Source organism: Gordonia hongkongensis (assembly GCF_023078355.1).
Lineage (GTDB): Bacteria > Actinomycetota > Actinomycetes > Mycobacteriales > Mycobacteriaceae > Gordonia > Gordonia hongkongensis.
In genome coordinates, this window is sequence record NZ_CP095552.1 from 1,956,401 (window position 1) to 2,012,789 (window position 56,389).

Annotated in this window: 51 protein-coding genes and 4 pseudogenes (2 of these 55 cut by a window edge); 28 read left to right on the plus strand and 27 right to left on the minus strand. The window is 67.5% G+C overall.

What is annotated here, in order from left to right; genetic code table 11:
* Positions 1-1,064: the 5' portion of an HNH endonuclease signature motif containing protein gene (locus MVF96_RS08875; RefSeq protein ID WP_418930427.1), read on the minus strand. Its footprint begins 658 nt before the window's first position; the window shows 1,064 of its 1,722 coding nt (coding positions 1-1,064); its start codon is at positions 1,062-1,064; the stop codon falls past the left edge of the window.
* A 262-nt stretch (positions 1,065-1,326) separates the two neighbouring features.
* On the opposite strand from MVF96_RS08875, the gene MVF96_RS08880 reads away from it, so the two are divergent.
* Both MVF96_RS08880 and MVF96_RS08885 read left to right on the plus strand, forming a co-directional pair.
* Entirely contained in the window at positions 1,327-1,950 is a 624-nt protein-coding gene (locus MVF96_RS08880; protein ID WP_247451867.1) for a DUF433 domain-containing protein, read from the plus strand.
* Between the two features lie 34 nt (positions 1,951-1,984).
* Positions 1,985-2,338 carry a PIN-like domain-containing protein gene (locus tag MVF96_RS08885; RefSeq protein WP_247451868.1) on the plus strand — a complete coding sequence of 118 codons (354 nt, stop codon included), beginning with the start codon at positions 1,985-1,987 and terminating at the stop codon, positions 2,336-2,338.
* A gap of 28 nt (positions 2,339-2,366) precedes the next feature.
* On the opposite strand, the gene MVF96_RS08890 is transcribed toward MVF96_RS08885, so the two are convergent.
* The 5 genes and pseudogenes from MVF96_RS08890 to MVF96_RS08910 all read right to left on the minus strand — a co-directional run bounded on the left by MVF96_RS08890 (position 2,367) and on the right by MVF96_RS08910 (position 11,322).
* Positions 2,367-3,272 (minus strand): hypothetical protein, encoded by a 906-nt coding sequence (locus tag MVF96_RS08890; protein WP_247451869.1) that lies wholly within the window; start codon positions 3,270-3,272, stop codon positions 2,367-2,369.
* Positions 3,265-6,464 (minus strand): annotated as a pseudogene (locus MVF96_RS08895) (type I restriction endonuclease subunit R). Before MVF96_RS08895 ends, MVF96_RS08890 begins: the two are co-directional and overlap by 8 nt.
* A 62-nt stretch (positions 6,465-6,526) precedes the next feature.
* Entirely contained in the window at positions 6,527-7,753 is a 1,227-nt protein-coding gene (locus tag MVF96_RS08900) for a restriction endonuclease subunit S (protein ID WP_272499127.1), read from the minus strand.
* Entirely contained in the window at positions 7,746-9,371 is a 1,626-nt protein-coding gene (locus tag MVF96_RS08905) for a class I SAM-dependent DNA methyltransferase (protein WP_247451870.1), read from the minus strand. The genes MVF96_RS08900 and MVF96_RS08905 overlap by 8 nt, the downstream gene beginning before the upstream one ends.
* A gap of 58 nt (positions 9,372-9,429) precedes the next feature.
* Positions 9,430-11,322, minus strand: coding sequence for a hypothetical protein (locus MVF96_RS08910; protein WP_247451871.1), 1,893 nt, complete (start codon positions 11,320-11,322; stop codon positions 9,430-9,432).
* 191 nt (positions 11,323-11,513) lie between these two features.
* On the opposite strand from MVF96_RS08910, the gene MVF96_RS08915 reads away from it, so the two are divergent.
* From MVF96_RS08915 to MVF96_RS08935, 5 genes are all read left to right on the plus strand, one after another.
* Positions 11,514-12,929 (plus strand): Fis family transcriptional regulator, encoded by a 1,416-nt coding sequence (locus MVF96_RS08915; protein ID WP_247451872.1) that lies wholly within the window; start codon positions 11,514-11,516, stop codon positions 12,927-12,929.
* Between the two features lie 56 nt (positions 12,930-12,985).
* Entirely contained in the window at positions 12,986-13,282 is a 297-nt protein-coding gene (locus MVF96_RS08920) for a hypothetical protein (protein ID WP_247451873.1), read from the plus strand.
* 133 nt (positions 13,283-13,415) lie between these two features.
* Positions 13,416-13,799 carry a hypothetical protein gene (locus MVF96_RS08925; RefSeq protein WP_211538125.1) on the plus strand — a complete coding sequence of 128 codons (384 nt, stop codon included), beginning with the start codon at positions 13,416-13,418 and terminating at the stop codon, positions 13,797-13,799.
* 144 nt (positions 13,800-13,943) lie between these two features.
* Positions 13,944-14,495 carry a hypothetical protein gene (locus MVF96_RS08930; RefSeq protein WP_065632781.1) on the plus strand — a complete coding sequence of 184 codons (552 nt, stop codon included), beginning with the start codon at positions 13,944-13,946 and terminating at the stop codon, positions 14,493-14,495.
* Between the two features lie 113 nt (positions 14,496-14,608).
* Positions 14,609-14,926, plus strand: coding sequence for a hypothetical protein (locus tag MVF96_RS08935; RefSeq protein ID WP_083207517.1), 318 nt, complete (start codon positions 14,609-14,611; stop codon positions 14,924-14,926).
* A gap of 71 nt (positions 14,927-14,997) precedes the next feature.
* Here the strand turns inward: MVF96_RS08935 and MVF96_RS08940 are convergent, their stop codons facing one another.
* Entirely contained in the window at positions 14,998-15,360 is a 363-nt protein-coding gene (locus MVF96_RS08940) for a GNAT family N-acetyltransferase (RefSeq protein ID WP_247451874.1), read from the minus strand.
* Positions 15,361-15,798: 438 nt separating this feature from the next.
* On the opposite strand from MVF96_RS08940, the gene MVF96_RS08945 reads away from it, so the two are divergent.
* Positions 15,799-17,037 carry an IS110 family RNA-guided transposase gene (locus MVF96_RS08945; RefSeq protein WP_247451875.1) on the plus strand — a complete coding sequence of 413 codons (1,239 nt, stop codon included), beginning with the start codon at positions 15,799-15,801 and terminating at the stop codon, positions 17,035-17,037.
* A gap of 74 nt (positions 17,038-17,111) precedes the next feature.
* Here MVF96_RS08945 and MVF96_RS08950 read toward each other — a convergent pair whose 3' ends face one another.
* The 4 genes and pseudogenes from MVF96_RS08950 to MVF96_RS08965 form a co-directional block, all read right to left on the minus strand.
* Positions 17,112-18,914 (minus strand): acetyl/propionyl/methylcrotonyl-CoA carboxylase subunit alpha, encoded by a 1,803-nt coding sequence (locus MVF96_RS08950; protein WP_058252690.1) that lies wholly within the window; start codon positions 18,912-18,914, stop codon positions 17,112-17,114.
* 206 nt (positions 18,915-19,120) lie between these two features.
* Positions 19,121-20,673: pseudogene (locus tag MVF96_RS08955) on the minus strand (condensation domain-containing protein).
* A complete protein-coding gene (locus MVF96_RS08960; RefSeq protein ID WP_058252692.1) occupies positions 20,670-21,107 on the minus strand; it encodes a SufE family protein in 438 nt (145 codons plus the stop codon). The pseudogene MVF96_RS08955 and the gene MVF96_RS08960 overlap by 4 nt, the downstream one beginning before the upstream one ends.
* A 13-nt stretch (positions 21,108-21,120) precedes the next feature.
* Positions 21,121-22,017, minus strand: coding sequence for a sulfurtransferase (locus MVF96_RS08965; protein WP_055475116.1), 897 nt, complete (start codon positions 22,015-22,017; stop codon positions 21,121-21,123).
* 152 nt (positions 22,018-22,169) lie between these two features.
* Here MVF96_RS08965 and MVF96_RS08970 point away from each other — a divergent pair, with 152 nt between their 5' ends.
* Positions 22,170-23,153, plus strand: a complete 984-nt coding sequence (locus MVF96_RS08970; protein WP_247451876.1) for a neutral zinc metallopeptidase — start codon at positions 22,170-22,172, stop codon at positions 23,151-23,153.
* Positions 23,154-23,178: 25 nt separating this feature from the next.
* Here MVF96_RS08970 and MVF96_RS08975 read toward each other — a convergent pair whose 3' ends face one another.
* From MVF96_RS08975 to MVF96_RS08985, 3 genes are read right to left on the minus strand one after another with little or no spacing between them, the layout of a single operon-like run.
* A complete protein-coding gene (locus MVF96_RS08975; RefSeq protein WP_211538119.1) occupies positions 23,179-23,847 on the minus strand; it encodes a Maf family protein in 669 nt (222 codons plus the stop codon).
* A gap of 2 nt (positions 23,848-23,849) precedes the next feature.
* A complete protein-coding gene (locus MVF96_RS08980; RefSeq protein ID WP_171011626.1) occupies positions 23,850-24,068 on the minus strand; it encodes an acyl-CoA carboxylase subunit epsilon in 219 nt (72 codons plus the stop codon).
* A gap of 32 nt (positions 24,069-24,100) precedes the next feature.
* Positions 24,101-25,729, minus strand: coding sequence for an acyl-CoA carboxylase subunit beta (locus MVF96_RS08985; RefSeq protein ID WP_058252695.1), 1,629 nt, complete (start codon positions 25,727-25,729; stop codon positions 24,101-24,103).
* Positions 25,730-25,887: 158 nt separating this feature from the next.
* On the opposite strand from MVF96_RS08985, the gene MVF96_RS08990 reads away from it, so the two are divergent.
* Positions 25,888-26,679 (plus strand): biotin--[acetyl-CoA-carboxylase] ligase, encoded by a 792-nt coding sequence (locus MVF96_RS08990; protein WP_247451877.1) that lies wholly within the window; start codon positions 25,888-25,890, stop codon positions 26,677-26,679.
* A 35-nt stretch (positions 26,680-26,714) separates the two neighbouring features.
* Here MVF96_RS08990 and MVF96_RS08995 read toward each other — a convergent pair whose 3' ends face one another.
* On the minus strand, positions 26,715-27,335 hold the full coding sequence (locus tag MVF96_RS08995) for a hypothetical protein (protein WP_247451878.1): 621 nt from the start codon (positions 27,333-27,335) through the stop codon (positions 26,715-26,717).
* Positions 27,336-27,479: 144 nt separating this feature from the next.
* On the opposite strand from MVF96_RS08995, the gene MVF96_RS09000 reads away from it, so the two are divergent.
* Genes MVF96_RS09000 through MVF96_RS09010 form a run of 3 tightly spaced genes read left to right on the plus strand, consistent with a single transcriptional unit; the run spans position 27,480 to position 30,175 of the window.
* Positions 27,480-28,166 (plus strand): PH domain-containing protein, encoded by a 687-nt coding sequence (locus MVF96_RS09000; RefSeq protein ID WP_247451879.1) that lies wholly within the window; start codon positions 27,480-27,482, stop codon positions 28,164-28,166.
* Positions 28,096-28,770, plus strand: coding sequence for a response regulator transcription factor (locus tag MVF96_RS09005; RefSeq protein ID WP_247451880.1), 675 nt, complete (start codon positions 28,096-28,098; stop codon positions 28,768-28,770). The genes MVF96_RS09000 and MVF96_RS09005 overlap by 71 nt, the downstream gene beginning before the upstream one ends.
* Positions 28,771-28,777: 7 nt before the next feature.
* Positions 28,778-30,175, plus strand: coding sequence for a sensor histidine kinase (locus MVF96_RS09010; RefSeq protein WP_247451881.1), 1,398 nt, complete (start codon positions 28,778-28,780; stop codon positions 30,173-30,175).
* On the opposite strand, the gene MVF96_RS09015 is transcribed toward MVF96_RS09010, so the two are convergent.
* Positions 30,147-30,707, minus strand: a complete 561-nt coding sequence (locus MVF96_RS09015; protein ID WP_197282748.1) for a GtrA family protein — start codon at positions 30,705-30,707, stop codon at positions 30,147-30,149. The two genes, MVF96_RS09010 and MVF96_RS09015, sit on opposite strands and share 29 nt — an antisense overlap.
* 182 nt (positions 30,708-30,889) lie before the next feature.
* On the opposite strand from MVF96_RS09015, the gene MVF96_RS09020 reads away from it, so the two are divergent.
* Positions 30,890-32,086 (plus strand): 5-(carboxyamino)imidazole ribonucleotide synthase, encoded by a 1,197-nt coding sequence (locus MVF96_RS09020; protein ID WP_171011628.1) that lies wholly within the window; start codon positions 30,890-30,892, stop codon positions 32,084-32,086.
* On the plus strand, positions 32,083-32,595 hold the full coding sequence (purE, locus tag MVF96_RS09025) for a 5-(carboxyamino)imidazole ribonucleotide mutase (protein WP_055475043.1): 513 nt from the start codon (positions 32,083-32,085) through the stop codon (positions 32,593-32,595). Before MVF96_RS09020 ends, purE begins: the two co-directional genes overlap by 4 nt.
* Before the next feature lie 12 nt (positions 32,596-32,607).
* On the opposite strand, the gene MVF96_RS09030 is transcribed toward purE, so the two are convergent.
* From MVF96_RS09030 to MVF96_RS09045, 4 genes are read right to left on the minus strand one after another with little or no spacing between them, the layout of a single operon-like run.
* Positions 32,608-33,438 (minus strand): dienelactone hydrolase family protein, encoded by an 831-nt coding sequence (locus MVF96_RS09030; protein WP_159370541.1) that lies wholly within the window; start codon positions 33,436-33,438, stop codon positions 32,608-32,610.
* A gap of 4 nt (positions 33,439-33,442) precedes the next feature.
* Complete coding sequence (locus MVF96_RS09035; RefSeq protein ID WP_247451882.1) at positions 33,443-33,817, minus strand: nitroreductase family deazaflavin-dependent oxidoreductase; 375 nt, start codon at positions 33,815-33,817, stop codon at positions 33,443-33,445.
* Between the two features lie 38 nt (positions 33,818-33,855).
* Positions 33,856-34,572, minus strand: coding sequence for a TIGR03089 family protein (locus tag MVF96_RS09040; RefSeq protein WP_247451883.1), 717 nt, complete (start codon positions 34,570-34,572; stop codon positions 33,856-33,858).
* A complete protein-coding gene (locus tag MVF96_RS09045) occupies positions 34,560-36,311 on the minus strand; it encodes an LCP family protein (RefSeq protein ID WP_418930428.1) in 1,752 nt (583 codons plus the stop codon). The genes MVF96_RS09040 and MVF96_RS09045 overlap by 13 nt, the downstream gene beginning before the upstream one ends.
* A gap of 593 nt (positions 36,312-36,904) precedes the next feature.
* On the opposite strand from MVF96_RS09045, the gene rfbD reads away from it, so the two are divergent.
* From rfbD to manB, 3 genes and pseudogenes are all read left to right on the plus strand, one after another.
* Positions 36,905-37,855, plus strand: coding sequence for a dTDP-4-dehydrorhamnose reductase (gene rfbD, locus MVF96_RS09050; RefSeq protein ID WP_247451885.1), 951 nt, complete (start codon positions 36,905-36,907; stop codon positions 37,853-37,855).
* A gap of 5 nt (positions 37,856-37,860) precedes the next feature.
* Positions 37,861-38,738 (plus strand): annotated as a pseudogene (locus tag MVF96_RS09055) (glycosyltransferase family 2 protein).
* Between the two features lie 44 nt (positions 38,739-38,782).
* On the plus strand, positions 38,783-39,916 hold the full coding sequence (manB, locus tag MVF96_RS09060; RefSeq protein WP_065632800.1) for a mannose-1-phosphate guanylyltransferase: 1,134 nt from the start codon (positions 38,783-38,785) through the stop codon (positions 39,914-39,916).
* Between the two features lie 20 nt (positions 39,917-39,936).
* On the opposite strand, the gene MVF96_RS09065 is transcribed toward manB, so the two are convergent.
* Positions 39,937-40,584 carry an O-methyltransferase gene (locus MVF96_RS09065; RefSeq protein ID WP_055475035.1) on the minus strand — a complete coding sequence of 216 codons (648 nt, stop codon included), beginning with the start codon at positions 40,582-40,584 and terminating at the stop codon, positions 39,937-39,939.
* 292 nt (positions 40,585-40,876) lie between these two features.
* Between MVF96_RS09065 and sigE the strand changes: the two genes are divergently transcribed.
* The 4 genes from sigE (at position 40,877) to tatB (ending at position 44,290) form a co-directional block, all read left to right on the plus strand.
* A complete protein-coding gene (sigE, locus tag MVF96_RS09070; protein WP_055475034.1) occupies positions 40,877-41,497 on the plus strand; it encodes an RNA polymerase sigma factor SigE in 621 nt (206 codons plus the stop codon).
* A 234-nt stretch (positions 41,498-41,731) separates the two neighbouring features.
* Complete coding sequence (locus MVF96_RS09075) at positions 41,732-42,262, plus strand: hypothetical protein (protein WP_055475033.1); 531 nt, start codon at positions 41,732-41,734, stop codon at positions 42,260-42,262.
* Entirely contained in the window at positions 42,259-43,779 is a 1,521-nt protein-coding gene (locus MVF96_RS09080) for a S1C family serine protease (protein WP_247451886.1), read from the plus strand. The genes MVF96_RS09075 and MVF96_RS09080 overlap by 4 nt, the downstream gene beginning before the upstream one ends.
* 31 nt (positions 43,780-43,810) lie before the next feature.
* Positions 43,811-44,290 carry a Sec-independent protein translocase protein TatB gene (tatB, locus tag MVF96_RS09085; RefSeq protein ID WP_247451887.1) on the plus strand — a complete coding sequence of 160 codons (480 nt, stop codon included), beginning with the start codon at positions 43,811-43,813 and terminating at the stop codon, positions 44,288-44,290.
* Between the two features lie 4 nt (positions 44,291-44,294).
* Here tatB and MVF96_RS09090 read toward each other — a convergent pair whose 3' ends face one another.
* The 4 genes and pseudogenes from MVF96_RS09090 to MVF96_RS09105 form a co-directional block, all read right to left on the minus strand.
* Complete coding sequence (locus MVF96_RS09090) at positions 44,295-45,440, minus strand: Mrp/NBP35 family ATP-binding protein (RefSeq protein ID WP_247452083.1); 1,146 nt, start codon at positions 45,438-45,440, stop codon at positions 44,295-44,297.
* 540 nt (positions 45,441-45,980) lie between these two features.
* A pseudogene (locus tag MVF96_RS24545) lies at positions 45,981-46,640 on the minus strand (lysozyme family protein); the annotation flags it as partial.
* Between the two features lie 223 nt (positions 46,641-46,863).
* Complete coding sequence (locus tag MVF96_RS09100; protein ID WP_055475028.1) at positions 46,864-47,379, minus strand: DUF1003 domain-containing protein; 516 nt, start codon at positions 47,377-47,379, stop codon at positions 46,864-46,866.
* Positions 47,376-48,722 (minus strand): magnesium transporter MgtE N-terminal domain-containing protein, encoded by a 1,347-nt coding sequence (locus MVF96_RS09105; protein WP_055475027.1) that lies wholly within the window; start codon positions 48,720-48,722, stop codon positions 47,376-47,378. Before MVF96_RS09105 ends, MVF96_RS09100 begins: the two co-directional genes overlap by 4 nt.
* 135 nt (positions 48,723-48,857) lie before the next feature.
* On the opposite strand from MVF96_RS09105, the gene MVF96_RS09110 reads away from it, so the two are divergent.
* The 5 genes from MVF96_RS09110 to MVF96_RS09130 all read left to right on the plus strand — a co-directional run bounded on the left by MVF96_RS09110 (position 48,858) and on the right by MVF96_RS09130 (position 54,210).
* Complete coding sequence (locus tag MVF96_RS09110) at positions 48,858-49,346, plus strand: YflT domain-containing protein (RefSeq protein WP_055475026.1); 489 nt, start codon at positions 48,858-48,860, stop codon at positions 49,344-49,346.
* 220 nt (positions 49,347-49,566) lie between these two features.
* Positions 49,567-50,979 (plus strand): extracellular solute-binding protein, encoded by a 1,413-nt coding sequence (locus MVF96_RS09115; protein WP_176455882.1) that lies wholly within the window; start codon positions 49,567-49,569, stop codon positions 50,977-50,979.
* The gene (locus MVF96_RS09120) at positions 50,976-52,196 is read left to right on the plus strand and encodes a sugar ABC transporter permease (RefSeq protein WP_078112022.1); all 1,221 of its coding nucleotides are present in this window, start codon (positions 50,976-50,978) and stop codon (positions 52,194-52,196) included. The genes MVF96_RS09115 and MVF96_RS09120 overlap by 4 nt, the downstream gene beginning before the upstream one ends.
* 4 nt (positions 52,197-52,200) lie before the next feature.
* Positions 52,201-53,031 (plus strand): carbohydrate ABC transporter permease, encoded by an 831-nt coding sequence (locus MVF96_RS09125; RefSeq protein ID WP_055475025.1) that lies wholly within the window; start codon positions 52,201-52,203, stop codon positions 53,029-53,031.
* A 3-nt stretch (positions 53,032-53,034) separates the two neighbouring features.
* Positions 53,035-54,210, plus strand: coding sequence for an ABC transporter ATP-binding protein (locus MVF96_RS09130; RefSeq protein ID WP_247451888.1), 1,176 nt, complete (start codon positions 53,035-53,037; stop codon positions 54,208-54,210).
* A 28-nt stretch (positions 54,211-54,238) separates the two neighbouring features.
* Here the strand turns inward: MVF96_RS09130 and MVF96_RS09135 are convergent, their stop codons facing one another.
* Both MVF96_RS09135 and MVF96_RS09140 read right to left on the minus strand, forming a co-directional pair.
* The gene (locus MVF96_RS09135; protein WP_055475023.1) at positions 54,239-55,096 is read right to left on the minus strand and encodes a hypothetical protein; all 858 of its coding nucleotides are present in this window, start codon (positions 55,094-55,096) and stop codon (positions 54,239-54,241) included.
* Positions 55,086-55,775, minus strand: a complete 690-nt coding sequence (locus tag MVF96_RS09140) for a metallophosphoesterase family protein (RefSeq protein ID WP_068969932.1) — start codon at positions 55,773-55,775, stop codon at positions 55,086-55,088. Before MVF96_RS09140 ends, MVF96_RS09135 begins: the two co-directional genes overlap by 11 nt.
* Positions 55,776-55,833: 58 nt before the next feature.
* Here MVF96_RS09140 and MVF96_RS09145 point away from each other — a divergent pair, with 58 nt between their 5' ends.
* A protein-coding gene (locus MVF96_RS09145; protein ID WP_058252715.1) for a suppressor of fused domain protein crosses the window boundary here: on the plus strand, positions 55,834-56,389 show its 5' portion. 38 nt of this gene lie beyond the right edge of the window; the window shows 556 of its 594 coding nt (coding positions 1-556); the start codon lies at positions 55,834-55,836; its stop codon lies beyond the right edge, outside the window.

Below are 56,389 nucleotides of genomic sequence, written 5' to 3' on the forward strand. Positions count from 1 at the left end.
GGTGACGACGGCGACGCGTCCGGACCCGGAGGGTCGGCGACAACCGTGTCGCTGTCCGGGGTGTCGGTGTCATCGTTCCCGGAGTGGCGCGCGGGTGCCTCAGTCGTGTGGTCGGCGGTGTCCACTGTCGCTGCGTCGACGTCCCCGGTGGTGTCGGCTTCAATGTCCATTGCGGCAGGTCGGCAGTCGTCGCATTCGCACGCGATAGAAGCTTCGCCCCGCGCGAGCGCTTTCAGAGCATCGACCCGGCGGTTGGCCAACTTTCGAGGGTCGCCGGCGTGGACCGCGGTGGCCATCGCCGTCAGGCGGGCGTCGAACTCGGCGGCATCAGCATGGGGCAGCGTGCCGGAGATCCGGGACTGCCCGGGTGTGAAGCGGTCGGGGGTGACGGTCACCTTGCGGTCGGATTTCACTCGCTCCTTGCGTCGGCGGATCGCGTCGGGTGCCCACTTGGCGACGATGGAATCGACCATGGCGGTGAACCGGGCCGTGGACATCGGTGCGCGGGCGAAGATCGCCTCGGCGAGATGGGCGTCGACGGTCTGCATCTCTTCGTCGTCGGTGATGAGATCGGTGCGCTTGAGAGCGATGAGGAAGCGCCGCTTGTCGATTCGACCACACGCGAGTGCGTGTCCGGTGAAGGAGAGTCGGTAGCGCAGTGCGTCGCCGGCCTCGATCAGGTTTTTCGCCTCAGCCGGTGTCACGGTGAGGGTGGCACCGACTTCGGCGATGGCCTGTTCGAGACCGTTGGGCCCGAACTGCTCGTAGGGGTTCTCGCCGGCGGCCACTCGCGCGGACAGGTGCTCGAAGGCTTCGATGGAGTCGAGTTCGCCGCTGTGCGTCTCGGCGCGCCGCTGGGCGTAGTCCATCTCGCGTTCATCGTGAATGAGGCTGGCCACGACCATCATTCGATGCGTGGACGCCGCCGCCAAGCCCGCGCAATGGTTGAGGACCTCGACGAGTTCGGCAGCGGAGAGTTCATGGTCGGGACGAAAGCGCGGCTCGACCGACTCCTGTGATGGGTCCACCGATGTAGTGGCTCCGGCCCCCGCCCCCGATGACATGCCACCACCATACTCGAACATGCGTTCGAGTCAAGTGTTGATTATCAACTTCCTCAGACTCTTGTCGAATGAAATCACGACGCACCGACAGGTCGGAGGGTGCTCACTGCCTACCGCAGTTGGTGTGCAGACTCCACAGAGCTGCTCACGGTGCCATCATGGTGTGGCTACAATCGACAACTTGTAGTCCAGGGTCAGGCGGGAGGTAGAACGCAGCGTGACCACCATCGGCGATCCTCGCTTTGATGCAGGCATTCTCACCATGAGCGATGCGGCTCGCTATCTCGCCATCAGTCAGCAGACGTTTCACCGGTGGGCGAAAGGCTACGACCGTGGGGAACCGCTTCTACATGTGGTGGACGCGCCACAGCGACAAGCAAACGTGTCCTTCATCGCCCTGACCGAGGCATACGTACTCGACGCCCTTCGCAGCGCAGGCGTTCACGTTCGCAAGATCCGTCCCGCGCTCGAGCAGCTGCAACGGGACTTCGGTCGTGACTACGTGCTGACAGCGCCGAATCTGGCCACAGACGGCGTTGATGTCCTGTGGGACTTCGCCAAGACCCGAGCCGGCGCCGGGCTCATCGAAGCGCGATCCGGACAGAATGTCATCCGCGAGATCGTCCAGGACTACATCTCATATGTCAGTTGGGACGGTGAGCATCCGAGCCGCCTACAACTACGCGAATGGGAGCCGGAGAAGGTCATCGTCGACCCAGACGTTGCGTTCGGGCAGCCGCGGTTCGGAGCATCAGGACCTCGCCTCGCGGACGTCGCTGCAATGCTGAAAGCCGGAGAGGACGGCGAGGTCGTTGCCGAGGAGTTCGACATCTCGAGATCCCAGGTTCGAACCGCCGCCCGCGTCCTCCTGGGCCGCACCGCCTGAGTTCTACCTGGATGAGAACATCGCCGGCAGGACCTTGCGGCGATCGATCGAAGATCTCGGTTACATCGTCCATACTCCGGCTGCGGTGTACGGAACTCGCGCGGCAGCGGAGGGGACGCCGGACGAACGCTGGCTCCGTGATGTCGGCCGGAACGGATGGGCGGCAATTGGTCGGGACACCACAATTCTCGTCACGCCCTCGGAATTGCAGGCCTACAAGCGCGCTCGCATCCACCTGTTCCTGTTTCACGGTCATGCAACCAGACAGCAGCTGATCGATGCCCTCCACGCGAATCTGCGCGACATCTGTACGCACTGCATGAGCGGCACCCCGTCCGTGTGGCGCGTCTTCGGTGACCCACGCCCGCGTCTCGAGCAGTTGATGTAGCCGTCGTCGTTGGCCTCCAGGCGTGACGTCAGCGATGTCCATGGGGCGGGCCGATGCGGACAAGGCGTGGGTCCTGCGTGATCTCGCGTACCTCAAACGACGGGTCGATGTCCTCGGTTGAACGTTCGACGACCAGAGAACCGTTGCTGTCGAACCCGATTCGGTGATGAGTCAATCTTGTGGTGAACTTCCAGACGGCCATCTCTTCGATGTCGGTGGTGACAGAGTCTTCGCACTGGACGCATTCCAGTGCCTCGTCGCTGTCCGGGTCGTCGGTGTGTTCGTCGCACGGCTTCCACTCGGAGGTGACGAGATACCCGGGGGTCCACAGTGTGGCGTCGGTCGGAGGCCATTCGACCGAGTACCACTCGCCAGGGGCGACGCCGTACGTGCTGGCGGCTTCGTCGAGGGCGATCTTGCGGTCGGCTTCGGTCCATACGACCCGGGGCGGAATCGCCACGTCTTCGATGGGATCGATTCCGGCGTAGTCGGCGGGATCGCCGAGCAGTTCGGTATCGGTGGCATCCTGCTGACTTGCCGGACCACCTGAGCGGTGCGAGTCGAGCGTCGCTGCTTCGGCTGTCGCCGCGTCGATCTCGGCTGCGAGATACGCAGCGGAGTTCATCCGCTCATGAACCGATTTCGCTGGGATCCGCGAGACGAGCTCGTCGATCACTGCTTGGTCGGCGGCGGACAGCACTTCGGAAACCTGGCGCAGAGCGGTTTTTCCATCCTGCACCGGGATTTCGGACGCCTTGGAGTCCCACGTTTTGGTGGCGATCTGATCGCGCCGATCAAGCATGTCCGACACGAGCGAACTGATGTCGTCTGCGGACGTCGTGTCAGGGAGGAGCGACAGCTCCCTCAGATCGGAGATGACACGCGTGAATCGATCGCGTGCATCAGAGGACCAATCGATCCAGTGCTCAGTCATCGTCGTCTCCCGGGGCGTTCTCTGCTGCGAACCTAGGTGCCATCATCTCCATCTGCTCGAACACCGTGGTGATGGCGGCCGGCTGCTTGTCCGGCGGGTATTTGTACTTGACCAGCAAGCGTTTGATGGAGGACCGCAGTTTCGCGCGCACGTCGTCGCGGACGGTCCAGTCGAATTTGGTGTCGCGCTGCATGATCCGGACCAGCTCGCGCGCAATCTGGGCGAGGACTTCGTCACCCTGGAACTCGACCGCCGACTCGTTCTTCGCAACGGCGTCGTAGAAGGCGAGTTCGTCCTCGCTCAGAGCGGGTGAGAAGCGTTCACCGCGGCTTCCTCCGCCGCCACTTCTTTGGCCATCGCGATGAGCTCGGCGATGACTTCGGCAGAGGTGATCTGTTGGTTGGTGTAGCGCTTCATCAGATCGGTGATCCGCTCGGAGAAGTCACGCTGCCGAACGACGTTATTCCGCGTTGCACGCGCAGATTCCTCGGTCAGGGTCGCGCGAAGCGCTTCGATCGCCAGATGCGGGTTGGTGGCGGCCTTGGCCTTGGTCTCGAAGTCGGGCCCGAGGTCGGACAACGACGGCTTGGGAAGTCCTGCCGCGTCGTAGATGTCGACGATCTCACCGCTCGCGGTGGAGCGCGCCACCAACGACGACAGCAGGCGTTTGATCTCCTCCGGAACCGGGCGACCTCCGGCCTGCCGGTCGGCGGCGTCGAACTTGCCCATCCAGACGCGGACTTCTTCGTAGAACTGGACCGTCGGCCGCAACTCGCCGAGCGACTTCTCTCCACCGGCTAGTGCCCAGGCTCTTGCGAGATGGGCGGAGAGGGAGCGGTAGCGTCCGCCGAGAGTCTCCTCGTCTTCGGACCCTGCGTTGCCCGGGGTTTCGGGCGAGCGCAGGTACTCGGTCAGGCCGATGGCCGCTTTCATCCACCCGCGGTCGGGGTCCTTGGCCTTTCTGCGCCAGTCGTATCCGGAGCACACGTCATCAAGTTGTGTGAGCAGCTGCTGGGTGAGTGCGACCGCCTCGTCGATGTTCCGGCCGACCGGTTGCTGTGCCTGGTCGGTCTCGGTGTACTCGGCGAGTGCCTTGTGCAGGTTGTCGGCCAGGGGCGCGTAGGCGACGAGCAGGCCGGACGGCTTTCCTCGAAAAGTCCGGTTCACTCGCGCCAGGGTCTGCATGAGCAGGGCACCTTTGAGCGGGCGGTCGAGATACAGCGTGTGCAGCGGCGGCGCGTCGAACCCGGTGAGCATCATGTCCTTGACGATGACGATCTGCAGTTCGTCGTCGGGGTCTTTCAGGCGCTTCTGGATGATCTTGTTCTGCGCGTCGCGCCGAACGTGTTTCGCGACGGGGCCTTGGTCCTTGGCGCTGCCGGAGTAGACGACCTTGATGACTCCTTTGTCGACCGCGTCGTTGTGCCACTCTGGGCGAAGTGTGAAGATCTCCTCGTACAGTCGGGCAGCGATGTCGCGGGTTGCGGTGACGATGAACGCCTTACCGGGCGTCGAGATGAAGGTCTCCAGAGACGCCGACCGGCCGTCCCAGTGTTCCACGATGTCGGCAGCGAGTGACCTGACGCGCTCGGGAGCGCCGTACACCGCGTTGATGACGGCCACGGACTTCTCGATCTGGGCGCGTTCGGCGTCGTCGAGGCCGCGGGTTGCCTCGTCGGCGGCGCGGTCGAGATCGTCCTCGGTCACGTCCTCGGTGAGGCCGACCCGGATCAGTCGCGGCTCGAAGTAGACCGGCACGGTGGCGCCGTCGTCGACGGCCCGGGTGAGGTCGTAGATGTCGATGTAGGGGCCAAAGACCTCTCGGGTGTTGCGTTCGGCGAACGAGATCGGTGTACCGGTGAACGCGATCAGGGTCGCGTGCGGCACCGCATCGGCGAGATGTCGGGCGTAGCCATCGAGGTCGTCGTAGTGACTACGGTGCGCCTCGTCGACGACGACGATCACATTGCGGCGGTCGGTCAACAGCGGGTGGTCGGCGCCGGCCTCGCGCTCGGCCTGTGTGCGGCTGAACTTCTGCAGGGTGGTGAAGTAGATGCCGCCGGTCGTCCGGTTGGTCAGCTCGTCCCGGAGTTGTTCTCGCGACGTCACTTTCACTGGCGATTCGTCGAGGAGTTCGGACCGGTTAAATGTTTCGAACAACTGGCCGTCGAGTTCACGTCGGTCGGTGACCACGACGATCGTCGGGTTCTTGAGCTTCGGCTGACGTGCCACGAGGTGGGCGTATAGCTCCATCTCCATGGACTTGCCCGACCCCTGAGTGTGCCACACGACGCCGGCCTTGCCGTTGCTCTCCGCAGCCGCGACCGTATTGCCAACGGCCTTGGTGACCGCGAAGTACTGGTGCGGCTTGGCGATTCGCTTCAGGTAGCCGTCAGCGCCGGCGTCGAAGGCGGTGAAGTTCCGCTGGATCTGCAGGAACCGTTCGGGATTGAAGACACCGTCGATCAGGTACTCGAGTTCGAGTCCCATCTTCTCGGGATCGGTCGAGTGGCCCGACGCGATGGGCTTACCGTCGTCGTCGACATTCCATGGTGCGAAGTGTTCGAGAGGTGTGAACGGCGTGCCGTACCGAGCCGTGATCACGTCGCTGATCACCGAGACCACCGCGAATCGGAACACCATCGGAAACTCGCGCAGGTAGGTCTGGAGCTGAGCGTGGGCGGACGCCAGGTCCGCCTGCGCCGAACCGGCTTGTTTGAGTTCGAAGAACGCGACCGGCAGGCCGTTGAGGTACAGCACCACGTCGAATCGGCGCTGGTGTTCAGAGTTGCGCACGGTCACCTGCTGGACGGCGAGCAACTCGTTGTCCTCCGGGCGCGCACCGATCAGACGGATGGTCGGGGTCTGCTCCAACCCCTCGTGGTCGACGTAGGAGATACCTCGGAAACCCTTGACGAGTATCTCGTGCAGCCGGCGGTTCTCGGCGAGCGGGTCGCCAGACTCGGGTGCGAGAACAGCGGCGCGTGCCTGCACGAGATACTCATAGGGCACATTGGGATTCAGCTCCCGCATCTTCTCGAGAAGCCGGTCGGGGAGGACGATGTCGTCCCAGGACGTGCGGCCGTCCTCGGTGCTGGGCGCGATCTCAGACCCGTGCGTCGGTTGCCACTCCTGGTCGGCCAGCCACTCGAGTGCCAACGTCTCCCACTCGGATTCGGGAATTACGCTCATCTGGTGGTCCTTTTGTCGTGAATTCGGGTGGGAGACGTTGGTCTGTCCGCGGTCTCTCGTTGTCAGACGATGTCTTCGATGTCGGGCTCGATGTCTTTGACGGTCACTTTGCCGGACATCAGGAGAGGGAGCAATTGGTCGCGGGTGCTGGTCAGGCGGCGCGACTCCTGACCTATAGCGTCGATTAGTTGGTGGACATCTCTAGCTAGCGCTGCGTAACGGGCTTGCGACTCAGAATCAGCGAATGGAACCTCGTAGGACTCAAAAGCGCCTCTACTCAGATGGAGGACGGTTGTCCCTGACGCGAAAGATGCACAATGCACGTGAAAATTGCGCTGCTGCAAACAAGCAAGTAGGTACTCCGACGTCATGCAATCGCGTGGTCTCACAATTGCTAGATCGAGGCTAGCTACAAGCCTGTCGTACGAGTCGACAGGTGGAACGCGTACTGCGCGTCCGATCACATCACCGCCCTGGGTGAGATCGGTCTGTGCGACGATAATGTCGCCCGCCACGACCTGCTGAGCTGGGGTGAACTTGCCGACGAACTCCTTGAAGCCTGCGAATTCGAAGTTTCCCTCACGCGAGACGGACTTTAGGGTGACCAGTGCGGTTTTCGATTCCTGTAGGTCGGCGCTGCGGTACGACACGCCTTTCACAATCTCGGCGCATTGATTTAGCGCGATGGCGGAGTTCGACGACGAGATCAGTCGAGATGCCACCGTGCGTAGATAATGTTGTGCTGTGGTGGTTGCCCGCTCATTCGCTGCGATCTTGTCGTCGAGGGCGCCGAGGACTTCGGCAATAGCCACTTGTGCAACAAGGTCGGGAACTCGAATGGACATCTTGTCAACGCGAGTGATGTAGATGTGCTTGATCGTCGAACCATCTGCGTCGGCCGCCATCGCCGCCTGGTACTCCGGCGCCTGCAACAGGTACGCGAGGAATTTCGGATTAACGCCTGCTTTCAACTGCAGGAGGGCAACCGACTGGTTGATGCAAATGTCGTCTCGATCGCAGACGGCGACACGGCCAATACTTCCGTCTTTAGTCAAGAGGATGTCGCCGAGTTGTGGTCTGCTCTTGTCGGTGAGATTCTTCCGGAACGCGTCGATCGACGTGTGACGCGCAGTGTTGTAGTCGATGCGGCCTCCACGGATGTCCTTCGCCGTCACCATGACGGGTCCGGAGTCTGTGGTCGGCATCGGGTTGGTGAAGCCGTACGTGATTCGAGTCAGAAGGTCGCCGAGTTGGACCTCCTCCCACTGCGTGCCCGGACACTTATCCATTAAGCCGCTCCATTCGTTGGCGCACAATAGTTTCCAATCGTGCGGACTCGTCGAGTGCAGCGAAGAGCTCCGTCTTCAGCCTTGCTATCTTCTCGTCGATTGGTTCGCCGTCTTCCTCGGCCTCCGCGGCACCCACGTACCGCCCCGGCGTTAACGCATACCCAGCTGCCTTGATCTCTTCGAGCGTCGCGGACTTGCAGAACCCGGGGACGTCCTCGTACTCGACGCCCTTCTCGGCAGCCGACGCCGACCCGCGCCACGCATGGAACGTGTCGCCGATCTTGACAATCTCCTCATCAGTCAGAGCGCGCTCCGCGCGATCGATCATGTAGCCCATCTCGCGGGCATCGATGAACAACACTTGCCCGCTCCGGTCGATGGAACCCTGCTTGCCCTTGGTCTTGTCCTTCGCGAAGAACCATAAGCACACCGGGATTCCGGTGCTGCGGAAGAGCTGCGTCGGCAGCGCGATCATGCACGACACCAGGTCGGCATCCACGATCTGGGCGCGTATCGCGCCCTCTCCGTTGTTGTTCGATGACATCGAGCCGTTCGCCAGCACGACGCCCGCCTTGCCGCCAGGAGTCAGCTTCGACAAGATGTGCTGCAACCAGGCGTAGTTCGCGTTTTTCGCCGGGGGAACGCCATACCGCCAGCGGGGGTCTTCCTCGTTCCTGGACCAGTCTTTGATGTTGAACGGCGGATTGGCCATCACATAGTCCATCTGCAGATCGGCATGTTGATCCCGAGCGAACGTGTCACCCCACCGGGCACCGAGACCGTTGTTGTCGATTCCGTGGATCGCCAGGTTCATCTTCGCCATCCGCCAGGTTTCCTCGATGGCCTCCTGGCCGTACACCGAAACCTGCTTGGGGTCGCCGTCGTGTTCATAGATGAACTGCTCGGTCTGCACGAACATGCCACCCGAGCCGCAGCACGGGTCGTAAACGCGACCCTTCGACGGCTCGAGGACCTCGACGATCACCCGGACAACGCTGCGCGGCGTGAAGAACTCGCCGCCACGCTTTCCCTCGGCGCGAGCGAAGTTCCCCAGGAAGTATTCGTAGACCTCGCCCATCAGGTCGCGGGCCTTGTGCTCGCCCTGCCGGCTGAAACGGGCGCTGTTGAACAAGTCGACGAGCTCGCCGAGCCGTCGCTGATCGATGTTGTCGCGGTTGTAGATTCGAGGAAGCGTTCCGGCAAGTGACTTGTTGGCGGCGATGACCGCGTCCATCGCCTCGTCGATCAGCTGGCCGATGTTCTTGTCGGGCGAACCGTCGTCGGAGGCGAGGCCCTTCGCGTTGTCCGCCAGAAATGACCAGCGTGCGATCGGCGGGACCACGAAGACCCCGGCACCCTGGTACTCGCCGGCATCGTCGATGACATCCGCGATCTGCGACTCGTCGAAACCGTCATCGGCCAGTTCCCGCCGGATGTCCTCTCGGCGTTCGTCGTACGCGTCGGAGACGTACTTGAGGAAGACCAGCCCCAGGATGACATCCTTGTACTGGCTCGCCGACAGCGAACCGCGGAGCTTGTCGGCCGCCTTCCACAGGGTGTCCTTGAGCTCTTTCATCGTCGACGGAGCCGACGGCTCTGCCTTGCGCCTCGCGGCCATTTGGTGGTTCCTCTCTATCGAATGCTGCGGTTGGCACAGGGGAGCGGTCATCGACCGCTCATCCCGGCCCCGCCGTTGTCCTCACGGCTGTTATGCCGGGTGTGGTTTCGGTGGTGTCCAGGGAGATGTCGCCGGCGGCCACCCCATCGATGAGCGCGACGGTCAACTCCTTGGCGGCGGCCACCTTTCGCTCGACTGCGCGCTGATAGTCGGCGACGTCGGCGAGAGCTCGTTCGAGTTGATCGGACTCGGTGGAGGTGAGCCCTGGTACACGCCAGGTCTGCCACTCCGATCCGGGTTCACATCTCGAATTGATGATCGCCGCGAGCGTGTGGGGACCGAGTGGCGCTCGCGGGTCGATCCGCAGGAGCTTCGCGGGGGCCTTCACAAGCGACCCGCCCACGTTGTCGATGACCGCGTGCGGGACCGGCTTCTCGACGAACACGATGTCCCCCGGATCGGTTCGTCGGGCGCGTGGATAGCGTTGCGCCGCATCGAAAGGATCGAAGCGCAGCGTTCCCTCTGGCAAGACGATCACCGTTCCACGTGGGTCGGCATCCGACTCGTCGAAGCGGTTTCCCGAGCGCACCGTGATGAGATTGCTCTCTTGCAACTCGGCGAGCGACTGATCGTGCGTCCGGAACCGTCCGGACGCTGACTTAATAAGCACGTCCACCGTGCGTGCGGGAGTCGACGTCTGCAGCGTGGCGTGATGGACACGGTCAGCATGGTCAGCGAGCGCGCGGGATCGGAGGCGTGGCGCACTGGTCCCGCGGGGAACGACCGTGCCGCTTCCCCGGATCGCGATCAATTCGCGCGACCGGAAATACCGGTGGGCGCGCCTGGCATCCTGGTCGAGGATCGCGGTGACGTCACTGGCGAGGTCGCCCAGGTCGTCGCCGCTGAACCTGTCCAGGTCGGCGGTGCCGATGAGGTCCGAAGCCGTCCCGCCCCGACAGATCCACAAAGCCTGGCTCTGCCGATGTGCCTCGCGCCAAAGACCGCGCGGAAGGCGTAGTGCCGCGACGACGCTGCCGAGCTTGAGTGTCTCGGACCGGCGGATCTGCAAGTCGCCGGCGAGGTGATCGGTGAGCGCGGCCGCCGGTGCCATGATTACCGCGACGTCGCCGTCCCGCAGATCGAGAAGGAGTGCATCCACAGCTTCGAGCACATCGGACACCTCGGACCCGATGAGCGAGGCGACAACTGCGCCTCGTGCCTGTACAGAGGTGCTCACGTCGACTCTCGCGATTGCCGCTCGCCGCCGGAGATCCCGGGCCTCGCTGTCGGTGCCCCGGACGACCAGCTCCGACGCCAGGTCGGCGCACGCGAGCGCCAAGGTCGGGTCGCCGGCCGGGACGATAGACACATCTGCGTCGAGGTGCGCCACCGCGGCGCCGACAACTCCGCGGACGAGACCCAGCGCGTCGGGGGTCAGGTCGCGTACGCCGCGTGCTCTGCCCAGCCGCCCTCGCTCCAGACGAGTCAGCGCATCAGGTGTGCCGAGGGAGGCAACGACGAGCTGCTCAGTGAACCGCACCGAATCCGATGTTGCCGTGAAAGCGTCGATTTCGCGTCGGATCAGTTGATCGTCAGGGTCGACTCGCGTGGCCGCAGTGGTCAGTTCGCCGTGTGATGCGTCCGCGAAATCGACTCCCGACAAGGCGTACAGAGCCAACAGGCAGACGACATCGTCGAACCGGACGTGCTCCGGAACCGCCAGAGCGTCGACGTCCAGATGCTGTTCGGCGCGGTTCTTGCCACGACCCGTTCGGTCGAGCCACTCCACGATCTCGGTGCGGTCGAAATGTTCGATGCCGCTGATCGTCGAGACCGCAGTAGGGAAGGGAAACGACTCGCCGTGCACGATCGGGCGTTTGCGCCACTGACTGACTGCCGGCCGCGTTACTCTCGCCAGGTCGGCGATGTCCTGCATCGTCAGTGTGGTCATTGCGGTCACCTCCTCGCCGTTGTCGACTGCCCATCGGTTCCCCGCAGAACACTACCCAGCTCGCACTCGCGCATGTGTGGTCTCACTGTTAAGGCGGCTTAACAGTGAAATTGTGTCGGCAGAGGTCGGCTTGGGCGCAGTCTGTGTTCGGCAGCCGATCCCCTTGGTCGGCCAGACCGGGAGGAGCTGAAATGACCGAACCGAAAGCACCCGCACACTTTGATGAACTGGCCGCAGCCGTCGTCATCGAAGGGGTGACAGTCCGAGACAAAGATGTTGTCCGCGAAGCGCAGCGATGGACCACCGGCGAACGCGGGCCGATCGTCGAAGACCAAGCGGCCCTCGTCGAGGCCGACCTCGGTGATTTCGTTGCCAAGGCGATCACCATTGGTTCTCACGCCCTGTCGGCGACCGGCGACGCCCAGGAATCGCGTGCCCTCGAGCGCATGATCACCGAACTCGGTGAGAGGGCTGCGTCGTCGACGGCAGAGGCCGCTTCGATGACCGACCGCAGCGTGAAAGCCGCGTCGGAGGCCGTCAGCAAGGCTGCCGAGGAAGCGCAGAAGACCCTTCGCGAGGCCGACGAGGCAACTCGCAAGTCACTCTCGGACGCCATTGCACTGATGCGCCGCGAGACCGAAGCCGAACTCAAACGGCTGTTCGGAGGTACCGACCCGGAGGTCGTCGACCGCTTCGCGCCACTGCTCGAACGTTTTGCCGCGAACCTTGACAAACGTGCCGCCGAGAACACCAGCGAACTGCTCGCCAAGGCGGCCAAACAGTTCGATCCTGCCGACCCGACATCCCCCATGGCCAAGCACACCGCAGACCTCGCCAAGCGTCAGGACGCACTGACTGCCCAACTCGCGGAACAGCACTCCGCGGTGGCGCAGCGGCTCGACGAGGTGGTCACAGCGTTGAAAGTGGCCGAGGCGAAAGCGTCGGTCAGCAAGGTGTCCCCGATCAAGGGGAGCACCTATGAGGCCGAGATCCATCAGGTTCTCCACCAGGTCGCCGCCGGCCTCGGGGATGAGTACCTCGAAACCGGTGCCGTCGTCGGCTCGGTCGTTCGCTGCAAGAAGGGCGACGGCGTACTGCTCGTCGACGGCGGAGACGCGCGCGTCGTCGTCGAGGTGACCGACTCGAAGCGGGATCACTGGTGCGCGTACTTCGACGAAGCTGAACGAAACCGGAACGCCACTGCCGCGATCGGCCTGGTCCGGTCCGTGGAACAGAACTGCGGTGAGACGATTCGCGTGCTCGGTCGGCGTCGAATCGTGCTCGCTTTCGACCCGACTGCCGATGACCCCGACCTCATGCGCGCGGTCGTCATGCTCCTGCGGACCGCATCCCTGGCTGCGGCCACCAGGTCGGGCGCGCAGGAGATCAACACCGCGGAGGAGAAAATCACCGCCGCAGTCAAACAACTCGAAAAGATTGACGAGATCAAGAAGTCTGCCGGTGCGATCGCGAACAACGTGCGCAAGATCGAGAACACCTGCGGGGCTGTCTACTCAGCCATCGATCGCCTGCTGGCCGACGCCCTGAACGCGCTGGCGGGTGTGGACTCTGAGAGCCCGGCGGACGTCGAGCGAGGCGTGGCGTGATGCCCGAACCCGTCCGACTCCCCGACGCAATGGCACCTCCGGCCGTTGACTGTTCCGTGAACACAGGGTGGTATCCGCTTCTGGTCCGTCTCCATCGTCAACTCACCGCCGTCACCGACGACTTCACCTACGTGCAGATCAAGGGGAAGTTCGGGGTCCTGCGCTGCTACGTGAATTACGGAGAGTCGGTCGACGAATTCACCCGCGGTGTCTGCGAGCTCCTGATCGACGCCAGCGTGGAGGAGTCCAGCACGATCTGCGAACTGTGTGGCCGGCGCGGACGAATCCGAACGGGCATCGCCCGCGTCCGTACCGCATGCGAGTCGTGCTTCCGAGGAGTCGACATGCAGTAGGCATCCATCGGCTGTCGGGCGACCAGACGATTGCCTGGTCGGCCCTGTCGATCACGCGGGTTCCGTCCGACACGCACACGTGCGCTGTGTCCGCGGCGTCACCTGGAACCATCGCTACACAAGGAGAATTGAAATGCGCAAGATCATCCGCACGGCTCTCATCGGCGCCGGAGCCATCATCCCCGCGCTCGCACTCGCGGTCCCTGCCGAGGCCGTGATCACCGACCAGTACGACCGCGTGAAGACCGTATTCTGTTCGTCCGAGCGGTACGGCAACGACGTCGAATACGACAACGGCAACCGCCACTACGATCAGCGGGTCCAGCTCTCGGAGCGGAACAACGGACTCTGGTGCGGATCGTCGAGCTTCACCGAGTACAAGGAGTACGGCCAGTACATCTCGGCAGACATCCAGAATGACAACGCGAGCTACGTGTACTGCGCGATCTGGATCAACGGGCAGATCGCTGAACGCGACGAGGACCGCTCCGAGTACGGCGCTTGGGCCATGTGCTGATCGAAGCTTGCTCGACCGGGGCGCCCTTGTCTGGACGTGTAGTCCGTCCGTACCAATTTGAGCCGCGGGCCATCCGTTGAGCGCGCTATCCGTATCGAGCCGTGGGACGATGCCGTGTCTGTCGGTACTGAGAAAGGGTCGCACATGCGTCGGATCGTGCTGGGAATCATCGGGATCGCCGCTCTGGGTGTGATCACAGGGTGTGCGGAGGAGCAGGCGCCTGCGCCGGAGACGGTGACCGCAACCGTCACCGCCACCCAGGCCACCAGCTCCACGACCGCGGTCTCCACCGGTGCCGCCGCATACTCGTCGGGGACCAGTGCTGAAGCGAGTGCCGACGTCGATGCGATCCGGTCTGTGAAGCTGGAGTTCTACAGCGGGGACAAAGTGGGAGACAAGATGATCCAGCTCAATCGACGCGGCGGTACGAGCTTCCCGGGAGTGAGCTGGACGTCGCGGTCGGAGGACGGCGACCTCGAGTCGGATGACTGTGCGGTGGTGATCGATGTGACCGGTCCAGGCGATGTCGATGAACGGTACCGGAGCGATGAATGCAGCGGCGGGCGGACGTTCAGCCAGATGCCATCGATCACCGTACCGGGCGACTACCGGATCACGGTGTCGGTGACCCCGCCCATTGGTGGACAGCCGATCGTGGCCACCGAGACGATCAAGGTGATCGGAGTCGGACAGTGAGGTGGGACAATTCACCGGTCCGGAGGACAGACCTGCTTGATCTGGCACCGTAGATTTCGTCCAATGCGTGGAGTCTTCGATCCGCGCACTTCGCGCATCGGAAGGGATGACCAATGAGAAAACGATTGACCGCCACGATGGTTGCGAGCGCTGCGGCACTGACACTCGCGGTGGGCGGAGCAAGTGAAGCATCCGCAGCGCCGACCCAGTGCACCAAGGGTGGGGGCTTCACCTACTCAGATGCGTTGTGCAAGGGCGGAAACGGTTCGTACCAGGCATATGCGGTCTGCTTCAACACAGTCAACCCCAAGCTGTTCGGGAAGAAGTTCGTGCAGAGTTCGTGGCAGAAGGCGAGAAGCGGTAAGACGGCCCGAGTGTGGTGTCCCGCGCCGTATGCCGTCGAGAGCCGTGGCATCGGGTTGCGGAACTGAGGTAACCGACGCCCTACAGCTAGACGACGCGCACCGGTTCCGGTCCACGTCGCCAGGCCATGATGCCGCTCTCAGCGAACACCGCGCGAGAGCGTTTGCCCGACAACCAGACCGAGCGCACCCTCGGCAAACCTCGAGACCGGCCCGACGGCGGTGTCGAGCGCCTCGTCGTAGCCGTCGCGTGCCTCGCCCCACAGGCGGCCCGACGAGCCGTTCGGCGTGACCCCGATCAGGGCGATGAGCTCACCGGTGGTGGGGATGCAGATCGCCCAGACGAATCGTGTATCCGACTCCCAGTCACGCTGCGCCGCAGCGACGTACGCGGCGGGGTCGTCGACCTCGAGATGAGACAACGCCGGGACGTCGGTGATCCGCTCGTCCGCACGAAGCGCACGCAGATACCACGTCCCGGCGTTGATCTCGACTGGTTGCATTGCCTTGTTGTCGGGTTGACCCTTCGTGACGCCCCTCCGCAAGCTCCGGGGCTCCTCAGGGAGCAGGGCGAAGGGGCCCGCTTGTCTGCTCCCTGAGGTGCGAGCGAAGCGAGCCTCGAAGGGTCCTCGCAACTCGCCTCACCAGGCCCTTCGTGGCTCGTCGCTTGCGCTCCTCGCACCTCAGTATCTGCGGCCTGGCGGCCGTCGTGGGGGTCGAAGAGTTCGTGCTGGTCACCGGCGCGTGGGGGGTTGATAGTGGAGGGGTGGGATGCGGTGACCTTGAATTCCTCCCTTGTGCCGAAGAGCCAGTACCTCAGTGTGAGGCGCGGGGCCTGCCACGGGAATCGTGGATTGTTGCTATGAGCACGCGGATTAGACTCCTGCATTTGTTTGCCCCGTCCGCAGCCCACTTTTCGAGGACTCGAAAAGGAGACCGAGATGGAAGTGCTGCATGCCCGATGTGCCGGGATGGATGTGTCGAAAAAGGATGTGAAAGTCTGTGTCCGCCTGGCTAGTCCGGGCCGAAAGACCGTGCAAGATACCACGACCTGGTCGTCGATGAGCGGCGACATTCTGCGGCTGCGGGACTATCTGATCGCCGAGCAGGTGACGTGTGTGGTCATGGAAGCCACCGGCGACTACTGGAAACCGTTCTACTACCTCCTCGAAGACGCCCCGTTCGAGGTGATGCTGGTCAACGCCCACGACGCCAAGAACCTCCCGGGCCGCAAAACCGATGTGTCGGATGCGGCGTGGCTGGCGCAGCTGGCCGCCCACGGGCTGTTGCGGGCCTCGTTCGTGCCACCGGAACCGATCCGACGGTTACGCGATCTGACCCGCACCCGCACCGCGATCACCCGCGAACGCGGCCGCGAGATTCAACGGTTGGAGAAAGTCCTCGAAGACGCCGGCATCAAACTGTCGGTGGTGGTCTCCGATATCAACGGGGTCTCGTCACGATTCATGTTGCAGGCGCTGGTCAAGGGTGAACGCGATCCCGCCGTGTTGGCGGAGTTGTCGGTGAAACAACTCCGCCGCAAGATCCCCGCGTTGACGAAGGCGTTGCAGGGCCGCTTCACCGACCACCACGCGTTCCTGGTCGAGTTGCATCTGGATTTCATCACCGAACACACCACCCGGATCGACGCGTTGACCGAGCGCATCGAGAAGGTGATGGCGCCGTTTCAAGCCAAGCGGGACCTGATCTGCACGATCCCGGGTATCTCCACCAGCACCGCCGATGTGATCATCGCCGAGACCGGCGGCCAGATGGCCCAGTTCCCCACCCCAGGCCATTTGGCCTCGTGGGCGGGGGTCTGTCCCGGCCAGCACCAGTCCGCCGGACGGGTCAAGAACGTCAAAACCCGCCCCGGTAACCGTCACCTTAAAGGTGCTCTCGGGGCCGCGGCGTTGTCGATCGCCAGCCACAAAGGCACTTTTCTCAACGCCAAGTACCGGCGCCTGGTCCGCTCCCGCGGCAAACCCAAAGCGATCGTCGCCCTCGAGCACACCCTGCTCACTGTGGTCTGGATCATGCTGACCGACAACGTCGTCTACGACGAACCCGGCGCCGATTACTACCAGCACCGCCATCCCGAACGCACCAAGAACCGCGCTATCTACGACCTACACAAACTCGGATACGAAGTCACCATCACACCCCACGGAGCGGCCTGAGCAGCCACCTCACCACACTCTTCGGATTAGGGACCAGTAGTTTTTTGCGGTTCTTTCGAATTATGGGGCGGAAGTCACTTCAGCTCGAGCAGCACCGTGCCCTGGGTGACGGCAGCGCCGGCCTCGATGGTGAGGCCGGTGACGACGCCGTCCTTGTGGGCGGTGACCGGGTTCTCCATCTTCATGGCCTCGAGGACGACGACCAGATCACCGGCGGCGACCTCCTGGCCCTCCTCCACGGCGACCTTGACGACGGTGCCCTGCATCGGAGCGGCCACGGCGTCGCCGGAAACGGCTGCGCCGCCGCCCTTCTTGCGTGAACGTTCCTTCGGCTTCTTGCGGACGACGCCGTTGGCCGAGCCGCCACCGCCACCGAGGGCGAGATCGCCGGGCAGCGACACCTCGACGCGACGGCCGCCGACCTCGACGACGACGTTCTGCCGCGGGGCGGCTTCGTCCTCTTCGATGGGCTCGCCGCCGGTGTACGGCTCGATCGGGTTGTCCCAATCGGTCTCGATCCACTTGGTGTAGACGTCGAACTTCTCGCCGTCGCCGATGAAGGCGGGATTGGAGACGATGTGCCGGTGGAACGGGATGACCGTCGCCAGGCCCTCGACCTCGAACTCGGCCAGTGCACGACGCGAACGCTCCAGCGCCTGCTCGCGGGTCTCGCCGGTGACGATCAGCTTGGCCAGCATCGAGTCGAACTGGCCGCCGATGACGTCACCCTCGACGACGCCGGAGTCGACGCGGACGCCGGGGCCGGTCGGCTCCTTGTAGACCGAGATCGGTCCCGGGGCGGGCAGGAAGTTGCGGCCGGCGTCCTCACCGTTGATGCGGAACTCGAAGGCGTGACCGCGCGGGGTCGGGTCCTCGGTGATCTCCAGTTTCTCGCCGTTGGCGATGCGGAACTGCTGACGCACCAGGTCGATGCCCGCGGTCTCCTCGGTGACCGGGTGCTCCACCTGCAGGCGGGTGTTGACCTCGAGGAACGAGACCAGCCCGTCGCTGCCGACCAGGAACTCGACCGTGCCGGCGCCGTAGTAGCCGGCCTCGCGGCAGATGGCCTTGGCGGACTCGTGGATCTTGGTGCGCTGCTCGTCGGTCAGGAACGGAGCCGGGGCCTCCTCGACCAGCTTCTGGAATCGACGCTGCAGCGAGCAGTCGCGGGTGCCGGCGACGATGACGTTGCCGTGCTGGTCGGCGATGACCTGGGCCTCGACGTGGCGGGCCTTGTCGAGGTAGCGCTCGACGAAGCACTCCCCGCGACCGAACGCCGCGACGGCCTCGCGGGTGGCCGACTCGAACAGGTGCGGGATCTCCTCGATCGTGTAGGCGACCTTCATGCCGCGTCCACCGCCGCCGAATGCCGCCTTGATGGCGACCGGCACGCCGTGCTCCTGGGCGAAGGCGACGACCTCGTCGGCGTCCTTCACCGGATCCTTGGTGCCGGGGGCCATCGGTGCGTCGGCCTTGAGCGCGATGTGGCGCGCGGTCACCTTGTCGCCGAGGTCGCGGATCGACTGCGGTGACGGACCGATCCAGATCAGCCCGGCGTCGATGACGGCCTGCGCGAAGTCGCCGTTCTCCGACAGGAAGCCGTAACCCGGGTGGATCGCGTCGGCGCCGGATTTCTTGGCCGCGTCGAGGATCTTGTCGAAGACCAGGTACGACTCCGCCGATGTCTGCCCGCCCAGTGCGAAAGCCTCGTCGGCGAGTTTGACGAACAGTGCGTTCGCGTCGGGCTCGGCGTACACCGCGACGCTCGCGATACCTGCATCCCGGGCGGCGCGGATCACGCGGACAGCGATTTCGCCACGGTTGGCGATGAGGACCTTGCTGATTGCGGACGGAGTGTTCGCAGAGGTACTGGGCACTTGTTCTCCTGGGCCTTACTCGTACTCAGGTGCACGACGCGGTAGCGCACGCGACACGTTTGGCGGACGTCGGTCAAGTCTGGCGGCCCGCCGTCACCGGCCGGGATGCGGACGGCGAGGGCGATGCGACACCTTCGCGGTGCAGGTGTCGTGACCTTCCGGGCAATACCCTAGCCCACCGAGCAATCGTTCGGTGGAGCCCTGGGTCACAACGCCGGAGAGAATGTGCTCGCATCACCGAGGCGTCGGACCAGTTCGGCGAAAGCACGCAGGTAGGCGTGGACGGGACCACCTGTCGGGTCGATCGCCCAACCGTCTTCGGAACGGGCCTCGGCGGCGGGAAATGTGACGTTTCCCTCATGTTGTGCACCCGGGGTGTTCGCCGAGGCGGCGACGCCGAGCTCACGCAGTGGCGACTCGCGCGGGAACCGGGCGGAGTACCGCAGCCCCGACGGGGTGCGGTTGATCCAGATGTACACCTCGTCGGGCGAGTAGCTGTGACTGCGGAGGACCTTCGCACGCCCCGCGTCGGCGGCCCCGGCGCCCGGCGCATAGCGCGTGTCGATGAACGAGATGACGAACCGCGGGCCACCCTCGTGCCCGATCAGGTCGGCCACCCGCAGGAACGGCAGCGAAGCGCCCTGACGCCCGTGCTTGAGCGCGGCGGTGGATCGGACGACGGCCTGGTCGAACGTCGGGGAGTCGGACATGTCCAGACAGAAGGGAGCGACCCCGACGAACCAGCCGAGGGAGGTCAGCCAGCGGGCGTCGTCGCGCGTGTGCCGCGGCAGCACACACCGGAACTGCCGATCGCCGGTCAGTTCGTGGTGCACGACGGCGAAGGCCGCCAGCACCCCGGCGGTCAGCGTGCCGCCGGCCTCCGAGCACATCGCGGTGAACCTGTTGGCCGTCGCGTCGTCGGCGACGACACCCCACAGCGACTCCCGGGGAGTGCCGCGTCCGTGTCGACATCGTCGGGGGCGACATCGTCGGGGGTGCGGTGGCCGGTGGCCGGATCGGCCGTGTGCAGGCCGGGCATGTCACCGTTGCCGGCGGCCAGGAACTCCGACCACAAGCCGACGGCCGGATGATCGCGCCCGGTCTGGTCGGCGAGCCGGCGTTCCGCGGCGCTGAAGTCGACATAACTGCCGACCTCGGGCAGATTCGCGCCGCGATGCTCCCGCGCCGCCCGGTACATCGACACCAACTCCTGCTGGGCCATGATCAGCGAGTACCCGTCGACCAGCGAGTGATCGGCGGCGAAGAGGAGCGTGAACGAGCGTTCGCGTCCGACCGTCGCGAACCGGTAGGCCGGCCAGTGCAGCGGTGCGGTGGCTCGATCGAACGAGCCCGCCAGTTGCTCCACGAGCGGACCCGACTCGGCGTACCAGCCGACCCGGCCCATCTTGAGTTTCACGGTCCCCGGCGCGGTGGTCAGCCGCTGCAGGCCGGAGCCCTTGATCACGACGTGACTACGCAGCACCTCGTGCCGGTCGATCCACTGGGTCAGCACCGACCGGATGGCCGGAATCGACAGCGGCTCGTCGAACTCGATGCTCAACCCGAGCCAGGCCTCACGTCCGCCCTCGCGACGCGTGCGGACCCGGTACTCGAACGCCGCCCGCAGATGTTGCTCGTGATTGTGCGAGGTCAGACGCGAGTCGTAGTCCCAATTACCCAGTCCGCCCGGCACATACGGCGTCCACTCGACGAGACCGCCGGGCGCGATGGGTTCGTCGCGGATCTGGATGAACTTCATGCCCCGGGGGTGTCGGGCACCTGGGCGCGAACCTGCGCCTTGATGCGGCCCAGCATGCCCGCCATACCCCGCAGGCGCAGCGGACTCACGGCGCTGCCGAGTCCCAGGTCGTAATAGAAATCCGATGGCACGTCGAGGATTTCGCGCGCCGACGCGGTGTCGAGCCCCTGATGCAGGATGGCGGCGAAACCGCGGGTCGTCGGCGCCTCGCGCGGAGCGCTGAAATACAGCCGCACCGACGACGGGTCGGCGGCGTCGACGGACAGGAAGACCGGCGACTGGCACTCGGGTACCGGTTCCATCGCATCCTGCTCGAGATGCGCCGGTATGTCCGGCAATTCGCCGGCGAACTCGAGCAGGAGGGTGACCTTGTCGGAGTCGCCGAGTGCGCCGAAGTCGTCGACGATCTCGGCCAGGGCTGGAGGCAGACTCATCGTGCGGTCGGGTTCACTCGGTGCCGGGAACGGCGCCCGGCTCCTCGCCGACGGCGATCGGCACGCGCACCGCGTTGCCCCACTCGGTCCACGATCCGTCGTAGTTGCGGACCGCGGTGTGCCCCAGCAGATGTGTCAGCACGAACCAGGTGTGGCTCGACCGCTCACCGATGCGGCAGTAGGCGATCGTGGGCGTCTTCGGGTCGAGCCCGGCGTAGATCTCGTCGAGTTCGGCGCGGCTGCGGAAACGGCCGTCGGGGGCGGCGGACTTCGCCCACGGGATCGAGATGGCGGTCGGGATGTGCCCGCCGCGCAGCGCGCCCTCCTCCGGGTAGTCCGGCATGTGCGTGCGCTCGCCGGTGTACTCCTGCGGGGAACGGACGTCGACGAGGGGCTCGGTGCCCAGGGCCTCCAGGACCTGCGGCGCGAACGCGCGGATCTTGGCGTCGTCGCGCTCGACCACCGGGTAGTCCGACCGCGGGTAATCGGGGACGTCGAAGGAGGTGTCACGGTCCTCCGCCATCCAGGCGTCGCGGCCACCGTCGAGCAGGCGGACGTCCTCGTGGCCGAACAAGGTGAAGACCCACAGCGCGTAGGCGGCCCACCAGTTGCTCTTGTCGCCGTAGATCACGACAGTGTCGTCGCGTTCGATTCCCTTGCTGCGCATCAGTTCCGCGAACTGCTCGCCGTTGATGTAGTCGCGCGTGACCGGGTCGTTGAGATGCAGGTGCCAGTCGATCTTCTGAGCGGTCGGGATGTGGCCGATGTCGTAGAGCAGCACATCCTCGTCGGACTCGATGATCTTGAGTCCTTTGGCGCCGAGATGCGCCGACAGCCACTGGGTCGTCACCAGCCGCTCGGGGTGGGCGTAGTCGGCGAAGGCCGGATTCGGGTCGGTGTCAACGCTCACGGTGCTCTCCAGCTCGCTGTTCGGACGTTCCGCGTGGATCACGCGCGGACCATCTGCGGTCCCGCTGATAAAGCGTAGGGCATCGGCCGGACCGTGCTTCGATCAGACGACAAACCCCAGGTGAAGCAGGTCCCGCCTGCTACGTTCGCCGAATGATCGATCGACGCGGGCCCCTCGCGATGCGGTGGGCGGTCGCTCTGGCCGCCGTGGTGACACTGACTGTCGGAAGCGGATGCGCACTCATCCCGTCCGAGGATTCCGGGGAGCCCCGTCCGTCGTCCGCGTCGACGAGCAGCGCACCGAGTCCGACGCCGTCGCGCTCACCGGACCCGACCGGCGACGCCGACGCGGCGCAGTGCCGGCCCGACGACTGCCCGAAGTTGCCGACGCCGACCGCGGAACTCATGACCAGCGGGGTCACTCCGGCCAACGTGGACACCGCGGTGCCCGACTACCTGACCACGCTCCTCGATGACCTCGACCAGACATGGGGTGGGTGGTTCGACGAACTGGGCTGGGGCGACCCGGCACCGGGACGGGTGCTGATCGAGTCCGGCACCTCCTTCGCCACGGAGTGCATTGCCGGCGAAGAGGATTCGAACCCGGTACCGATCCCGTCCGACGAGGCCAACGCGTTCTTCTGTGGAGTGGACACCGAACCGAACGGAGAGGGCACCCCGACCGAGGGCAGCATCGTGCTCCCGGTCGACACCTTCGCGGCCATCTGGGACGGCAACGTCTTCGGGGTGCCATCGCCGATCGTCGGCGACTTCACCGCGGCGATCGTGGTCGCTCACGAATACGGCCACAACGTCGTGTTCCGGATGGCCGAGGCGTTCGACATCCCCGACAGCCGTCTCCCGGCCGGCAAGAACAGCGAGCTCATCGCCGACTGCCTGGCCGCGAACTGGGGTGCGACCGCCTACCAGCGTGATGCGCTCGGCGCGCGGGAGATCCTTCAGGTCGCGACGCTGCTGCCGATCATCGGCGACACCGGCGGCGCCTCCGGACACGGCTCGGCGCGCGAACGTGCGGTGGCGTTGACGGTCGGACTGACCGGCCCGCAGTTCAACCGCCAGGGTCAGCCGGTCGACTGCATCGAGCGGTACTGGCCGGAATTCTTCGAGGTGGAGTAGGGCCACCTCAGGGAGCGGGTCGTCGTCAGTGGCGCCAGAAGTCGGTGACCGAGAGCCCGACGTCGGCCAGGAGGGTGCGGACCAGCGGCAGGCCGATACCGATGACCGACGACGGGTCGCCCTCGATGCGCTCGACCAGCCAGCCACCCAGACCGTCGAGGGTGAATGCGCCGGCCACCTGTAGAGGTTCACCGCTGGCGACATACCGCTCGATGACGTGGTCGTCGGCGGCGGCGAAATGGATCGTGGTGGAGCTCGTCCCGCCGGCGGTCGCGGGCCGGTCGAGGCGGATCAGGTGATGGCCGGTCAGCAGGTCCGCGCTACGACCGCCCATCTCCGACCACTGCGCGACGGCGCGTTCGGGGGTGTGCGGTTTGCCGAGCAGCCGGCCGCCTAGATGGAGCATCGAGTCGCAGCCGATGACGGCCACGGCGCTGCCGGACCCGGCGAGTTCGGCGATCTCCGGAAGTGCCGCAACGGCTTCCGCCTTCGCGCGGGCGAGTTCGGCGACCACCACACCGGCCGGTGTGGAATCGGGGATCGCGGCGAGGAGCGCATCCTCGTCGACATCCGACACCCGCACGACCGGCTCGACGCCTGCCGCCCGAAGGATGCGGAGCCGGGCAGGGGAGGCCGAACCGAGTACGAAGATCGGGCCGGGAGTACCCGGCCCGATCTCGGATTCGGATGTCATCGTCAGTAACGCAGGTTGGTGAAGCTTCCCGGACCGCCCCACTGCGGACGCAGCCGGTCGATCGGGTGGCCCCAGTCGTTCCGGGTCTCGGGCTCGGCCGAACCGCCGCCCGAACCGGCACCGGCGAGGACGGTCACCAGCACGGCGAGGTCCTCGTCGGTCGGATTGCCGCCGACGACCGTAAGGAACGGACGCTCGGACTTCGTGGAGTCTTCGCTCACGGAATTCTCGCTCTCGGAACTGACCGCTGGTGTCACAGGGGGATGTTGCCGTGCTTCTTCGGCGGCAGGTTGACCATCTTGCGCTCGAGCAGCTTGAGCGCGGTGGCGATCTGACCGCGGGTGTGGCTCGGCGGGATCACCGCGTCCACGTATCCGCGGGCGGCCGCGACATACGGGTTGACGAGGGTGTCCTCGTACTCCTCCTGCAGCTGCAGACGCAGTGCGTCGACGTCCTCGCCCTTGGCGGCCGCGTCCTTGAGCTGGCTGCGATACACGAACCCGACCGCACCCGAGGCGCCCATGACGGCGATCTGGGCGGTGGGCCACGCCAGGTTCACGTCGGCACCCATGTGCTTGGAGCCCATGACGTCGTACGCGCCGCCGTAGGCCTTCCGGGTGATGACGGTGATCTTGCCGACCGTCGCCTCGCCGTAGGCGTAGAGCAGCTTCGCACCGCGACGGATGATGCCGCGGTACTCCTGATCGGTGCCGGGAAGGAAGCCCGGGACGTCGACCAGGGTGACGATGGGGATGTTGAAGGCATCGCAGGTGCGCACGAACCGGGCGGCCTTCTCCGAGGCGTCGATGTCGAGGCAGCCGGCGAACTGCGTCGGCTGGTTGGCGACGATGCCGACGCTGCGACCGTCCACCCGGCCGTAGCCGACGATGATGTTGGTCGCGTACTCGGCCTGCACCTCGAGGAACTCGTCGTCGTCGAGGATGCGACGGATGACCTCGTGCATGTCGTAGGGCTGGTTCGGCGAATCCGGGATCAGCGTGTCGAGCTCGAGGTCCTCTTCGGTGAGGGTGTCCTCGATGGAACCGGCGGCCGGCTGCGCGACGGGCAGACGCGGGGCATCGGCGCGGTTGTTGCTCGGCAGGTAGCTCAGGAGTTCCTTGACGTACTCCAGGGCGTCCTCTTCGTCGGAGGCGACGTAGTGCGCGGTGCCCGACTTCGACATGTGCGTGTGGGCACCGCCGAGCTCCTCCATCGTCACCTCTTCGCCGGTGACCGTCTTGATGACGTCCGGACCGGTGATGAACATCTGGCTGGTCTGGTCGACCATGACCACGAAGTCGGTGAGCGCGGGGGAGTACACGTGACCGCCGGCCGCGGCGCCCATGATCAGCGAGATCTGCGGGATGACACCGGAAGCACGCACGTTGCGGTGGAAGATCTCGCCGTAGAGGCCGAGCGAGACCACGCCCTCCTGGATGCGGGCCCCGGCGCCGTCGTTGATGCCGATCAGGGGGCGACCGGTCTTGATCGCGAGGTCCATGACCTTGACGATCTTCTCGCCGTAGACCTCGCCGAGGCTGCCGCCGAAGACCGTCGAATCCTGCGAGAAGACGCAGACCTCGCGACCGTCGATGGTGCCGTAACCCGAGACGACGCCGTCACCGAGCGGGCGGCGCTCGGCGAGTCCGAAGTTGGTGCTGCGGTGCCGGGCGAGGGCGTCGAGTTCGACGAAGGACCCCTCGTCGAGCAGGTGGGTGATCCGTTCCCGCGCGGTGAGCTTGCCCTTGGCGTGGGTCTTCTCGACGGCGGCCTCACCCACCGGATGCTTGGTCTCCTCGAGACGATTGCGCAGATCGGCGAGCTTTCCCGCCGTCGTGTGGATGTCGGGAGCGGCGGCGTCGTCGCGCGAAGCAGTGGTCATGACTGACGATGCTAACTACCCGAGTGTGAGCCACGTCAACCGGATCAACGTGAGATATCCCTCAGGTTTACGAGCGATCGGTCGGTGGGCACTCGGGTCGACCGTGAAACCGGTGGTATCCGTTCGTGCGGAGGCGGCGGCCAGTAGTTTCGTCAGGTATGAGTCTCGACGCCGATCTGCTCCGCACCCGTCTCACCGGCACCCGCTGGCACCGGATCGAGGTGGTCGAGGCGACCGGTTCGACCAACGCCGACCTCGTGTCGCGCGCCGCCGGCGAATCCGTCGGGGGCACCGTGCGGATCACCACCGACCAGACCGCCGGACGTGGCCGCCACGCCCGCACCTGGACCGCGCCGGCCGGCACGCAGCTGGCCATGTCGGCCGCGCTCGACGTCGCCGACCACACCGAGGACCTGGGCTGGCTGTCGCTGCTGGCCGGACTCGCCGCCGTGCAGGGTGTCGACGACGCGATGGGGATCCGTCCGACGCTCAAATGGCCGAACGACGTGCTGATCGACGGCAAGAAGGTCGCGGGCATCCTCTCGGAATACACCCGCAGCGAGCATGCCGCAGGTGGCCCGGGAGGCGTCGCGGTGATCGGCACCGGGCTCAACACCACGATGGCGGAGGAGCAGCTGCCGGTCCCGACCGCCACCTCGCTCCGGCTCGCCACCGGCCGCGACGTCCCGCTGACCGAGCTCGCCGCGTCGTACCTGCGGGCGCTCTCCGAGCTGCTCGACCTGTGGCCGCACGACCTGGACGGCCTCGCGGCGCGGTACCGCGATGACAGTGACACCATCGGCCGTCGCGTACGGCTGGTCCTGCCCGGCGATCGTGAGGTCGTCGGCACCGCGACCGGTGTCGACTCCTCCGGCCGGATCGTCGTCGACGCCGACGGTGAGCAGGTGGTGGCCGCCGCGGGGGACGTCACCCACCTGCGGCCGGAGTGACTTCGACTCGGCTCGTCGCTCCGCTCCTCGCCGGCTCAGCCGGCGGGGCGCTGGACGCTCTTGCCGGCCATCGCCGGGATAATCGTCAGCGAGGGCAGACCGATCACCAGATGCACGATCGCGGTCTCGATGCCCACCGAGATCTGGTTGTAGGTCAGGATCGGGATCAGCACGGCCGCCACCAGCAGCAGGCCGACGATCCACCGGTAGAACTGATCGGGTGACGGCGTGACCAGGTGCAGCACGTACCAGAGCGCACCCGCGGCGAGCGCGCACAGGAAGCCGACGACGCCGAACCAGAGCTCGCTGGCGGCGACCGGGTTCCACACGCCGAACTTGCCCGACTCGTTCACCTTCTCCACGAATGCGGAGATGATCCAGGCGACGAGCCATGCCGCGAGACCGGTCACCACGCCGGTCATGACCACACCGCCGGCGAACGTGACGGGGTTGATGTCCGGGCCACGACGGGGCGTGGCGGGTTGGCCGGGCCGGCCGTAGGCGCCCTGGCCCCCGTACGGATCCCCCGCATATTGATCGGCCGCGTACGGATCGCGCGCATACGGGTCGTTCTGGCTGCTGTAGGCACGCGACTCGGGTGTGTAACCGGACTCGTAGCGCGCGGTCCGCGGGTCGCGGGGATCCTGGTAGCTCATGGCGTTCTCCTCCCCGACCGGTCGTGAAAGCCGATGGTCGGATCTGGTGTCGGTCGGATCTGGTGTCAGGGCCCTGGCATGCTCACGGCACGAGGACGGCGGCGGTCGGCGTGATTGGCAGTCTACTGCGGCACCCGGCCGTTTATGCTGAGCCGCATGGCCTATCCGCGGGAGAATCTGGCGTCGGGGGAACGCGTCGTCCTCCATCGGCACCCGCACTGGAAATGCCTGCTCGGGCCGTTCCTGTTGTTCGGGCTCCTCACCGCCGCCGCCGGCGTACTCCTCGGCGTCATCACGTCGTCGGGGTTGCGGTCGACGCCGCAGACCGTGCTGCTCATCGCGGTCGCGGCGGTCTGGGCCATCGGCTTCTGCTGGTACTTCGTCCGCCCGCTGATGTATTGGAAGACAACGCATTTCGTGCTCACCGACCGGCGGGTGATGTTCCGCAACGGAATCATCACCCGGTCGGGCATCGACATCCCGATCCGCCGGATCAACACCGTCGAGTTCCGGCACGGCCTCGTCGACCGGATGTTGCGCACCGGCACGCTGGTCATCGAGTCGGCCTCCGACGAACCGCTGTCCTTCGACGACATCCCGCAGGTGGAGAGGGTGCACGCGCTGCTTTACCACGAGGTGCTCGACGTCCACGACGACGACGATCATCCGTGGGATGGACACCGGCGCGATTCCCACGACCAGCCCGCCGACGGTCCCGTGCACCCCGGTGACCGGGCGGAGAACCGGGGGTCCGCGACCGATGACGACCGTGCTGCTCGCCGAGGACGACGCCGCGATCGCCGAACCGCTCGCGCGGGCGCTGTCGCGTGAGGGTTACGGCTGCGATGTGGTCTCGACCGGGGCGGATGCCCTGGAGAAAGCCCTCGACACCCGCTATGAACTGCTCATCCTCGACCTCGGGCTACCGGTGCTCGACGGTCTGGAGGTGTGCCGGCGGGTACGGGCCCAGCGACCCGCGCTCGCGGTGCTGATGCTGACCGCACGCACCGACGAGGTGGATTTCGTGGTCGGCCTCGACGCCGGTGCGGACGACTATGTGGGCAAACCCTTCCGGCTCGCAGAACTCCTCGCGCGCGTGCGCGCGCTGCTGCGGCGCCGCCAGCCCGGCGACGTCGTCCTCGAGGGCGGTACCCTACGCCTGGACGCGCGGGCACGCCGCGTCCTGGTGAACGGACACGACCTCACCCTGGCCAACCGCGAGTTCGACCTGCTGCGCTTCCTCATGGAACGCGCGGGCGAGGTGGTGACGCGCGAGGAGATCCTCACCGAGGTGTGGGGTTCGGCCGACCTGCGGTCGTCGAAGACCCTGGACATGCACATCTCGTGGCTGCGCCGGAAGATCGGCGACGACCGCCACGACCGTCCCCGCCACATCGTGACCGTGCGCGGCGTCGGATTCCGGTTCGACCCCTAGTCGTCTCATGCGCCGTCGCCTGCTCACGACCATGATCGCCGTCCTGCTGGCGGTCGGTGGGCTGCTGGGCATCCCGCTGAGTGTCGTCGCGTGGTGGTGGGTCGCCGACAACGCGCATCAGGACCTCGACAATCGGCTGAAGGTCATCGCAGACCAGCTGATCCGGCAGGAGGGGGCCGACGGCCGGATCCCGCCGGAGTCCCTCGACCGTGAGGCGTTCCAGCTGCTGCTGCCGCCGAACGGCAGCCTGATCGTCACCTTCCCCGACCTCACCGGCACCCTGCAGCGCACGGTGGTCGGGGCGGACATCAGCGAGCCCCGGCTCTCGGAGTCCATCGCGCTCGGCGCAGCCGGGACGCTGACCCTGTCCATCCCGCGCGACGAGGTGCGCAACGACCAGTTCACCGCCGCGTCGATCGTGGCCGTCATCGTCGTCGCATCCGTCATCGGCGGCACGCTGGTCGCCGCGGTCACCGCGGGTCGGATCGTCGATCCGCTGACCGATCTCGCCGATCGGGCCGCGACCATGGGCCGGGGCGACTTCCGGACCCAGTGGAAGATGTACGGCATCGCCGAACTCGATCGGGTGTCGCGTGCACTGGCCGACGCGAACGCCGAACTCGCCCTGCGCCTCGAGCGCGAGCGAGAGGTCGCCGGTGACGCCTCCCATCAGCTGCGCAGCCGCCTCACCGCGATCCAGCTGCGCCTGGAGGAACTCTCCCTGCACGATGACCCCGCGGTCGTCACCGAGGCCGAGGCCGCCCTCGATCAGATCGAGCGGCTCGCCGCCGAACTCGACGAGCTGGTCGAGGCGTCCCGGGCCGACGAACCCGCGCCCGAGTTCGTCGACGTGTCGGACATGCTGACGACGCTGGTCGGGGATTTCCGGCACGCCTTCGAGGCGAGGGGCCGCGAACTGCTGGCGACCTTCGACGGCGTCCCGCACGCGCTGACCGCGAACCCGGGTCGTCTCCGGGAGGCGGTCAGTGTGCTGGTCGACAACGCCCTGCAGCACGGCCGCGGGACCTGCCGGATCCACGTCGGCACCCTGCCCGCGGGAGATCTGGTGCGCATCACCGTCGCCGACGAGGGTGACGGGGTCGCCGACGAGATCGCCGCACACATCTTCCGTCGGGGTTTCTCGGCCGGGCGACGGCCCGGCGCGGGCCGGAGCGGGGTCGGCCTGTCACTCGCGCGGGCATTGATCGAATCCGACGGTGGCCGACTCGAACTGACCGTCCGGCGACCGCCGGTGTTCGCGATCGTCGTGCCCGCGCGGCTCGTCACCGGACGCGATCAGCTCGGCACCGACCGGGGCGACTCCGAACTCGCCGACGAGATCGACGAGAACTCCGGCCGGTCCCCGCGATCGGGCGTCAGGCGTGACCGAGTTCCTCATCGTTGAGCTCGGCGAGCGAGGGGTGCAGGTCGGTCGATCCGGCGTCCCCGCCGCGCAACTGTTCTTCGGGGAAGGCGAACTTGCGCAGTGCCCAGAACCGGAACGCCATCTGCATGAGGTTGCCGATGATGTAGCCGAGCACGAAGTCGATGACCACGATCTCGGACACGCTCAGGTTGGAGCGCATGTCGAAGATGTTGTTGGCGACGAACAGTGGAGCGGCCTGGAGGATGACGCCGATACCGCTGATGGCGAAGAACAGCATCGCCTCGTGGTGACGTTCGCGGCCGCCGCGGTTCTTGAACGCCCACTCGCGATTGAGGATGTAGCTCAGGATGGTGGCCAGGACGCCGGCGATGACCTTGGCGATGACCGGCTTGGTCTCCAGGACCGTGAGGCTCAGGCTGTAGAAGATGGCGAGGTCGAAGACGAAGGTGGTCCCGCCGACCATCGCGAACTTGATCAGTTCGTGGTGCCGCATCACGAGCCGACGGACCGGCGCTGGGAGGCGGGCGATCATCTCGTCGATCAATGGCACAAGATCCGAGTGTACGAAACGAAACCGCCGGGACACGTGCCGGGCGGTTGTGCGAATGATGCCGCATACATGCCACGATGGTGCGCGTGAATTCACGCGAGCAGGTCGGCGGGGCCGTGTCCCCGTCGTCGCAGGTGCCGCCGGTCCCTGAATCGGGGCGCCCGGGCGGCCGGGCGTCGGGGATGCCGACCGTGACGATGATCGGCGGCGGCCAACTCGCTCGGATGACCCACCAGGCCGCCATCGCCCTGGGCCAGTGCCTGCGGGTACTGGCGGCCTCGGAATCCGATCCGGCCGCCCAGGTGAGCGCCGACATCGTCCTGGGGTCGCACGACGACCTCGACGATCTGCGGCGCGCCGCGTCCGGGTCGGTCGCGGTGACCTTCGACCACGAGGGCGTCCCGCTGGCGCACCTGCAGGCACTCGAAGCCGACGGCGTCGCGGTGCTGCCGCCGTCGAAGGCGCTGCATTTCGCGCAGGACAAGCTCGCCATGCGGGTCCGGCTGGCCGAGCTCGGACTGCCCGTGCCCGACTTCGCCGACCTGTCCGGGGACCGGGCCGCGGCCCGGTCTCGTCTGATCGAGTTCGGCGAGGCCAACGACTGGGCCATCGTCGTCAAGGCGGTCCGCGGCGGTTACGACGGCCGCGGGGTGTGGCTCGTCGACGGCGCGGACGACGCTCTCGCGGTCTTCGACGAGTACCCCGACGACGCACCGGCGCTGCTCGCCGAACAGAAGGTGCCGATGCGACGAGAGTTGTCGGCGATGATCGCGCGGTCGCCGTTCGGTCAGGGTGGGGCGTGGCCGGTGGTCGAGACCATCCAGCGCCACGGGCAGTGCGCGGTCGTCCTGGCACCGGCTCCCGGGCTCGACGACGAGGTCGCCGCGCAGGCACAGCAGATGGCGTTGCGGCTGGCCGACGAGCTCGGTGTGGTCGGTGTGATGGCGATGGAACTCTTCGAGACCGTCGACGGCGAGCTGGTCGTCAACGAGCTGGCGATGCGTCCGCACAACAGCGGGCACTGGACGATGGACGGCGCGGTGACCTCGCAGTTCGAGCAGCACCTGCGCGCCGTCCTCGACTATCCGCTGGGCAGCACGGCACCGAGTGCGCCGGTGACGGTGATGGCCAACATCCTCGGTGCGGCGGACGCACCGGCGATGTCGATGGACGAGCGGCTGCACCACCTCATGGCCCGGATGCCCGAGGCCAAGGTGCATCTCTACGGCAAGGGCGAGCGACCCGATCGCAAGATCGGGCATGTGAACATCGTCGGGCGCGAAGGGGATTCGCCGGAGTCGGTACGGGAGCGTGCCGAACGCGCGGCCCAGTGGATGTCGCGGGCGACGTGGACCGACGGATGGGATGAACATTCATGAGTGAGACGCACGGCCCGCGGGTGGGCCTGATCATGGGCAGTGATTCGGACTGGCCGACGATGAAGGCGGCCGCCGAGGCCCTCGCCGAGTTCGACGTGCCGTTCCAGGTGGGTGTCGTCTCGGCTCACCGCACGCCGCAGCGCATGCTCGACTATGCGGCCGGCGCGGCAGGCCACGGCATCGAGGTGATCATCGCGGGCGCCGGTGGCGCCGCGCATCTTCCGGGCATGGTCGCGTCGGCGACCCCGCTGCCGGTGATCGGGGTACCGGTCCCGCTGCGGCATCTCGACGGACTGGATTCGCTGCTGTCGATCGTGCAGATGCCCGCCGGGGTCCCGGTGGCCACGGTGTCGGTCGGGGGTGCGCGCAACGCCGGGCTCCTCGCGGTCCGGATCCTCGCCGCGGCCGACGCCGACCTGCGCGCCCGGATGGTCGAATTCCAGCAGGGGCTCGAACAGATGGTTCTCGACAAGGACGCGGCACTCCAGCAGGAACTGTTGGGGGAGTAGCACTTCCGCCGATCAGATCGTCGGCTGCAGGCCGAGCTTCGCGGTGAAGAAGTCGATGACCCGATCGTAGGCCTCGCGGGTGGGCTGCCCGGGCTCGTCGCGGAGGTCCTCGGTGAGCACCGAATGTGGCCGCGGCAGCATCGAATCCGGGTTCGCGGACTCGTCGGGTAGCTCGATGCCGATGAAGGCGTCGCCGAGGATCTCCCGGAGATACGCGAATCGGGCTCCCGGCACCAGACGGTCGCCCTGGAAACGCAGACCCATCACCTCGAGGCCGCGTGCGCACCGCGCCTGCACCAGAGCGAGATCCGACTCGCTCACGTCGATGGCCCGCGCGCGTCCCGGCAACACCGCGAACGGCAATGAGGGCTGGGACAGCACCGGGGCGAGCATCCGCTCGTCGGTGGCCATCGCGAGTGCGAACCCGCCGGTGAAACACATCCCGACGGCACCGACCCCGGGGCCGCCGCACCGGTCGTGTTCGCGGGCGGCCAACGCCCGCAGCCACGACGCGACCGGTGACGTCTTGCCGGTGGCCAGGATCGTGAACTCGCGGGTGATGCAGGCCCGGGCGATGGTGCCGAGCATGTTCGTCGCCGAGCCGACCGCGCCGAGGTTGTCCGGGCGAGGATCACGGCCGTCGACGCCGAACAGCGACGGCAGCACCGCGGTGGCGCCCGCCCCGGCCACTCGGCGCGCGACGTCGGCGACCTTGGGGCTGATCCCCGGCATCTCGGCGATGACGATGACGGCGGGACCACTACCGAGGCGATGCACTCGGCGGGTGGTCCCGTACAGGGTCACGTCCTCGGCGTCGAAGTCGTCGAGCGGGTCGTCGGCCATCAGATCACGCCGCGTGCATTGTGCCGAGGAGTGCGGAGTCGAAGAGTCGCGCCGGGATGCGGGCACCCCGGGCGATGTCCGGCGAGTCCGACGGCACCACCCGCGGACCGGTCACCCGGTAGTGCCGGTTCTTGCGGATCAGGCCGAAGGTCCCGGCGGCCTGCACATTGCGGACCCAGTCGGTGTGCCGCCCGTACGTGAGGATAATGGTGAGCCGATCGCCGTCGACCCACGCCATCACCGGGATGGAGTAGTGCCTGCCGGACTTGCGTCCGACGTGCTCGACCATCGCGTACGGAGCCAGTCGGGGCGCCCATTGTCGCTGGATGGGGTTGGTCACTCGCTTGTTCAGCCGGGCCACCGCGCGGGGGATTCGCATGTCCCCACTGTGCCCGATCGGCGGCGTGCCCGCGGGGTTCACGACAGGATCAGGGTGGCCTTTTCCATCTCGGCGATCGCCGCGAGCCGTTCCGGTGAGGCCGCGGAGACGTGGACGAGGCTGCCGCCCGCCAGCAGAGGTGCCAGGAGGTGGGCGATCACCCGGTCGCCGGAGTACCACGGCCGGGTGGACACCACGCGGGCGCCCGGTCCGATTCCCTCGCGCTCGGCCGTCGCCCGGGCGTCGTCGAGCACCTCGTCGATGGGGGCGCCCTCGAGAGTTGCCGATACCGGGTAGCGGGACGAGTACTGATCTCCGTGGACCCGGACGACGCTGCCGTAGTCACCGACACCGGGCGGCAGATCGCGCAGCGGCAACGCGAACGGATCGAGCGAGGCGACCACGACCTCGTCGACGTCGGGATAACTGTCGAGGCGGTCGCGGCTGGTGAACAGGACCATCCCGTCGTCGGGGGTGTCGAAATGCACCTCGGCGCCCGCCCAGAGCGCGCCCAACAGGATGCCGGCCGTCTGCCAGTGTTCCGGGAGATCGACCCCGACGAAGGCGCCGTCGATGATGCCGATCTCGTCGACCAGATAGTTCGCGGTCTTCGCCGCCCAGTTGCCCAGCGTGGCGCCCGACAGTTCGGTGCGCTCACCGGTCGAATCGTCGTAGTAGGTCAGCAGCGGACGCGAATGATCGGTGACCGCGGCGAAGATCGCGTCGGTGACAGTGTTCGGAGTCAGTTCACGCACATCGGCCCCTCGTTGCCCGCGGTGATCGGCGGGCGCTTGTTGCCGACGCGCTCGCTCGCCGGGGTGTTGTCGGTCTGGTCGCCGGTGTCGCTGATCGAGCCCGGACCGGCGTAGGTGTTGGTGAGCACCACCTTCAGCTGATCGTCGCCGAGGGCGGGATCGGCGACGACCTCGGCGCCGCCGAGATCCTTGGCGAGAAGTCGAGCGGCGTCGCTCTCGTCCTTGGCGTACACGATCGAGTCCTTCGTGTCGGCCTTGCCGCTGGAGGTGGCTCCGACCCGGAAACCCTTGTTGGTCAAGATGTTCGCGACGTTCGAGGCGAGCCCGTCGATGGTGCCGGCGTTGACCACGTCGACCGTGTAGTCGCCGCGCTGGATGCCCTGCGTCTGCTTCGGTGCCAGCAGGTCACCGGTGAAGGCCTGGACCTCGCGCGGGTCCACCTGGACGACGCTCTGCTGACCGTCCTCGCTCCAGCCCTGCTCGGTCACGATCGGGATGGTCGCGAACTTCACCCGGCCGCCGCTGAGGTCCTTCAACTGTTCGGCGAACCGGATGATGTCCCAGTCGTCGTCGATGACCACCGACCGCGACACCGCGTCCTGCAGCTCCGACAGCTTGCCCGGATCGGTCAGGGTGTTCGCCGAAATGATCTTCTGCGTCAGCGACGCCATGAACGCCTGCTGACGGGTGATGCGGTCGAGATCGCCGCGGGGGAGGCCGTGGCGCTGGCGCACGAAGCTGAGCGCCTTGGGCCCGTCGAGAGTCTGACGGCCGGCGCGGAACCGCGCGCCCGTGAAGGGATCCCGGACCGCGTTGTTCAAGCAGACGTCGATGCCGCCGGCCGCGTTCGTCAGCAGCACGAACCCCAGCAGGCCCACCTCCGCGTAGTGGTCGACCTGCACGCCGGTCAGGTTGGCGACGGTGTCCACCAACGCCTTCCGGCCCGCCAGGGTGCCCTCGGACTCGGCCTCGCCCTCCGACTTGCCATCGGTGACCGCTTGCGCGCGAACGGTTTCGCGCGTCGTGCCGTAGGCGGCGTTGATCTTGCTCATCCCGACACCGGGCACGTCGACATACGAGTCGCGGGGGATCGAGATCGCGGTCGCCGACGAGCCGTCGTCGGGGATGCGGATCAGCAGGATGGTGTCGGTGTTGGTCGCCACCTCGTCTCCCGACCGCAGGAGTCGGAGTTCCTCCGGCGACAGCGGATTGCCCTTGGCGTCGGTCCGCGAATCGGTGCCCACGAGGAGGATGTCGACGGCCCCGTCTTCGGCGCCACCGCCGAGATCGAGTCCGCCGAGCTGGGTGATGCGGGTCTGCAGATCCGACATGGTGTTCCAGGCGTATCCGGTGCACAACAGCACCGCCACCGAGGCGACCGCGATGAGCGCACGACCCCAGCCGGCCCCCGGGGTGCGGGCACCTTTGCGTCGGCTGTCCGCCGGCGGCTTCGACGGTGGTTCCGGTGTCGACGACGTCGCCGCCGTGCGCCGGTCGCCGGACTTCGGTCCGGTCTGCTTCGGTCCGGCCGATTTCGGTCCGGTCTGCTTGGGTCCGGTCGGCTTCGGGTCGGTGGACTGACGTGCGGTCGGCTTCCGCGGGCTCGTCTTGGGGTCGCCCGGCTTCCGCTCGGACGTCCGCTTCGCGGCCGGGGCCGGGCGGGTGTGGATCTCGCCGGAGGTGCGTCGGACGGGCCGCGGCTCGCCGGGGCGGCGCTGCCGGGTCGGGGTGGGTTCCACGGCTTCTGGCGTGGCTCGTCGACCGCCGGGGGCGCGACGTTCGGAGTTGCGGGGGTCGGCGGCCGGCCGACGCCGGGGGTCGCGGGGTTCGCGTGGATCGGCAGCGCGACGTCGCGGGTCCGGCGGGGGCTGGCGTCGCGCTCGGGGTGGGGGATTGCCCGGTTCACCGGGGAGCGGTGCCGCGCGCCGCGGGGATTCGCGTCCATCTGGTCCACCGTCGTACGGGGGCCGGGCCGGGCGCCTGCGCGCACCGGGCTCCGGGGCGCGCCGATCGCCGGGCATCGGCTGACGCCCGTCGGGACCCGGCCGTGCCGGACGGCGCGGCTGCGCGCGCCGACGCGGGCCGTCGGATGGTGAATCCACTGGTGAGCGGTCCCTTTCGAGGTCGGCACATCGGGTCCGGGGTCGACGCGGCGAGCGTTACGCCTGAGGATGTCGATGCTGATGTGCAAGGCGGGTCGGCTGTTGTGTGCTGTCGCCAGGCTACTGAAGTGATTCGCGAATTCGAGAACGCAACGCCGGTCGTGTGAGTAGCCGTCGTCACGTGTTCCGGCGAGCGCGTCGTCGCGTGGGTACCGCCGGACTCCGGCACGATGGTGCTCATGCGTGTGACGCCGAGCAACCCCACCGTGTACATCGTCGGCGCCGGCGGGCAGCTGGGGACTGCCCTGCAAGCACGGTCGAGCGAGGTTCCCGACGTCGTCGTGCGGCCGCTCACCTCAGCCGACGTCGACATCGCCGACCCGACCTCGGTGGCCGCCGCACTGGGCGACCTCGGCCCCGACGACATCGTGGTGAACTGCGCGGCCTACACCGACGTCGACGGAGCCGAGGCCGACTCGGAAGGCTCGCGGCGGGTCAACACCACCGGGCCCGAGGTGCTCGCGCGCCGGACCGCCGACGCCGGCGCGTGGTTCGTGCACGTGTCGACCGACTACGTGTTCCCCGGGGCCGCCGCGGAGGGTTCCCGGCCGGTCGAGCGGAACGGATACGAACCCGACGACGTGAGCGGAACGCCCGCGACCGTGTACGGCCGCACCAAGCTCGACGGCGAACGCGCCGCGCTGTCGGCGGACCCGCGGGCCACCGTCGTGCGGACGGCATGGGTCTACACCGGCGGACCCGACAGCCGCGACTTCGTCGGCACGATGCGGCGGCTCGAACAGTCGCGGGAGACGGTGTCGGTCGTCGACGACCAGCTCGGGTCCCCGACCTACTCGTACGACCTCGCCGACGGGCTCTGGGAACTCGTCGTCGCGGGCCCGCGCGAAGACGTGTGTGGCGCGGTTCTGCATGCGACGAACTCGGGCACCGCCACCTGGTTCGACGTCGCCCGCGGGGTCTTCGAAGAGGTCGGGGCGCAGCCCGACCGGGTCCTGCCCACGACGACCGCCGACTTCCCGCGCCCGGCCCCGCGGCCGGCGTTCTCGGTGCTCTCCGGCCACTCCTGGGAGGCCGCCGGCCTCACCCCGCTCCGGCCGTGGCGACCCGCGCTGCACGCGGCGATCGCCGCGTCGGACGCCGACCCCGGTTCGTTACCCTGAGCGGCGTGCCAGTTCAGCCAGCCGTGGTGACGGTGACCTATTTCTCCGGCGATCACCTCGTGACCTTCCTGCGCAGCCTCGACGCCGTCACCGACGTCATGCCGCAGGTCATCATCGCCGACAACGGGTCCGACGACGGCGCGCCCGAACGGGCCGAACAGGAGTACGACACGGTCACGCTGGTCCGCACCGGCGGCAACATCGGCTACGGCGGTGCGATGAACCGCGGTGTCGCCGAGCTCGACCCGGATGTCGAGTTCGTGCTCATCTCCAATCCGGATGTCGAATGGAAGCCCGGTGCCATCGACGAGCTGATGGCCGCCGCGCAGCGCTGGCCGCGAGCGGGTTCGCTCGGGCCGCTGATCCGCGAACCCGACGGCTCGATCTACCCCTCGGCGCGGCGCGTTCCCGACCTCGTGTCGGGCACCGGACACGCGATCCTCGGCACGGTGTGGAAGTCCAATCCGTGGACCGCGGCCTACCGCGCGGACGACGAGACACCGTCGGAACGTCCGGTGGGGTGGCTGTCGGGCTCCTGCCTGCTCGTGCGGCGCGAGGCCTTCGACGCCATCGGCGGCTTCGACGCCCGCTACTTCATGTACATGGAGGACGTCGATCTCGGCGACCGCCTGGCAAGGCCGGGTGGCAGAACGTCTATGTGCCGAGCGCGGAGGTCGTGCACACCAAGGGGCACAGCGCCGGTCGGCATCCGGAGAAGATGCTGCCCGCCCACCACCGCAGTGCCTACCGGTTCCAGGCCGACCGCAATCCGGGACCGTGGCGGGCGCCGCTGCGCCTGGCGTTGCGCATCGGCCTGGAGGTCCGATCCCGGCTCGCCGTGCGCGCGGCGCGACGCGCGTCGGCGAGCGAGAACTCCCGATGAATGCTGAAGTGAACACCAGTCACCTCGAGGAAGGACCCGATCCAGTGGACAACTACACCGTGCGTGAGTCGGTGGAAAGACCGTCCGTGGGGGGATCGGACAACATCAGGGAGGACGTCGAGGCCGTCGTCCTCGTCGGCGGGAAGGGAACCCGCCTGCGCCCACTCACCCTGTCGGCGCCGAAACCGATGCTGCCCACCGCCGGGCTGCCGTTCCTGACCCATCTGCTGTCCCGTATCCGGGCGGCCGGTATCCGCGACATCGTGCTCAGCACCTCATTCAAGGCCGAGGTCTTCAGCGAGTACTACGGCGACGGTTCGAAGCTGGGCCTGCGCATGCGCTATGTCACCGAGGACGAGCCGCTGGGCACCGGCGGCGGTATCCGCAACGTCCTCGACGAACTGACCGCGAACACGATCGTGGTCTTCAACGGCGACGTGCTCGGCGGCACCGATGTCGGCGACGTCATCGACAGTCACCGCGCCGCCGACGCCGACGTCACCATCCACCTCGTGCGGGTCAGCGACCCCCGCGCGTTCGGCTGCGTCCCGACCGACGCCGACGGCCGGGTCACCGCGTTCCTGGAGAAGACCCAGGACCCGCCGACCGACCAGATCAATGCCGGCACCTATGTGTTCAAGCGCGAGGTCATCGAATCCATCCCGGCCGGCCTGCCGGTGTCGGTCGAGCGTGAGGTGTTCCCCCGGCTGCTCGCCGAGGGCAGTCACGTCCACGCACACGTCGATCACGCGTACTGGCGGGACATGGGTACGCCCGAGGACTTCGTCCGCGGCTCGGCCGACCTCGTCCGCGGAATCGCGCCGTCGCCCGCCCTGGGGGACCGTCGCGGCGAGTCCCTCGTGCACGAAGGCGCGGGAGTGGGCCCGGGTGCCCTTCTGATCGGCGGCACGGTGGTCGGCCGTGGCGCCGAGGTCGGCCCGCGCGCCCGTCTCGACGGCGCGGTCGTCTTCGACGGCGCCGTGATCGAGGCCGGCGCGGTCGTGGAACGGTCGATCATCGGCTTCGGTGCCCGCATCGGGCCGCGTGCGCTGGTCCGGGACACGGTCATCGGCGACGGTGCTGACATCGGCGCCCGTTGCGAGTTGCTGCGCGGCGCCCGGGTGTGGCCGGGAATCGAGATCCCCGACAACGGGATTCGATTCTCGACGGACGTCTAGTCCAGCAGGAGCGCGGCCGACTAGCGGATCTTCGCGGCGGCGAGCACGCCGGGCCCGAGCGGGATGACCACGGGAAGCAGCTGCTCGTCGTCGGCGATCAGCAGGGCCGCCTCGCGGGCCGCCGCCGTCGGCGGTTCGGTGCGGGCCGGGTCGCCGACCGTTCCGTGCGCGGTCGCGTTGTGGACGACCACGACACCTCCCGGTCGCAACATCCGGACGGCCTCACGCACGAACCGGGGCAGGTCCAGCAGTGGTCCGTCCACGAAGACCAGGTCATAGGACGCGTCGGACAACCGCGGCAGCACCTCGACCGGCGTGCCGTTGATCAGCCGGGTGCGGCCCGGGGCGATGTCGGCGCCGGCGAACGACGCCCGTGCGGCCCGGTGATGTTCGGGCTCGGGATCGATCGTGGTCAGCACGCCGTCGGCCGACATGCCGTTGAGCAGCCAGAGGCCGCTCACCCCGGTGCCGGTCCCGATCTCCACGACGGCGCGCGCATCGGCCGCGCGGGCCAGCAGAGCCAGTAGCGCGCCGACCGCCGGGCTGACCGGTGTCGCGCCGAGCTCCTCGGCGCGAGCGCGGGCGGCGATGACGGCGTCGTCCTCGACGATGGCCGACTCGGCGTAGGCGATCAGGTCGGGGCGTGTGGACGGCGTTGACTCGGTCACGCGTCGAGGTTAGTCCGGCCCCGCGGCGGAACCCGACCCGGCGCGCCAGACCTGGGCGAATCCGCTCGCGGCGAGACCGACGATGCATCCTCAGGCAACACTCAGGCGCCTCATACGGCGGCCACACTCCGATAGGAGAGGGTGAGAGCTGTTCCGGTTGGGACAGGTCCCGGGAGGTCGGTGAGAACTTCCTGGCAGCTCGGGAATACCCAGCCGGAATCATCCGTTCGTCTTCGGTGAGTGCTTGGGTCACCGGGTGCGTGTTTCACGAGAGAGGAACCGACCACCGACCATGACCGATCCCCGCGATCCCGCCGACGCCGTGCCCGCCGTTCCGGCGGGCACCGCAGGTTTCGACGCCACCGGCGACGAACTGCTCATGCCGTCCTGGGACGACCTGGTCCGCGAACACGCCGACCGCGTCTACCGTCTGGCCTACCGTCTGTCGGGGAATCAGCACGACGCCGAGGACCTCACGCAGGAGACCTTCATCCGGGTCTTCCGCTCGTTGTCGAACTACCGTCCCGGCACCTTCGAGGGCTGGTTGCACCGCATCACCACCAACCTGTTCCTCGACATGGTCCGTCGCCGCAGCAAGATCCGGATGGAAGCCCTGCCCGAGGAGTACGACCGGGTGCCGGCCGACACCCCGGATCCGCAGCAGGTCTTCGACGCGACGAACCTCGACCCAGACCTGCAGCGCGCCCTGGACTCGCTGGCTCCCGACTTCCGCGCGGCCGTGGTGCTGTGTGACATCGAGGGCCTGTCCTACGAGGAGATCTCCGCCACCCTCGGTGTCAAGCTGGGTACCGTCCGCAGCCGCATCCATCGCGGTCGGCAGAGCATCCGCGACGCACTCGCGGCCCAAGGACACACCAGTAGCCGTTCGGTCGCGCTCGGCTCGCACGCCTGAGGTCGCTGCCGGGAACCCTGCTCCGCCGAGCATCGTTGAGAGTCTCGGATACGCTGAGACGTTGCCTGTGTCACGGGACACGATGTGATCGGAGGCCGCAGCCCGCGGACGCCCGCGCGTTCGGGGGACGGCATCGGATGCCGCCGGTCGGTACCGTGGCAGACAGCAGCAGAGCCCAGTGGCAACACAGGATTCATCGTGCGGCGGTTTCGTCGTGGAGAGGGGTGAACGACGATGATGGACGGCGATCGCGGGCGTCCGACCGGAAGTGGCGGTGTCGAACCGCCGACTCCCAACCTTCGTCGCCGGCGGTCCTCCTGGACCCCAGCCAGGTGGAATACGAACACCTGGAGTCCGGCTCCCTCGTCGTTCCTGCCCAACCGCGGCTACCGCGCGCCGGGTACGGCCGGCGGACGCGGCTTCGCACCCACCGAGCACCTGGCCCCCGAGGCGGTCGCCGCCTTCGTCGACGGCGAGCTCGGGATGTCCGCGCATGCGCGGGCCGCTCATCATCTGGCGCTGTGCCCCGAGTGCGTCACCGCGGTCGAGGCGCAGTCGTTGGCCCGCACCCGACTCCGCGAGTCCGGCCGCGTGTCGATCCCGGACTCCCTCCTCGGTCAGCTCTCCCAGATCCCCACGCGTGAGATCGATCTGAGCTCCGAGCCACCCCGCCCGGCAGGGTTCGGGCCGACCGTGTCGCCCGATGCGCCGACCGACGGCATCCCCGCGGCCCGCGGCCGCGCCTTCCGTCGCCGGGGCCGGTGACCGTGGCCCCCGACGCCGATTCTCCCGATACCGGTGACGCACAGTTCGCGCGGCGCGCCGAACCGCCCGAGTCGCAACGTCTGACGCCGTCGCGGACCTGGCACTCGCCCGTGTCGCCGTCCACCGCGCAGGTGTTCGGCCGCCCGTCGGGTGTGCGCGGCTCGTTCGCCACCTCGGACGGCGACAAGCGGCCGCCCGAGCCGCAGATCGCACCCCCGGACCCGGTGCTCGCCGAGGCCTTCAGCCGGCCGGCCGGATCGAGCGACACCCTGCAGCGGGATCCGCTCGCGACCTACGGCCACACCGAGCAGCCGCAGGCGCCGGACGACCCGTGGCGCGACCCGGAGAGCCCGGCGCGGCTGGACGCACCCGCGCTGGCGTCCGCATCGTCGGACATCCCGACCGAGACCGGCCCCAAGCTCGGTGTCCGCGACATCCTGCTCGGCAATCGCCTGAGCTGGGTCGCCCTGGCCACGCTCGCGGTGATCGCGTTGCTGATCGGGCTCGTCGGCGGGCTGATGGGCCGGTACACCGCCGAGGTGGCCGCGCCGCTCACCAGTGACACGGTCGAGTTGTCCACCGAGGACACCGGCGGCGACGCCGGGCCGCGGTCGTCCGTGGCCGAGGTGGCCCGGGCGGTGGAGAAGTCGGTCGTCGCCATCGACGTCCGCGCGGCGGGCGCCTACGCCACCGGGTCGGGATTCGTCATCGACAAAGAGGGTTACATCCTCACCAACAACCACGTCATCTCGATGGCCGCGAACGACAAGAGCGCCAAACTCGAGGTCGTGTTCTTCGACCGTCAGCGGGTTCCGGCGCGCATCGTCGGTCGCGATCCCAAGACCGATCTCGCCGTGCTGAAGGTCGACAATGTCGAGAACCCGACGGTCTCGGTGCTCGGTCGCTCGGGCGACCTGCAGATCGGCGAAGAGGTGGTCGCCTTCGGATCTCCATTGGGGCTCAACCGAACCGTGACCAGCGGCATCGTCAGCGCGACCGACCGTGCCGTGGCGCTGACGCCCGACGCGGAGTCCGACACCGACGCGGTGATCGACGCCATCCAGACCGATGCCGCGATCAACCCGGGCAACTCGGGCGGTCCGCTGGTCAACGGCGAAGCCCAGGTGGTCGGCATCAACACCGCCGGGCGCCTCGGCGCCGGGGGCGGCAACATCGGTCTGGGATTCGCGATTCCCATCGACGAGGCCAAGCCCATCGCGGAGGCGCTGATCCGCGACGGCCGCGTGAACCACCCGCAGATCGGCGTCAACGCCAGTTCGGTGCGCAACGAGCGCGTGCTGGGCGCACAGGTCCGCAACGTCGTCGCCGGCAGCCCCGCCGAACGCGCGGGTATCCGGGAGAACGACGTGATCACCTCGTTCAACAATCGCCCGATCGAGAGCGCCGACGAGCTGAACGTCGCGATCCGGACCGCGAGCATCGGCGAGTCGGTCCCGTTCCAGTACTGGCGGGCGGGTCGCACGTTCAGCGGTACCATCACTCCGGCGAGCGACTAACCACACCACCGCACAGGTCAGGACGAGGCACATGTTCAGCAGCATCGGATGGGGCGAGATAGCGATCCTGGTGGTCGCGGCACTCGTCATCCTCGGCCCCGAACGTCTCCCCGGTGCCGTCTCCTGGACGATGCAGTCGGCCAAGAAGGTCCGTGATTACGCGACCGGTGCGAGCAATCAGCTGAAGGACGAGCTGGGTCCCGAATTCGACGACCTGCGCAAGCCGCTCGCCGACCTCAACGAACTGCGGGGTATGACGCCGCGGTCGATCGTCACGAAACACCTTCTCGACGGCGATGATTCACTGTTCCGGCTGAACGAGAGCGCCACCACGGTCGACCGGAAGACCACCCCGGCGGCGCCGGAGATCAAGCCCGTGTCGGCGCCCCTGTCGTTCGAGAAGCAGGAGACCGGCAATCAGGACTCCGCCGGCCCGGCGGGATCCGCGGCGTCGGACCGCCCGTCGCGGTCGGGGTCGCGTCCCGCAGCGGCCGACTGGGACGCGACCTGACCGGTCAGGAATTCCGGATGGTGTCGAGTCCCAGACTCATACCCGCCAGGCCGCGCTTACGCGCCGCGAGCTTGCCCGCGATGGCGCGCAGGGCGGAACCGGACGCAGATTCGGGTGCCGACAGCACCACCGGGACACCGGCGTCGCCGCCTTCGCGTAAGGCCGTCTCGAGCGGTACCTGACCCAGCAGGTCGACCTGGGCGCCCACCGCGCGCGTCAGGCGTTGCGCCACCTGCTCGCCGCCGCCGGACCCGAACGGTTCCATGCGGCTGCCATCGGGCAGCTCCAGCCACGACATGTTCTCGACGACGCCGAGGATCTTCTGCCGCGTCTGCAGGGCGATGGCCCCGGCGCGCTCGGCGACCTCCGCCGCGGCCTGCTGGGGTGTCGTCACCACCAGGATCTCCGCGCCCGGGATGAGCTGCGCGACCGAGATCGCGACGTCACCGGTGCCCGGCGGCAGGTCGAGGAGCAAGACGTCGAGATCGCCCCAGTAGACGTCCGCGAGGAACTGCTGCAGGGCTCGGTGCAGCATGGGACCGCGCCAGGTCACCGGCGTGTTGCCGTCGGTGAACTGTCCGATCGAGATGAAGCGGACGCCGTGGTTGCTCGGCGGCATGATCATGCGCTCGACCTGCGTGGGTTTGGCGTCGCTCCCGAGCATGCGGGGAACCGAGTGGCCGTAGATGTCGGCGTCGAGAACGCCGACGGTGAGCCCGCGTTCGGCGAGCGCCGTGGCGAGGTTGACGGTCACGCTCGACTTGCCGACGCCGCCCTTGCCCGACGCGACGGCGTAGACGCGGGTCAGTGAGCCGGGCTGGGCGAACGGGATGACCGGCTCGGCCTTGTCCCCGCGGAGCTTCTTGCGCAGCTCGGTGCGCTGCTCGTCGTCCATGACGTCGAGTTCGACGCGGATCGCGCCGACGCCCGGGACGTCGGCGACTGCTGTTTCCACGCGCTGCGAGATCTCGGTGCGCATCGGGCACCCCGATGTCGTGAGGTACACCCCGACGTCGACGCTCGCGTCGTCGTTGATCGTGACCGACTTGACCATCCCGATGTCGGTGATGGGCTTGCCGATCTCGGGATCCTTGACCTTGCCCAGAGCGGCGCGAACTGCCGATTCCGTGGGCGCGACTCCTGTTGTCATCTGGCCCAGACTACCGGCGGCGCCGACGGTTCCGGGCGCAGGTCCTCCGGTGGCGCCGTCAGCGGACGGGAACCGGGGTGCTCGCCCCTCCCGGCCTGTTCGGACCGGCGTTCCCCGCCGGTGCCTGTTGTACCGCCGGGGCCTCCCTCTTGGTGGGCGGGGAGCGGGCTGGCCCGGGAACAGCGGCGGGATCGACGGCAGGCAGACGATGATGCACGGCGGCGGCGGAGGGCTCGGCCGCCGCGTGGTGGAGGACGACGACGACGAGGACGACCCGGACTCCGGCCGCCTGGGCTTGCTGGACGAGCTCGAGCTGCTCGACGGCTTGCGCTTCATCTCCGGGATGGGGTCGGTCGGCATCACGCCCGTCGCGTAGGCCCCGGCCCAGCCGAGGACGTTGGCGACATACTCCATCGAGCGGTTGTACCGCAGCACCGCCGACACGCGAGTGCGCTCGTTCATGATGTCGGTGACGCCGGCGCAGAGATACCGGCCGGCCGAGTACGTGGCGTCGAAGATGTTGTTGGGGTCGGGTTTCCCGTCGCCGTTGGCGTCGGAGCCCCACGCTGCCCACGTGCTCGGGATGAACTGCATCGGGCCCATCGCGCGGTCGTGTCCGGCGTCGCCGTCGATGCGTCCGCCGTCGGTGTCCTTGATGACCGCGTTGCCGGCCAGCGAGCCGTCGAGGACCGGCCCGGCGATCGGGTTGATCGTCGTGCCGTACTGATCGACCGAGCCGTTGCTCGCATGATTGGACTCGATGCGTCCGATGCCGGCCAGCAGAAACCACGGCAGTTTGCAGGCCGCACTCTCGGCGGCGACGCGGTTGGCGGCCAGCTTGTAGGCCTGGAGTACGACGCCCGGGATCCCCAGCGGGCCCGAGGGGAGGTCGCTCGCGAGCCGGAACTGCGGCGCCGGCAGCGCGGTCGCGGGCTTCTCCGGCGGCGGCGCGAAGCCGAGGAGTGCGCCCGGCGAACCCGCGACGAGTTCGGCCACCATCACGGGGGCATCGGGCTCGACGACGGCCGACGCGACGTTGCCGCCGGAGGCGCTCGACGTCGCGGTCCCCAGGACCAGTGCACCGACCAGACCGCCGCCGACGACCAGCGTCGCGGCGCGTCGTGGGAACGAGGACGGACGGCGCGGACCACGGCGACGGCGGACGAGGTCGAGGGGCCTCACCGGAGGCCTCCTGCACATCGTGCGGCCCCGGGCCGCTGCCCGGTCCTGTTCACTCCGTTGTCAACACACACTTCTGCCCCCGAGAACGCGGCGATGCTCACCCGCGGCCCAGGTCCAGAGCCGCTCACATGGATGTGTCGGAGAATCTCGTCGCGCCGTGACAGACGCCGGGATCCGGTCCGAACTGTGACCCACCATACATATGGGTCTGACGTCCCAGACACGAACCCGGCTTTTGGTGTCAGTGATCCTTGGAACCGCGGCGGCCGGATTCGTCGCCGGCGGGGGCGCCGAGCCGTTCGGTGAGTTCGTCGAGCAGGTCGTCCAGTTCTTTGCGCAGGTAGTCGCGCGTGACGGTGTCGCCGACCGCGAGACGGACCGCGGCGAGCTCCCGGGCCAGGAACTCGGTGTCGGCCTTCGTCTGGGCGGACCGCATCCGGTCCTCTTCCAGCGACACCCGGTCGCGGTTCTCCTGCCGGTTCTGGGCCAGCAGGATCAGCGGCGCCGCGTACGCCGCCTGCGTCGAGAACGCGAGGTTCAGCAGGATGAACGGGTACGGGTCCCACTGGATCGACACCGCGACCAGGTTCAGCACGATCCACACGATGACGATGACCGTCTGGATCGCCAGATATCGTCCGGTGCCCAGGAACCGGGCGATCCGCTCGCTGTACATCCCGACGACGTCGGAGTCGAGATTGAACGAGATCGTGCGGCGGGTGCTGGGGGTGTCGAGCTTGCGTCCCGGTTCGCTCATCGGATCCGCACCTGGGGGCCGCCCGATGCCGGTTCCGGGCCACTCCCGACGCCGTACCCGTCGGCCTCGACGACGTCCTCGGGTTCGGTCTCACGCCAGTCGCGCGGCAGGATCTCGTCGAGCAGGTCGTCGACGCTCACCGCGCCGAGCAGGTGGCCGGCCTCGTCCACGACGGGGCCGCACACCAGGTTGTAGGTCGCGAAATATCTCGTCATCGTCTCCAGGGAGTCCTCGGGATGGAGTTGGGCGAGGTCGGTGTCCAGGATGCCGCCGACCAGGTGCGCGGGCGGTTCCCGGAGCAGGGCCTGCAGATGCACGCATCCGAGATACTTGCCGGTCGGTGTCGAAGTGGGCGGGCGGACGACGAACACCAGACTCGCCGCGGCCGGCGTCAGGTCGGGGTTGCGGACCCGGGCGAGGGCCTCGGCGATGGTGGTCGATGCGGTGACCACGATCGGCTCCGAGGTCATCACGCCGCCCGCGGTGTCGGGGGAGTGCAGCAGGAGTCGGCGGAGGGGCTCGGACTCCACGGGGTCCATCTCCTCGAGGAAGGCCTCGGCCTCGGTGTCGGGCAGTTCGCCGAGGAGGTCGGCGGCGTCGTCGGGGTCCATCGCCTCGAGGATGTCGACAGCGCGGTCGCGTCCGAGCGCGGCCAGCACCTCTTTCTGGTCGTCGGGCGGCAACTCCTGCAGCACGTCGGCGAGCCGTTCGTCGTCGAGGGCCGAGGCGATCTCGTCGCGTCGTTTCGCGGGCAGTTCGCGCAGGGCGTTGGCGACGTCGGCCGGGCGCATGCCCTCGAACTGCAGGAGGGCCTGCGCGACTCCTTGTCCGGGCAGGTTCAGCGAGCTCTGGGTGATGCCCTGCACGCTGGACCACTCCACGACCTGTGTCTCGTGGCGCCGGCGCAGGCCGCGACGTCCCGCCCGGATCGCGACGCGGGAGACGACCCAATCGCGGGTCCGGGTCTTCTCGATCCCGAGGTCGATCACCGTCACGTCGGCGTCGGCGAGCTCGGGGAGATCCGGATCGACGACCCGGACGTGGGTGTCGAGGACCTGTCCGATGGCGAGCGCCTCGCCGGGGCGCAGATGGAGTCGGCGGAGGCTCACGGTGCCGGTGTTGAGGGCCACGGCCTGGGGCTCGATCGCGGTCACCCGCAGCATCGGCACGAAAATCCTACGCCGAGTGGTCAATTCGACCGCGAGACCGAGGACGCGCGGTTGCTGCCCGGACATGCGGATCGAGATCACCACGTCGCGGACGCGTCCGATGGACTCGCCGTCGGGACCAAGGACGGCCAACCCGACTAATCTGGCCACGAACACCTTGCTCACCGACGACATGGGAGTAAGGGTAGTGCCATCGGTGCAGCGGAGGCCGACGGCAGACACGAACGCCCACCGGTGGGAGACCAGTCCCACTGTCGGGTCTCACCGCGACGTTCAGCACTGGAGTCTGACAACAGGGAAGGCCCCGATATGACCAATCCCATGCGCCCGAGCCGCGAGACGCCGGGACTCCCCACCCCGCCCAAGGGCTGGCCGATCGGTTCGTACGGAACCTACGCCGAGGCCCAGCGCGCGGTGGACTTCCTCTCCGACGAGAACTTCACTGTCCAGGACGTCACCATCGTGGGCGTCGATCTGATGCAGGTCGAGCGGGTCATCGGCCGGCTGACGTGGGGCAAGGTGATCGGCGGCGGGCTGGTCTCGGGTGCCTGGCTCGGCTTCTTCTTCGGCTGTCTGGTGGCGCTCGTCTTCGCCGGTTCGCCCATTGCGCCCATCCTGGTGGGCATCGTCGGCGGCATGGTCTTCGGTGTGATCTCCGCGACCATTCCGTACGCGGCGACCCGGGGCCAGCGGGATTTCGCGTCGACCATGCAGCTGGTCGCCGGCCGCTATGACGTGCTGTGCGACCCGAAAAGCGCAGAGAAGGCGCGCGACATGCTCGCCCGTCTCACCTTCTGACGTCGCCTCCCGCGGTCGGACACGGAGCGATCACAATCGCCCGCGGAATGGCACGCCCATGCCGAATGTGTTGCATGTCACGAATCCTCACGTATAGCGTTGCTCTTCGGACGCTCACGGCGGAGCACCGCTGCGGCGCCGCGTACGACATCGAGGAGGCTGCGTGCGGAGCAGGGTCAGCACGGACGGATCCATCAGCACCGACGGATCTACCAGGCGCGTGAGACGAAAGGTCCTCGCCGCGGCGGTGGCAGCGGTGGCCATGCTGCCCGTGCTGTCCGCGTGCGGCTCGGGATATGAAGCGGGCGTACTCAATTTCTATCCGCCGGCCGACGGTGCGGACACCTTCGCCGAGATCGGCGACAAATGCTCGGCCGATTCCGGTGGTGCGTACAAGGTCGTGACCACCCCGTTGCCCAAGGGCGCCGACGATCAGCGTTTGCAGCTCGCACGGCGCCTCGCGGGCAACGACAGCGGGCTGGACCTGATGGGCATGGACGTGGTGTGGACGGCCGAATTCGCCGACGCGGGTTGGATGGTGCCGGTCCCCGACGCCATGGCCGCCGAGGTGTCGGCGCGCACCCTGGGCGGTCCGCTCGACACCGCGGTCTGGAAGACCGACGACGACGAGCGGGAACGGCTCTACGCCATCCCGTTCTCCACGAACACCCAATTGCTCTGGTACCGACCGGATGTGCTCGTCGAAGACGTCGACCGCCGGCGCCCGGCGTCGACGTGGAACGGCATGCTCGAGGACGCGCTCGTCAGCGGTCGCAACGGCGGACCGACCTACATCATGGTGCAGGGCAGGCAGTACGAAGGCCTGATGGTGTGGTTCAACTCGGTACTCGCCAGCGCCGGTGGGCAGATCGTCGACCCGGACGACCCCGACAAGGTCACCCTCAACGACACCCCCGAACACCGCGCCGCGACGGTCCGCGCCCTGGAGACGCTGAAGCGGGTCGCCACCGCGCCCGGTGCCGATCCGTCGCTGACCAACTCCGACGAGGGCGCCGCACGGCTCGGCATGGAGAGCGGTGAGGCCCTGTACCAGGTGAACTGGCCGTTCGTCTTCGCCGGGATGCGCGAGAACGCCGTGGCGGGCAGCGTCGCCTTCCTCGACCTCACCGAATACGCGAACCTGTACGCGGACACCGCGAATCCGCCGACCCCGGCGCAGGTGGTCCCGCTCAACCGCGAGATGCGGCGGGTCTTCGATTTCGCGCCCTATCCGGGCTTCGAGGGACTTCCCACCAAGACGACCCTGGGCGGCATCAACATCGCCGTCGCGAGCACCTCGCAACAGCAGGACCTCGCCTACCAGGCCGCCGAGTGCATCACCAGTGAGGCATCGCAGAAGGCGTTCTCGTTCAGTGCGGGTCCGCCGCCGGTCATCGAGTCCATCTACGACGACGCCGATTTCCGCCTCGCGTACCCGATGGCCGACGAGATCAAGCGGCAGCTCGAACCCGAGCACGCTGCTCTGCGGCCGAAATCGCCCGACTATCAAGCAATCTCGACGCTGCTGCAGGCCAAGTTGAGCCCGGTCGGCGCCTGGGAGCCGGAGGCCCTGGTCGACGAGCTCGCCGAAGCGGTCCAGAAGGCCATCGACGGGGAAGGGCTAATCCCGTGAGCGACAACGACACTCCGCGTAACGACGCCGAGAACGCGGGCGGCAACCCCGACGACGCGGGGTTCCGTGCCGGGCGACACGCCCTCCCGGAGGATGCGCCACCGCAAACCGGTCCGATCCCGATCGTCGGTGACACACCCCCGGTGCAGTCCGATCAGGTGTGGACCGCTCCGCCGGGAGGTCGGCACGAGGTGACCGCGGCGTCGTCGCACACCGACCGGCCCACCCCGGATCCCGCGCCCGCCTCGCTGTCGAAGCCGGCGACCGGGACGGGCGGGGGTACCGCGGTGATCGATCGGCCCCGGGCCGACACGCCGCCGGCCGCCCCGCGCAGGCGCAGCGAGGGCAAAACCGCCGAGCGCCGGCTGGCCTTCTGGCTCGTGGCGCCGGCCGCACTGATGATGCTCTTGGTCACCGGATACCCGATCGTGTACGCGGTCTGGCTGTCGCTGAACAAGATGAGCCTCTCGGCGCCGGGGGAACGCGAGTTCGTCTGGTTCGCCAACTACGCCACCGTCCTCACCGACAACTACTGGTGGACGGCCTTTGCCGTCACGGTCGGCATCACGGTCGTGTCGGTACTCATCGAACTCGTGCTGGGCATGGCGATCGCGCTCGTCATGCACCGGACGATCTTCGGGCGGGGCACCATCCGCACCGTCGTCCTGATCCCGTACGGCATCGTCACCGTGGCGGCGGCGTTCTCCTGGTACTACGCGTGGACGCCGGGCACCGGATATCTCGCCAACCTGCTACCCGACGGCACCGCACCGCTCACCGAGCAGTGGCCGTCGCTGGCGATCATCGTCCTCGCCGAGGTCTGGAAGACGACGCCGTTCATGGCCCTGCTCCTGCTGGCCGGCCTCGCGCTCGTCCCGGACGACCTGCTCAAGGCGGCCCAGGTCGACGGCGCCGGGGCGTGGACGAGACTGTGGCGCATCATCCTTCCGCTGATGAAGCCGGCGATCCTGGTGGCGCTGCTGTTCCGCACACTCGACGCGTTCCGCGTGTTCGACAACATCTACGTCCTCACCAGCGGGTCCAACAACACCTACTCGGTGTCGATGCTGGGTTACGACAATCTGTTCGGCGCCTTCAATCTCGGCGTCGGCTCGGCGATCTCGATTCTGATCTTCATCTGTGTCGCGATCATCGCGTTCGTGTTCATCAAGGGGTTCGGCACCGCCGCACCGGGTTCCGACGACGAGGGGAGGTAAGCCGTTGAATGCGAGCGGAAAGTCCAAGGCCTGGTGGTCGATCGCCAACATCCTGGTGATCCTGTATGCACTCATCCCGCTGCTGTGGATCATCAGCCTGTCCTTCAAGCCGGCGAGCAGCGTGACCGACGGGAAGTTCTGGCCGAGTGAGTTCACCCTCGACAACTACAAGAGCATCTTCGAGACCAGCGCCTTCACCTCGGCGCTGATCAACTCGATCGGCGTGGGTCTGATCACCACGGTGATCGCGGTGCTCCTGGGGACGATGGCGGCCTATGCGGTGGCCCGCCTGGACTTCCCGGGCAAGAAGCTCCTGATCGGTGCCGCGCTGCTGATCGCGATGTTCCCCCAGATCTCGCTGGTGACACCGTTGTTCAACATCGAGCGGGCCATCGGGTTGTTCGACACCTGGCCCGGCTTGATCCTGCCCTACATCACCTTCGCGCTGCCGCTGGCGATCTACACCTTGTCCGCGTTCTTCCGCGAGATCCCGTGGGAGCTGGAGAAGGCCGCCAAGATGGACGGCGCCACCCCGTGGCAGGCCTTCCGCAAGGTCATCGCCCCGCTCGCCGCCCCGGGCGTCGTGACGGCGGCGATCCTGGTGTTCATCTTCGCCTGGAACGACCTGCTCCTGGCACTGTCGCTGACGTCGACCGAACGGGCGATCACCGCGCCGGTGGCGATCGCGAACTTCACCGGCAGTTCGCAGTTCGAGGAACCGACCGGGTCGATCTCGGCCGCCGCGGTGGTCATCACCATCCCCATCATCATCTTCGTGCTCTTCTTCCAACGTCGAATCGTGGCCGGCCTGACCTCCGGCGCCGTGAAGGGATAACCCATGGCAGACATCGTTCTGGACAACGTCTCCAAGCAGTATCCCGACGGCTCCACCGCCGTACACGGGGTCGACATCGAGATCGCCGACGGCGAGTTCGTGATCCTGGTGGGCCCGTCGGGATGCGGTAAGTCGACGACGCTCAACATGATCGCCGGACTTGAGGACATCTCCGGCGGCGAGCTGCGGATCGGCGGGGAGCGGGTCAACGAGCGCGCACCCAAGGACCGCGACATCGCGATGGTGTTCCAGAGTTACGCGCTCTACCCGCACATGTCGGTGCGCGAGAACATCGCCTTCCCACTGACTCTCGCGAAGATGCCGAAGGATCAGGTGGCCGCGAAGGTCGACGAGGCCGCGCGCATCCTCGACCTCGGGCAGTACCTCGACCGCAAGCCGGCCAATCTCTCCGGCGGTCAGCGGCAGCGCGTGGCGATGGGCCGGGCGATCGTGCGCTCCCCGAAGGCGTTCCTGATGGACGAGCCGCTGTCGAACCTCGATGCGAAGCTGCGCGTGCAGATGCGTACGGAGATCTCACAGCTGCAGCAGCGCCTGGGGGCCACCACGGTCTACGTGACCCACGACCAGACCGAGGCGATGACCCTCGGTGACCGGGTCGTCGTGCTGCGCAACGGGTATGTGCAGCAGATCGGTACGCCGCAGGAGCTGTACAACAATCCGACCAACGTGTTCGTGGCCGGTTTCATCGGCTCCCCGGCGATGAACTTCCTGTCCGGTCGCCTCGGCAGCGAGGGTATCGAGACCGCGATCGGCACCATCGTCCTCGACGACCATCGTGCGGTGGTCTCCCGTGCCGGAGACGTCGGCAGTGGCGGCGACGTGCTCATCGGCATCCGGCCCGAGCACCTCGAAGACGCGTCGCTCGTCGACTCGACGACCCGTGGACACGGCGGGACCTTCGCCGCGAACATCGACGTGCTCGAGTCGATGGGTTCCGACATCTACGCCTACTTCGGCGTCGGGTCGAGCCGGGCGTCGAGCGACGCCCTCGCGGAGTTGTCCGCCGATTCCGGAACCGATCTCGGCGGCAACCAGTTCATCGCCCGACTGTCCCCGGACTCGAAGGTGAGCCGCGGCGGTTCGGCGGAGCTGTTCTACGACGCGTCGAAGATCGCGGTGTTCGACCAGAGCTCGGGGCAGTCCCTGCGCGTCCGCTAGTGTCCCGCCTGTCCCTGCAGGCGTCGGCTCAGCGCCGGCGCCTGCGGGAGTGGTCGAGCAGTTCGTCGAAGACGTGTTCGTCCCAGATGTGCCTGCGCACAAGCCGATACCGTTCGCAGGCCACCCACATGTACAGCTCGGCGTCGCTGTCGAGGTCGGGCCGGATGCCCGCCCGGCGCGCCATCCGCACGACCGGCAGGAACTCCTCACCGAACCAGCGCCGAGCGGTCTCGGTGCGGTTGAGGAACTCGCCGATCTCCTGGCTCAGGCGGAATCCCCACGCCTCGACGTTCTCGGCGAGTTCGGCGTAGTCGAACGGGAAGCTGAGTCGGATGGCCTCGGCCTGGGACCCCTCGAGCGGCACGCGTGACAGGAAGATCCGACGATGGTCCTTGAGGACCAGGTCGGAGGTCGCGGTGATGCCCTCGGGGGAGATGCGCGTGTGGATCAGGGTGACGTAGGCGTCGATCGTGACCCAGTTCCGCGCGATCGCGATGGACACGCGGTGATGGCCGTCGATGACGAAGTGCATCGATCCGATCCGGTACAGCTGTACCGGAGGGACGGATTCGCCGCGGCGTTGCGCGGCCGCCAGCCGCTGCCAGCGCTCCCGGCCGCGCGACGAGGTGGGCCGGAAGTAGCGGTCGAAATCCTTGGTGCGGTCGACACTTCCGACGATCGAGGACACCTCGACGACCTGCAGTCCGAGGGAGGTCTCCCCGGTCCGTCCGAGCGCGGCGACGACCTCGTCGAACGGGAGGATGGTGTTCACGTCGGCGGGCTGACGCATGAACCACTGCGCGAGCCGCGCGCGTTCGGCCTGGCGTCGCATCCGGGCGAAGTCGTTCTCCGCGTCGGCGTCGGGAAATCCGGTGTCACGCGCCATGTCTGCGCCTCACGATCTCGACCTCCCGGGTGGCGGGATCGAAGTCGAACTGGCAGTAGCCGACGACGTTCATCGAGGTCGTCGAGGAGCCGATGGGCAGATCAGCCGGTCGTTCGCCGTACGGATGGACGTGGCCATGGACCAGCAGCGCCGGTTGCAGCGACCGGACCAGCGGGTGGAAGCAGTCGAAACCCCGGTGCGGCAGATCGTCGCGGTCGCCGACGCCGCGGGCCGGGCTGTGCGTGAGCAGGATGTCGGCGCCGCGGGGAGGTGACAGCGCGGTGGTGCATCGCAACCGGAGGGACCGCAACCGCTGCTGGGTGTCGGTGTACTGGTTGGTGCCGTTGTTGTAGCGGCGACTGCCGCCGAGGCCGCTGATACGGAGTCCGGCGACCGTCACGGTCCGGCCGTCGGCGTTGACCGCACCGCACGGTCCGGGGTCCTCGACGGGGAGCCCGGCGCGCGTCCAGCCGGTGCGGCCGCGGCGGTACCCGCGCAGGTCCCGGTCGTGATTGCCGGGCACGAACACGCACGGCGCGTCGCACAGCGACGACAGGATCTCGAGGTACTCGAACGGGAGGTCACCCGCACCGAGGATGAGGTCGGGACGGGACTCGATCCCCACCCCGAAGGTGAGGGAGTCCACCACCTCGTCGGCGACCGCCAGAACCCGGACCATTGCTCCAGGCTAGAGGAGCACCCCGGGCCCGTGCGCCGGAGTCGGTAGCCTGTCGGATGTGAGCGAAGCCGTGACTGAGGTCGTCGGACGATTTCTCGAAGACCGGCTGGGGGCGACCCCCCAACGCGCGTCGGTGACGTTCCTCGGTGTCGAACCGATCGACGTCCTGCGGTTCGTGCCCGACGAGGCCGGAGATCGGGGCGAGGTGGTCTACGTGACGTCGGGGTGCGCACGGCACCCGATGTCCGATCCCACCGACCTGCACGCCGATCCGGTCCGCGGCCCCCGTGCCGAACTCGTCGTGCGCGTGTCGTCGGGAACGCCGCTGCCCGGTCTGCACAAGCGCATGGCGACGCTGGCAGCCGCGCCGGCGGTCGAGGGCCTCGTCATCGCCGCCGATGCACTCGTCGACCTCGGCGAACCCTTGTGGGACGGTTCGCCGTTCACCGCGGTCCTGCTCGAGGCGGACGAACTGGGGATGGTCGAGCTGCCCACGCCCATGGACCCGGTCAGCATGCTCCGGGCGGTGCCGATCACCGCCAACGAGGCCGCGTGGGTCCGATTGAAGGGTGCCGACGCACTCCGCGAGGCCTGGCGTGAGGCGGGTATCGATG

What these genes read in the sequence shown, in the direction of transcription:
- MVF96_RS08910 (WP_247451871.1), bottom strand. Translation starts at nt 11,322, where the DNA reads ATGACCACACTGACGATGCAGGACATCGCCGACCTGGCGAGAGTAACG.
- MVF96_RS08935 (WP_083207517.1), top strand. Translation starts at nt 14,609, where the DNA reads ATGAGAAAACGATTGACCGCCACGATGGTTGCGAGCGCTGCGGCACTG.
- MVF96_RS08995 (WP_247451878.1), bottom strand. Translation starts at nt 27,335, where the DNA reads ATGAGCTACCAGGATCCCCGCGACCCGCGGACCGCGCGCTACGAGTCC.
- MVF96_RS09035 (WP_247451882.1), bottom strand. Translation starts at nt 33,817, where the DNA reads ATGCGAATCCCCCGCGCGGTGGCCCGGCTGAACAAGCGAGTGACCAAC.
- MVF96_RS08905 (WP_247451870.1), bottom strand. Translation starts at nt 9,371, where the DNA reads ATGGCCGCGAGGCGCAAGGCAGAGCCGTCGGCTCCGTCGACGATGAAA.
- purE (WP_055475043.1), top strand. Translation starts at nt 32,083, where the DNA reads ATGAGTGAGACGCACGGCCCGCGGGTGGGCCTGATCATGGGCAGTGAT.
- MVF96_RS09005 (WP_247451880.1), top strand. Translation starts at nt 28,096, where the DNA reads ATGACGACCGTGCTGCTCGCCGAGGACGACGCCGCGATCGCCGAACCG.
- MVF96_RS08975 (WP_211538119.1), bottom strand. Translation starts at nt 23,847, where the DNA reads ATGACATCCGAATCCGAGATCGGGCCGGGTACTCCCGGCCCGATCTTC.
- MVF96_RS09105 (WP_055475027.1), bottom strand. Translation starts at nt 48,722, where the DNA reads ATGTCGTCGGTGAGCAAGGTGTTCGTGGCCAGATTAGTCGGGTTGGCC.
- MVF96_RS09135 (WP_055475023.1), bottom strand. Translation starts at nt 55,096, where the DNA reads ATGGCGCGTGACACCGGATTTCCCGACGCCGACGCGGAGAACGACTTC.
- MVF96_RS08890 (WP_247451869.1), bottom strand. Translation starts at nt 3,272, where the DNA reads ATGACTGAGCACTGGATCGATTGGTCCTCTGATGCACGCGATCGATTC.
- rfbD (WP_247451885.1), top strand. Translation starts at nt 36,905, where the DNA reads ATGGTGCTCATGCGTGTGACGCCGAGCAACCCCACCGTGTACATCGTC.
- MVF96_RS08925 (WP_211538125.1), top strand. Translation starts at nt 13,416, where the DNA reads ATGCGCAAGATCATCCGCACGGCTCTCATCGGCGCCGGAGCCATCATC.
- MVF96_RS09000 (WP_247451879.1), top strand. Translation starts at nt 27,480, where the DNA reads ATGCTGAGCCGCATGGCCTATCCGCGGGAGAATCTGGCGTCGGGGGAA.
- MVF96_RS08990 (WP_247451877.1), top strand. Translation starts at nt 25,888, where the DNA reads ATGAGTCTCGACGCCGATCTGCTCCGCACCCGTCTCACCGGCACCCGC.
- tatB (WP_247451887.1), top strand. Translation starts at nt 43,811, where the DNA reads ATGTTCAGCAGCATCGGATGGGGCGAGATAGCGATCCTGGTGGTCGCG.
- sigE (WP_055475034.1), top strand. Translation starts at nt 40,877, where the DNA reads ATGACCGATCCCCGCGATCCCGCCGACGCCGTGCCCGCCGTTCCGGCG.
- MVF96_RS08900 (WP_272499127.1), bottom strand. Translation starts at nt 7,753, where the DNA reads ATGGATAAGTGTCCGGGCACGCAGTGGGAGGAGGTCCAACTCGGCGAC.
- MVF96_RS08985 (WP_058252695.1), bottom strand. Translation starts at nt 25,729, where the DNA reads ATGACCACTGCTTCGCGCGACGACGCCGCCGCTCCCGACATCCACACG.
- MVF96_RS09010 (WP_247451881.1), top strand. Translation starts at nt 28,778, where the DNA reads ATGCGCCGTCGCCTGCTCACGACCATGATCGCCGTCCTGCTGGCGGTC.
- MVF96_RS08915 (WP_247451872.1), top strand. Translation starts at nt 11,514, where the DNA reads ATGACCGAACCGAAAGCACCCGCACACTTTGATGAACTGGCCGCAGCC.
- MVF96_RS08880 (WP_247451867.1), top strand. Translation starts at nt 1,327, where the DNA reads ATGAGCGATGCGGCTCGCTATCTCGCCATCAGTCAGCAGACGTTTCAC.
- MVF96_RS09110 (WP_055475026.1), top strand. Translation starts at nt 48,858, where the DNA reads ATGACCAATCCCATGCGCCCGAGCCGCGAGACGCCGGGACTCCCCACC.
- MVF96_RS09090 (WP_247452083.1), bottom strand. Translation starts at nt 45,440, where the DNA reads ATGACAACAGGAGTCGCGCCCACGGAATCGGCAGTTCGCGCCGCTCTG.
- MVF96_RS09140 (WP_068969932.1), bottom strand. Translation starts at nt 55,775, where the DNA reads ATGGTCCGGGTTCTGGCGGTCGCCGACGAGGTGGTGGACTCCCTCACC.
- MVF96_RS08945 (WP_247451875.1), top strand. Translation starts at nt 15,799, where the DNA reads ATGGAAGTGCTGCATGCCCGATGTGCCGGGATGGATGTGTCGAAAAAG.
- MVF96_RS08940 (WP_247451874.1), bottom strand. Translation starts at nt 15,360, where the DNA reads ATGCAACCAGTCGAGATCAACGCCGGGACGTGGTATCTGCGTGCGCTT.
- MVF96_RS08970 (WP_247451876.1), top strand. Translation starts at nt 22,170, where the DNA reads ATGATCGATCGACGCGGGCCCCTCGCGATGCGGTGGGCGGTCGCTCTG.
- MVF96_RS09030 (WP_159370541.1), bottom strand. Translation starts at nt 33,438, where the DNA reads ATGGCCGACGACCCGCTCGACGACTTCGACGCCGAGGACGTGACCCTG.
- MVF96_RS09130 (WP_247451888.1), top strand. Translation starts at nt 53,035, where the DNA reads ATGGCAGACATCGTTCTGGACAACGTCTCCAAGCAGTATCCCGACGGC.
- MVF96_RS09020 (WP_171011628.1), top strand. Translation starts at nt 30,890, where the DNA reads ATGCCGACCGTGACGATGATCGGCGGCGGCCAACTCGCTCGGATGACC.
- MVF96_RS09100 (WP_055475028.1), bottom strand. Translation starts at nt 47,379, where the DNA reads ATGAGCGAACCGGGACGCAAGCTCGACACCCCCAGCACCCGCCGCACG.
- MVF96_RS09075 (WP_055475033.1), top strand. Translation starts at nt 41,732, where the DNA reads ATGATGGACGGCGATCGCGGGCGTCCGACCGGAAGTGGCGGTGTCGAA.
- MVF96_RS08960 (WP_058252692.1), bottom strand. Translation starts at nt 21,107, where the DNA reads ATGAGTCTGCCTCCAGCCCTGGCCGAGATCGTCGACGACTTCGGCGCA.
- MVF96_RS08930 (WP_065632781.1), top strand. Translation starts at nt 13,944, where the DNA reads ATGCGTCGGATCGTGCTGGGAATCATCGGGATCGCCGCTCTGGGTGTG.